We start from the raw sequence: 56081 nt of genomic DNA on the forward strand, positions 1-56081 counted from the left end.
ATGACCCACGTCATCAATGCCGCACTGGACGGACTGGGCTTGGCCTACGCCCCGGAACCGATGGTAGCCGAGCACATCGCGCAGGGCAGGTTGGTGGCTGTGCTGGACAAGTGGTGCGTCCCCTTCCCCGGCTACCATCTTTACTACCCTAACCGCCGGCAGCCCTCACCTGCTTTTTCTGCGCTGGTCGCTTGGTTGAAGAGGGATGAGTATGCGTAGAAAGGCAGCGGCTGTGTATGTGGGTCGCGCCTGCACTGCGTAGCAATGTTCAGCGCACCCCGGGTTGCTTACGACTCCTCTTCTGGTGCGGTGAGGCCAGTGAACAGGAGCGCTTGGCACGAGAGTATGCCACTGATTCTGGGACGTTCGTTCCAGCAATCACCAGCTGACGCCAGAATTTCGGCTCACTTGCGTCACACCATTGATCAAGTAAATCGAACATGCCGGTATGCTGGGTAAGCATCAACTTCTCTTTATTTGAGCAGCTGTGCATCGTCTGGATTCGGGGCTTGATATCCCCTTGTTAGACCCATGAAAGCATGAAGTTCTGCGTCGGGAGGGTGGCGAATACAACACCCCCTTGGGAAATAAGTCACGCCGATGGTCTAACGGATATCAACCTCCCGACTCCCTTGTCGCCGACAAGGGAGTACTTCCGATGGAGTAGACGCATGCGCAGTTCAAAGATGGATTCATGCAACGATCCCAGCCAGCAGGTTGGCATCGGCTGGTATCAGCCCAAGAGCCTACGCATTTCCGCCCTGCGGCACCCTGCCGGCAACATCCTGCCGCCGGACCTGTCCATTCCCTACCTGTCGCTGTGCGGAGTGTGGTTGGAGCGGTTGGGGTTCAAGACCGGTCATCGTGTGTTTGTAGAAGTGACACCCGGGCGCGTTACGTTGACGCTGGATGAGACGCCGGTGCCGTTGCCGTACCGGTATCAGAAGCACAAGCCGAAGAAGAGCCGTCCGGACGCGTTGAGCGAGTAGCTGGGGGCTCGCACGTCTGGAGTCCGGCTGTAGTTGAGGCATTGGAGACACGCCGGTGTGTCTCCGCCCTACCCTCGGCCGAGTTCGTGTTACGCCGTGAACACCAGTCGCAGCGCAAACCCGATCAGCAGCACGCCCATCACCCGTTCGAACCAGTGGCTGGCGCGCATGAAGCGTTGGCGTACGGCTGCTGTGGAGAGGGCTACGCTGACCAGGACGAACCACGCTGCGTTGACCATGCACATCCACAGGCCGTAGAGCATCTGCACGGGGAGCGGTGTCTTTGCGCTGACCAGTGTGGTGAACACAGCCAGGAAGAACAGGGTCGCCTTGGGGTTGGTGGCGTTGGTCATGAAGCCGATGACGAAGGCTTGTCTGGGGGTCTGCTGCACGGCGTCGCTCGGCGCATCGGTGGTCGGCTCGCCGCCCGTGCTGGGCTTGCTGCGGAGGAACTTGATACCGAGGTAGAAGATGTAGGCCGCGCCCAGCCACTTGGCTGCGGTCATCAGCCAGGGGGTTGTGTGCAGTAGTGCCCCTACGCCGATGAGGGTATAGAGGACATGGACCGAGATGCCTGCCCCTATTCCTAGCGAGGTGTAGATGCCTGCTTTTCGGCCAAAGCGGACGCTTTGGCGGACGGCTACTGCGAAGTCTGGGCCTGGGGCTATTACTGCAAGCAGGTGGACTATGGCCAAGCTTAGGAATTCTGCCCAGTAGGGTGCGAACACTTTTGACTCCGTGGTGGTGCGGTGGCGCTCCATTCTCCGTGCGGTGCCGCCTGGGGGCCGGCACTACCGCACGGTTTTCTGCCGGTATCGTGAAGGCCGGCCAACGGCCGGCGCTACCGAGTCTCTTGCGACTGCGGGGGTCGCTATCAGAAGACTGCGGCGCGGTGTCCGTCAAGCATGCCTGCGTACGGCGCGGCCCAGTACCTGGGACCTGTAGTCTGGCTCAGAACCGACCGGCTAGTTCGCAGGGAGGTACTCGGAGATCTCTATCAGGTTGAGTTCGGGGTCCCGGACATACACAGATCGGATCTTGCCCAATGCACCGGTGCGCTCGACGGGGCCCTGTTCGATCTTCACGGAGTTGCTGCCTAGCTTCTGGATGACCTGATCCAACGGTACTGCGGCAATGAAGCAGAGGTCCAGGGAGCCCGGCACAGGTAGGTGCGCCTTGGGTTCAACCTCATGCCCCTTTATGTGCAGATTGATCTTCTGGTTGCCAAACCGGAAGGCCTTTCTGCCCGCTCCGAACGTTTCCAGGGTCATCCCCAAGACGTTGACGTAGAAGTGGGTAGTGGCCTCTTCTGCGGATGTGGTCAGCACGAGGTGATCCAGGTGGTCGATCATGGGGGCGGTCGCAGTTGGGCGGTGGCTTTATCGTAGCCGTATGCACATTGCGCGTTGTGGCGCCTTGCAGCCGAAAGGCGCCCAGCAGGAGGAGCCGCCCCATCGGTTACCTGAATACAACGGTGCGGTGCCCGTTGAGGATGATGCGGTGCTCTACGTGCCTGCGTACGGCACGCGCCAGTACCTGCGATTCGGTGTCGCTGCCGAGGCGGACGAGATCGCGGGGCGTCATGGCGTGGTCCACCCGTGCCACGTCCTGTTCGATGATCGGGCCTTCGTCGAGATCGGAGGTGACGTAGTGGGCCGTTGCGCCGATGATCTTTACGCCGCGCGCGTGGGCCTGGTGGTACGGCTGCGCGCCCTTGAAGCTTGGCAGGAAGCTGTGGTGGATGTTGATCGCGCGGCCGGCCAGTGCCTGGCACAGGCGCGGTGAGAGGATCTGCATGTAGCGCGCCAGCACTACCAGGTCGATCTGTTCGCGTTCGACCAGATCGATGATCTGTTGTTCCTGCACTTCCCGGTTGTCTGCATTCACCGGCAGGTGGTGGAACGGAATGCCGTAGGAACCGGCCAGGGGGCCGAAGTCTTCGTGGTTGGAGGCCACTGCGGCGATGTCCACCTGCAGCTGGCGGCTGTGCGCGCGGAACAGCAGGTCGTTGAGGCAGTGCCCCTGCTTGCTCACCAGCACCAGCAGGCGCGCACGGCGGCGGGCGTCGTGCAGCTGCCAGTCCATCTTGAAGTCGGTGGCCAGCCCGGTCATACGGGTCTGGATGGTGTCGATGGGCTGGCGCGGGTCGCGGTCGAAATGCACGCGCAGGAAGAACCGGCCGCTTTCGTCATCGCCGAACTGCTGCGCATCCAAAATGTTGCAGCCCTGCTCGAACAGCAGGCCGGAAACGCGGTAAACGATGCCGGTACGGTCCGGGCATGAGAGGGTGAGGATGGAATCAGGGCGCATGGATGAAGTCTATGCCAGCGGCTTCCGAGGCGAAATGGTGTTATCAGATGTAACTATGGAGATCGTCGTCGCTCCATCGGCTCTTCAACCACTCGGCTCCGCCAAGCCTCCAGGACTTCACCATCCTCCGGCATTCCGCGAAGGGTATCAATGACCCGGCCATTCTGTAGTAGATGAAACACCGGCGTCTCGTTGGTTGCCACACCCTTCGGCGTACGTCCAGGCACCTCTGCTGCCATCGGGTGGGTTGGGTAGTGCGCGTTCCATTTGCGCATCTCGCCCTCCTCCCATGCAGAGCCTGCGGGGACCAGCAATGTCAGCATGGGTAGCATCCACGACCACGTGCTGCCGTCCATCACTTTCGACATCGCCCGCTGGGAAGGCGCGCAGTGCGGATGTACTACCGCCACGATCTGCCACCCTTCCTGGTTGGGCCAAGGTACGTCCGTGACGCCATCTTCGCTGAGAAGCAGGCGGCGCGGTCCGGTACCACCTGCCAGCTCCAGGGCTGGAAGCTCGGAAACCGAGATACCAAATTTGCTGCGGAGCTGATTGGCCGCGCTGAAACGCCTGGACGCCACCAACACCCCATGCACCCTGTGGTGATGGTATGGACGCGCGTTGTTCGTCGCCACGATTGCGTCATGGAGGCAGATGAGGCGATCGACAAGTAAAGCATCCGGCCTGTGGACTACGACCAGATGCGTCGCAAGGAACAGATCCTCCCGCCTATCGATGGGTATGGAGTCGCATTCCAAGCTTCTCAGTGCGGGAGGTATGCCTTCGTCATAGGCATGACGCATGATCCGTAGGCGGTCATCATCTGTTTCCGGCCTACTCTCGATGTCCCGCACCGTATCGTAAAGCGTAGAAGTGCTGCTATCGGACTTTGGCAAGGCCGACAACAGCACTGTCATCAGCAGAAGAGCCTGCACGCGGTCAGCACTTTGGGGTGCAGATGGAACTGGCCGACGTTTTGCAGGTGCCAGTACCTACGCACTGATAGCTGTAATGATGGTCCTCACAGCGAGGACTCAGCATCTTCATGATTTCCGAGTCCCGCTCTCCCTGAATCGGGATAGGGAGGCGGCGGGCTGAGCGTTGCGCGCCCAGCAGGGATAGCACGTCGTAGGCTTGGCCCAACGTCAGTTCGCGCTCCATTTCGATGGTTGAGAAGCTGGTCAGGCCCTTCTCGTTGAATCGGAGAGATGCGACGAAGCTTGCCATCGCATCATTACTGAACGCCCGGAGGGGGGAGTTCTGCGGCATGGCGTTGAGGTAGTCCAGTAGACCAGCCTCGCTTTGGATGGGAGCCGCTGACTCTTCCGCAAGGCTCAGCTGCCTGTCTATCGGGGACGTACCCGGGCAGTTTGCGTATGCGTTTGCACTAAAGAGAGTAAGACACAGGAAGGCTACGTTCTTGTAGTTCATATCAACATCCCTCAGGTCTGCGGCGTTGTTGCCGCAGACCGAATGTGCGGCCAACGCAAACGCAAATCTGTGTTGGGCGTACTGGTGTGTGAAGAATCAATCGAAACCTGGATTTCGAATGTTTTCATCAACCGTCAGCGCGCCGGATGCACCGTCAACGCCACCAGCCGCATCACCACCGGCCGCACCAGCAGCACGCAGCAGAACGCGGTGGGCATGGCGAGCTGGTAGGCGCCGAGTACGCGCATGGGAAAATCGGCGTTGATGCCGGCGTTGGCGGCGGTGATTACCAGGCACATCAGCATGGCCATGATGGAGGCCATGAAGAAGGCAAAGACGTACGGGGTGGCCCGGGCGCCGAGCTTCCAGCGGGCAGTGGCCAGGGTTTGAGCTTGTTGCGACATCAGGGGTCCAGTGGGCGGCAACCAGCGGTTGCGGGACCGGCACGATAGTCAGCGGGGCCAGGCGCGGGTAGACCGCCGGGCGTTGGCTCTTTATAAAGTAATTCTTTGCAATGACCGGCCAGAATTGGCGCCAGCATGAACATTCTGCAGTCAATCCGCAGTTTCATCCGCACCGCCGATGCCGGCAGCCTCGCGGCGGCGGCGCGCACGCTGGGGATCAGCCCGGCGGCGGTGGGCCAGAACATCGCGCGGCTGGAGACGCATCTGGGCGTGCGCCTGTTCAACCGCACCACGCGCACGTTGGCGCTGACCGAGCGCGGCGCGCTGTACCTGGCCGAGGTGCGGCATATCGAGCGCGACCTGCAACGCGCGCAGGCGGCGGTGACCGATCCCGAAGCCACACCGCATGGGCGCCTGCGCATTGCCAGCACCTCCGCGTTTGGCCGGCATGTGCTGGCGCCGATGCTGCCGGCGCTGCAGGCGCGCTATCCACGGTTGTCGATCGAGCTGCTGCTGGCCGATCGCAACGTGGACCACGCGCATGAAGATGTGGATGTGAGTTTCCGGATCGAGCCGCAGCTGGTGGAAGGCTTGGTGGCGCGGGCGATTGCGCAGGTGCCGTTCCAGGTGTGTGCGGCGCCTTCTTACCTGGCACAGGCGGGAGTGCCGGCCACACCGGAGGAGCTGCGCGAGCACCGTTGTTTGGTGTTCCGCTACCCGGTGGATGGTCGGTTGCTGCCGTGGGGATTCGTGCGCGATGGGATCCGCTTCGAGGCGGAGATGCGGCCGGCGCTGGTGTCGGATGACATTGATGCGTTGGCGGCGATGGCGGCCGCAGGCGGGGGCATCGCGCGGTTGGCGGCGTTCGTGGCGGCGCCTTGGTTGGCGCGGGGGGAGTTGCAGGTGTTGTTTGCGTCGGGCGATGGGGCGCGGACGTCGCCGGAGCCGATGCGGTTGTTTTTGTGTGTGAGTGATCGAAGGGATTTGACGCCCAAGGTGCGGGCGTTGATGCAGCACGTGGTGGAGGGGTTGCCGGCCGCGTGGCGGGTGGATGTTGCGTGAGATCAGGCGGCGCACGACCAACGGTCGTGCGCTACCGGTTCCATCGCCAGTACGTTACGCGGTGGGTGCGGTGAAGACGCCGCGGGCTTCGCGCGGTTCGCAGCGCAGGTACTGTGGGGCGGGGGTGATGGAGTCGCCGAGGGCGGCGGCGGCGTGCCACGGCCAGCGCGGTTCGTAGAGGATGCCGCGGGCCAGTGCGACGGCGTCGGCGTGGTTGTGGCGCAGGATCGATTCGGCCTGGGCCGGATCGGTGATCAGGCCGACGGCGATGACCGGCATGCGCACCTTGGCTGCCTTGATCGCGGCGGCGAACGGTACCTGGTAGCCGGGCTCGAGGGCGATCTTCTGGCGTGCGTCGAGACCGCCGCTGGAGACGTGCAGGAACTGGCAGCCGCACAGATCGAGGATCTGCGCGAGGGTGGTGCTCTGTTCGATGTCCCAGCCGCCGTCGACCCAGTCGCTGGCGGAAATGCGCACGCCCACGCTGATGCGGTCGGAGACCGCCGCGCGCACGGCGTCGAACACGCGGATCAGCAGGCGCATGCGGTTTTCCAGCGAGCCGCCGTACTCGTCCTGGCGCTTGTTGCTGAGCGGGGAGAGGAACTGGTGCAGCAGGTAGCCGTGCGCAGCGTGCAGTTCGATCAGGTCCAGGCCGGCGCGCTCGGCGCGCTTGGCGGCCACGGCGAAGGCTTCCACCACGGCGTCGATGCCGGCTTCATCCAGCGCTTCGGGCGTGGGGCCGTTGGCGGTGAACGGCAGCGCCGAGGGAGCTTTCACGGTCCAGCCGTTCGGGTCGGTCGGCGGCAGCGGGCCACCGCCGTCCCACGGGCGTGCGGAGGAGGCCTTGCGACCGGCATGCGCGAGCTGCACGCCCACCGGCATCGGCGACCAGCGCTTCACCGAGGCGATCACGTCGGTGAGGGCGGCTTCGGTGGCGTCGTCCCACAGGCCCAGGTCGGCGTAGCTGATGCGCCCTTCCGGCAGCACGGCGGTGGCTTCGAGGATCAGCAGGCCGGCGCCGGACTGGGCCAGCATGCCCAGGTGCTGGCGGTGCCAGTCGTTGGCCAGGCCGTCGGTGGAGGAGTACTGGCACATCGGGGCGATGACGATGCGGTTGGACAGCGTCAGCGGTCCGAAGGTTACGGGGGAGAAAAGCTGGCTCACGGGCGGGCGACTCGGGGGGAGATGAAACAGGGGTGGTATTGCACCGCGAAGCGGGTTTGCGGGCAACCGTATGTGTGGAACGGTGAGGCTAGCGAGGCATGGCCTCGCTCTACGAGTGGCGCATATAGGGGAATCTTTGGGTGGAACGGTGGGGCCGGCGCGGCAGGCCACGCCAAGCGTTCAGGCAGTTTGCGCGTGCGGGTTTCGGTCGCGGGTCAGGCCGATGCGGTGGCTGGCAGGAGGAATGACAGGGCTTCTGCGCAGGACTGCTCTACCTTGAGGGTGAGGAGATCGTCTGCTCGGGTGCGGCCGATGTTCAGGGCGGCTACGGGTAGGCCGGCCTTTGCGGCGGCCTGGACGAAGCGGTAGCCGGAATAGACCATCAGCGAGGAGCCGACCACGAGGACGGCGTCTGCCTGTTGCAGGTGGGCGTGTACGGCATCGACGCGGGCGCGCGGTACGTTCTCGCCGAAGAACACGACGTCGGGCTTGAGGATGCCGCCGCAGGTGGGGCACGCGGGCACGTTGAAGGTGCTGAAATCCACGCCTTCGAGGTCGGCATCGCCATCCGGGGCCTGGGCGGCGTCGAGGCGGTCCCAGCCGGGGTTGGCGGCGAGCAGCGCCTGCTGGAAAGCTTCGCGGTTGCTGCGGGTTTCGCAGCCCATGCAGCGCACCTGGTCGAGGCGGCCGTGCAGGTCGATCACGGCGGCACTGCCGGCACGCTGGTGCAGGCAGTCCACGTTCTGGGTGAGCAGCACTTCAACCTTTCCGCGCGCTTCCAGCGCGGCCAGTGCGGCGTGGGTGGCGTTGGGTTGGGCCTGCCCGAAGCGCGGCCAGCCGAGCAGGCTGCGCGCCCAATAGCGCTGGCGGGTGGCCGCTTCGCCCATGAAATCCTGGTAGTTCACCGGCGGGGTGCGCTTCCACTGGCCGTCGGCATCGCGGTAATCGGGAATGCCCGAGTCGGTGCTGCAGCCGGCGCCGGTGAGGACGAACAGGCGGCGGGCGCGGTCGATGAAGTCAGCCAGTGGGGTAGACATGCCAGCTAGATGGGGGCGATTGGAGGGTTCGCAATCGCCCCTGCCCGTTCAGGGTCCGGCAATATCGGCCGGCAGCGCAGGCACGGCGGTGGGCTTGTGGTTCTCGTCCAGCGCGATCATCACGAAGTGGCCGCGGGTGCACAGCTTGCGCTCGCCGGTGTGCAGGTCTTCGGCGATGAGCTCTACTTCCACCTTCATCGAGCTGCGGCCCACTTCGACGATGCGGCCCACGGTTTCCACCATCTGGCCGATGCTGATCGGCAGCTTGAAGTCCACCTGGTCGGAGCGGGCCGTGACCACGGTGCGGCGCGAGTAGCGCGCGGCGGCCAGGAACGCGGCCTTGTCCATCCACGCCAATGCCTGGCCACCGAACAGGGTGCCCATGTGGTTGGTGTGGTTGGGGAAGACGATTTCGGCCATGCGCACTTCAGTGGGCGGGACGACGTCGGGGGTGGCGGTCATGGCGGTGGGCCGTGCGATGGGGTCGACGAGGATGATACGGCAGCGCCCGCAAACAAAAAGCCCCGGCAGTGCCGGGGCTTTCTGGTACGCATGGTGCGCTTGGATCAGAACGACATGTCGAAGGACACTTCGCCCTGCACGCCCACCTGGTAGGCCGAGGGGCGGCGTTCGAAGAAGTTGGTCAGCTCCTGCACGTCCTGCAGTTCCATGAACGGCAGCGGGTTGCGCACGTTGTACTTCTTTTCCATGCCGAGGCGGTGGAAGTGGTTGTCGGCGCAGTGCTGCAGGTACTGGCGCATGTCGCGGGTGGAAATGCCGGCCACGCCGCCGGACAGCACGTCTTCGGCGAACTGCACTTCGCATTCGATGGCTTCGGCCAGCATGTCGTAGACCTGCCGCTTCATTTCATCGTCGAACAGGTCCGGCTCTTCCTCGCGGATGACGTCCACGCATTCGAAGGCGAAGTCCATGTGCGCGCTTTCGTCGCGGAACACCCAGTTGGTGCCCGAGGCCAGGCCGTTGAGCAGGCCACGCGAACGGAAGTAGTACACGTAGGCGAACGCAGCGAAGAAGAACAGGCCTTCGATGCAGGCGGCGAAGCAGATCTGGTTGAGCAGGAACTGGCGACGCTGGTCGCGGGTTTCGATGCGGGTAAGGCCCTGGATGGAGTCGATCCACTTGAAGCAGAAGTCGGCCTTCTTCTTGATCGAGTCGATGTTCTCCACTGCCGAGAACGCCTTCGAGCGTTCTTCCGGGTCCGGCAGGTAGTTGTCCAGCAGGGTCAGGTAGAACTGCACGTGCAGCGCTTCTTCGTACAGCTGGCGCGACAGGTACATGCGTGCTTCGGGCGCGTTCAAGTGCTGGTACAGGTTCAGCACCAGGTTGTTGGACACGATCGAGTCGCCGGTGGCGAAGAAGGCAACCAGGCGGTGGATCAGGTGGCGCTCGCCCGGCGACATCTTGGTATGCAGGTCGCTGATGTCGATCTGGAAGTTGATTTCTTCCACGGTCCAGGTGTTCTTGATCGCGTTGCGATACATGTCATAGAACTGCGGGTAGCGCATCGGGCGCAGGGTCAGTTCAAAACCGGGATCGAGCAGCATCTGCTTGCGGGTGTCGGCCATGGTGGGTCTTTCCTTCTGAGGTGTACCGACCAACGGTCGGTACCTACCGGGTGTGTGTGCCGACCAACGGTCGGCACCTGCCGGGTGTATGTTCCGGCGATTGGGCCGGTGGAGCGGCCGGGCAGAGCCCGGCGCTGCGGTTGGTCGAGGCCGGCCAACGGCCGGCGCTACCGGGGCGGTGGGCGCCCGCGGATTACTGGCAGGCTTCGCAGGCTTCCGGGTTTTCCAGCGAGCAGGCGATGGCTTCTTCCGGGCTGAACACCTTTTCCGGGGCAGCCGCTGCGGTGTGGCTGATGGTGGTCTTGGCGATCTTGGTGGCCGGACGCGAACGCAGGTAGTAGGTGGTCTTGATGCCCTGCTTCCAGGCATACATGTACATGGAGGACATCGCGCCGATGTTCGGGCTTTCCATGAACAGGTTGAGCGAGGCGGACTGGTCGATGAACGCGCCACGGTCGGCGGCCATGTCGATCAGCGAACGCATCGGCAGTTCCCACGCGGTGCGATAGATCTGGCGCAGGCTTTCCGGGATCTGGGCGATACCCTGGATGGAGCCTTCGGCCATCTTGATGGTGTCGCGCATTTCCGGGGTCCAGTGGCCGAGCTTCTTCAGCTCGTTCACCAGGTAGCGGTTCACCTGCAGGAAGTCGCCCGACAGCGTTTCGCGCTTGAACAGGTTGGACACCTGCGGTTCCACGCACTCGTAGCAGCCGGCGATGGAGGCGATGGTCGCGGTCGGGGCAATGGCGATGATCAGCGAGTTGCGCAGGCCGTGTTCCTTGATGCGGGCACGCAGGGCGTCCCAGCGCGCGCCGTCTTCCGGCACCACGTTCCAGGCGTCGAACTGCAGTTCGCCGCTTGCCGCACGGGTGTCGTTGAACGACGGGTGCTTGCCACGTTCCTGGGCCAGTTCGACCGAGGTTTCCAGGGCGTGGAAGTAGATGGTCTCGGCAATCTTCTTCGACAGCGCGCGGGCTTCGGCGCTGTCGAACGGCAGGCGCTTGCGGAAGAACACGTCCTGCAGGCCCATGCAGCCCAGGCCGACCGGGCGCCAGCGCATGTTGGCGCGGCGGGCGGTTTCGATCGGGTAGAAGTTCAGGTCGATCACGCGGTCGAGCTGGCGCACGGCCAGGCGCACGGTTTCGGCCAGCTTTTCGTAGTTGAACTCGTTGTGCTCGTCGAAGTGGTTGCCCAGGTTGATCGAACCCAGGTTGCACACGGCGGTTTCATCGTTGGAGGTGACCTCCAGGATTTCGGTGCACAGGTTGGACAGGTGGATCACGTTGCCCGGACGCAGGGTCTGGTTGCTGGCGCGGTTGCACTTGTCCTTGAAGGTCATCCAGCCGTTGCCGGTTTCGGCCAGGGTACGCATCATGCGCGAGTAGAGCTTGCGCGCGGAGATGGTGCGGTTGGCCTTGCCCTGTGCTTCGGCCTGCAGGTAGGCGGCCTCGAAGGCTTCTCCGAACAGGTCGGTGAACTCGGGCACCACGCGCGGATCGAACAGCGACCATTCCTGGTCGGCTTCGACGCGCTTCATGAACAGGTCCGGCACCCAGTTGGCCAGGTTGAGGTTGTGCGCACGGCGCGATTCGTCGCCGGTGTTGTCACGCAGCTCGAGGAAGTCTTCGATGTCGGCGTGCCAGGTTTCCAGGTACACGCAGGCCGCGCCCTTGCGCTTGCCTCCCTGGTTCACCGCAGCCACGGACGAGTCCATGGTCTTCAGCCACGGCACGATGCCGTTGGAGTGGCCGTTGGTGGACTTGATGAGCGAGCCGCGCGAACGCACGCGGGTGTAGCTGACGCCGATGCCGCCGCTGAACTTGGAGAGCTGGGCGATGTCGCCGTACTTGGAGTAGATCGATTCCAGCGAATCCTGCGGCGAATCGAGCAGGAAGCACGAGGACAGCTGCTCGTGGGTGGTGCCGGAGTTGAACAGGGTCGGGCTGGACGGCAGGTAGTCCAGGTTGCCCATGCGCTTGTACAGGGCCAGGGTTTCCGGCACGTCTTCGCTCAGCGCGCTGGCGATGCGCAGGAAGAACTGCTGCGGGGTCTCGATCACCTTGCGGGTGTGCGGATGGCGCAGCAGGTAGCGGTCGTACAGGGTACGCAGGCCGAAGTAGTCGAAGTTCAGGTCGAGGCTGAGGTCGATGGCATCGTTGAGCTTGCGCGCGTTGGTCTGCACGAAGTTCAGCAGGCGGTCGTTGATCAGGCCCACTTCGTGGCCACGGCCCACCGACTGCGAGAAGGCGTGGATTTCCTGGCCCGACACTTCCTTGGCGATGTAGTTGGCCAGCAGGCGCGCGGCCAGGCGGCCGTACTCGGGCTCTTCACCGATCAGCAGGGCAGCGGTGCGGATGGACAGCTCGTCCAGTTCCTGGGTGGTGGCGCCGTTGTACAGGCCGGAAATGGTGCGGGTGGCCACGCGCATCGGGTCGACCGAATGCAGGCCTTCAGCCGAACGCTGCACCGCGCGCACGATCTTGTTCAGATCCACCAGTTCGGTCGTGCCGTTGCGCTTGGTCACGCTCATGGCGGTCGCGGTCGGCGGCGAAGTCAACAGGAATTCGCTTTCCTGGTCGGTGGCTGCGCTGGTTTCGGTGCTCACGGCGTTTTCCTCTTGGCGTGATTTGGGGTGGTGCAGGGTCGCCTGCGGGGCAGGCGTGGGGCCGATGCGCTCAGCGCTCAGGGTGGACTATCGGTGTCGCATGGGACGCGACCGGCGCACTGGCGCTGCGGACGATTCCCCTTGCGTCACCGGTCATCTCCCCCCGGAGACTGGTGCTACCAGCACCGCACCCTGTACGGCATGCGGTTGTCGGTGGGCGTTGGGCCCGTTGGACCCTTCGACTTGTGGTCGAAGAGACCGACGGCCACAAGATAGTGGGGGTGTAGGGGGCCGTCAACGCCAAATGTAGGGAATCAGGCCAATCCCTTGCGGCGCAAGGATCCGGTGTTGCAGGCGTCCGACGAACGGTCGCGACCCGTCGAAAGCGAGTGCGCAGTCAAGGGTTGGGGGCGACTTTTCGTGCGATTCAAGCGTTCGAAAAACGGAACGATGGGCGTCACGTGGACGTAACAATTACGCGCGGATCGGGCACCGCGCGGACACGCATGGCGTGTCCCTACGCCTTGTTCCGGCCCGTTGTTCCAGCTCGGGTGACGGCCGGTTGGCTCGGTTACGCCCTGTGGGGCGTGCCGAGGTATTCCGCGCTTTGCATCTCTATCAGGCGCGAGGCGGTGCGCTCGAAGGCGCCCTGCAGGCGGGTGCCGGTGTAGAGGGCTACCGGGGCGTCGGTGGCGGTGCAGACCAGGTTGACGTGGCGGTCGTACAGCTCGTCGATCAGGTTCACGAAGCGGCGCGCGGCATCTTCATTCATGCGGTCGAAATGCGGGATGTCACCCAGCAGCACGGTGTTGAACTCGCGGGCGATCTCGATGTAGTCCGAGGGGCCGCGCGGGCCCTCGCACAGGGCCTTGAAGTCGAACCAGACGATGCTCTTGCCGCGGGCGCGCACCGGGATCTTGCGTGCTTCGATCTCGATGTTGCCCGGCTTGGGCGGCTGTCCGCCGCTCAGCGCGGCCCAGCGGCTGGCCAGCCAGGCATCGCTGTGCTCGTCGCGCGGGGCCTGGTAGACCGGCGAATGGGTCAGCGCCCGCATCCGGTAGTCTTCGGTGCCCTCGGCGTACAGCTCCACGCAGTAGGTCTTCAGCAGGCCGATGGCAGGCAGGAAGCTGTCGCGCTGCAGGCCATTCAGGTACAGGTTCTCCACCGCCGTGTTGGAGGTGGTGACCAGGGTGACCCCTTCGGCGAACAGGCGTTCGAGCAGGCGCGCCAGCAGCATGGCATCGCCGATGTCGGTGACGAAGAACTCGTCCAGCACCAGTACGCGCAGCTTGGCGCGCCATTCCTGGGCGATCCGGGCCAGCGGGTCGCTCTGCCCCTGGTGTTCGCGCAGGCGCTCGTGGATGCCGCGCATGAAGCGGTGGAAGTGGGTGCGGTACTTCTGTTCGATCGGCAGCCCGTCGTAGAACAGGTCCACCAGGAAGGTCTTGCCGCGCCCTACCCCGCCCCAGAAATACAGGCCCTTGACCGGCTCGGGCTTCTTCCAGAAGGCGGACAGGCGATCCAGCCAGCCGTCCTGGGCGCTGTCGACCAGGGCCAGGTGGATGCGGTCCAGCTCGGCCAGTGCGGCGTGCTGGGCCGGGTCGTTCTGCCATTCGCCCCGGGCCACGCCTTCGGCGTAGCGCTGCGACGGGGTCAGTGCGGTATCGCTCATGCGGTGGCGCTTTCCGGGTTCGGCAGCCAGCCCTTGACGCCGTGGAGCACCGCGCCGCGCAGGTCGATCAGCTTGCGGTGGAAGAAGTGGCTGGTTTCGGGCATGCGCACCAGCTCGTGCGGGGCGCCCAGCTCGTCCAGCCAGTCATAGACCGCCTGCGGGTCGACGATTTCGTCGGCCTCGCCCTGGATGACCAGCCAGTTGGCCGGCGGCTGCACGCCGTCGAAGTCCCAGCGCCCGGCGGGCGGGGCGATCGAGATCAGCACCTGGGGCTGCAGCTCGGCGGCCGCGCGCAGGGAGACGAAGGCGCCGAAGCTGAAGCCGGCCAGCCACAGGGTGGCGTCGGGGCGCTGCTGGCGCACCCAGGCCACCACGGCCTTGAGGTCGTCCTGCTCGCCCACGCCATGGTCGAATTCGCCGGCCGAGGTGCCGACGCTGCGGAAGTTGAAGCGCACGGTGGCAATGCCCAGCTCGCGCAGGGTGGTGCCGACCATGGTCACCACCTTGTTGTGCATGCTGCCGCCTTCGGTGGACAGCGGGTGGCAGATGACCGCCACCACCGGCTGCGCGGGCACGTCGGCCTTGGGCGGGTCGACCATCACGTCCAGCGCGCCAACCGGCCCGGCCAGCTGCAGGGTGGTGCTTTCATTGGGGAAAGGGGGATTGTGCATGGCGTCATAATACCGCTCCCCCGCGGGCTGCACTGCCGCGCCTGCCTGGAACCCCATGTTCTATCTGCTTTTCAGCGTGGTCTGCAGCGTGTTGGTGTCGGTGCTGCTGAAGCTGGCCGCACGCCGCCATCTGGATGTCGCCCAGATGGTGACCTGGAACTACCTGGTGGCCGCCGGGCTTACGGCAGGGGTGCTGCGGCCGCCGCTGGAGGCGCTGCAATCAAGCCATGCGCCGTGGCCGGCCCTGCTGGTGCTGGCGGTGGTGCTGCCTTCGCTGTTCCTGGTGCTGGGCCGCACGGTGGCGGTGGCCGGGATCGTTCGCACGGACGTGGCGCAGCGGCTGTCGCTGTTGCTGTCGTTGTTGGCTGCGTTTGTGTTCTTCGGGCAGACGGCGACCCCGCTCAAGCTGCTTGGACTGGGGCTGGGGCTGGTGGCGATGCTGGGCATCAGCCTGCGCCCGCGTGGGCCGGCGGCGGCCGGCGAGGCGGGCAGCTGGCGCTGGCTGCTGGCGGTGTGGGTGGGCTTTGCGCTGGTGGATGTGCTGCTGAAGCAGGTGGCGCTGTCGGGGACGCCGTCGATGGCGGCGCTGCTGGCGTGTTTCAGCATTGCGTTTGTGTTGATGCTGGGGCTGCAGCTGTGGCGGCACTTCAGTGGGCGCAGCCGGTTGCGCGCGCGCAACGTGGGTGCGGGGGCGCTGTTGGGGCTGCTCAATGGCGGCAACATCCTGTTTTACGTGCACGCCCACCAGGCGATGCCGGACAGCCCTGCCACGGTGTTCGCCGGGATGAATATCGGCGTGGTGGTGCTGGGGGCGCTGGTGGGGGTGTTGGCGTTCGGCGAGCCGACCACGCGGTGGAACCGCGCGGGGTTGGTGTTGGCGGTGGTGGCGATTGGGTTTATCGCGTGGGGGTGATGCGCGCGCAGCCTGGTTAGCGGTCGAAACCCAGGATCAACGGGTCGTGGTCGGAACTGCGCCACGGGCCGGCTTCGTTGCGGTCGCGGTAACCGACGTCGTCGGCTTCGTCGGCATTGATGTGCCATTCGGCCGCGCCGCGCAGGCGCTTGGCCATGCCCGGGCTGAGCAGGGCGTGGTCGAGGCGGCCGGTCATGCCGTTGTAGACGTAGCTGTAGGGGCGCTCGACCTTGGCCACGGCGAAGGCGTCGCGCCAGCCGGCATCGTGCAGGGCGCGGACCGGGGCTTCCATCGCGTAGGCGTTGAAGTCGCCCAGCAGGATCGCGTCGGTGGTGCCGGCGCCGGTCGGGTCGGTACCCAGCCACTGGTTGAGCAGGCGCGCCGATTCCACGCGGGTGGCGTTCCAGCAGCCCTGGCCGTCGTTCTGGTCGGCGTCGGCGCCGGCCGCTTCCGAGCAGCCCTTGGACTTGAAGTGATTGGCCACCACCACGAACGGCGCGCCCTTGCCGGCGCGGAACGCCTGGGCCAGTGGTACGCGGCTGTGCGGACCGAACGGGGCGGTGTCCAGCACGGCGGGGGCGCCCACCGGGGTCACCCGCGAGCTGCGGTAGATGATGCCCACGCGGATGGGGTTCTCGCCCGGGCCCTTGCCGGCGTCGATGAAGGCCCAGTCCGCACCTTTGCCGCGGTTGGCATTGAGCGCGGCGACCAGTTCGGCAATCGCCGACTGCGGGCCGTAGCCGTCGTTTTCCAGTTCCATCAGCGCGGCCACGTCGGCGCCGAGTGCGTTGACGGTGGCCACCAGCTTGGCGGTCTGGGCCTGGTGTTCGGCCAGGGTGCGGGCGCCGCGCAGGGTCGGGTAACCGCCGCCCTGGCCGTCGCCGTTGAAGAAGTTCTCCAGGTTGAAGGCGGCCACCTTGAGCGCGCCGGGCACCACCGGGGCGGCCGGGCGGTTGAGCGCCGGCAGCGTCAGCGGGGTGGTGACCTGCAGGCGCGGGGTGCCCTTGGCGTCCACGTGGACGATGCCTTCGACGTTGCGCAGCACGGTGCCGGTGCGCAGGGTGGCAGCGGCGGGCAGGTAGGCCACAGGACCCGGGTCGCGCGCGGTGCTGCCGTCATCGAGCAGCAGGCGGCGGCGCTGGTTATCGGCGATCACCTTGGCGTGGGCATCGGTGCCGGGGGCGGCCACTTCGCTGGGCTGCCAGAGGCGGCCGTCGAAGGCGACGGTGAGTTCGCCGAAACGGGCCAGGCCGTCGGTGCCTGCCAGGGTCAGCGGGGCGGCGATGCGCACGTGCTGGCCGTCGAGGGTGCGCCAGTCGGCGGGCGCGGCGGTGAGGGTGATGGTGACGGGGGCGGAGGTCGCCGGGGTCGATGCGGTCGGGCGTGGCTGCGGCTGGGCCTGGGCGAACGCGGTGGCGGGCAGCAGCAGCGACAGGGCAAGAGCGAGGGTGCGACGGCGCATCGACGGCGATTCCGGGAACGGGTGCACAGGGTAACCGTGAAACATGAAAGTCGGCTTTGCCGGAGAGGCTGGATGCGCGGACCGGGCGGGACGGTTGGACCCGGCTGGTAGAGCCGACTGTTAGTCGGCTTGGCTCCGGAGCACGGGAGATTGCAGGGTCCGCGCGAACGGCAGCCGACTGACAGTCGGCTCTACCTGCAGCCGACTAACAGTCGGCTCTACCCGCAGCCGACTAACAGTCGGCTCTGCCGTTCGTGATGTGCGCCGGTTATTTCAGGTTTGCGAGCATCCAATCGACGGTGGCGTGGATCTGCTCTTCGCTCAGGCCGGGGTTGCCGCCCTTGGGCGGCATGATCCCGCCATCGGGGCCGGTGTAGCCCTCGATGGCGTGCTTGTAGAGGGTGTCCTTGCCCTGGGCAAGGCGCGCATCCCAATGGGCGTGGTCCAGGGTCGGTGCCTGGCCGACGCCGGTGGTGTGGCAGGCGGTGCACAGGTTGTCGAAGATCACCTTGCCGTCGGTGGTGCCGCCGTAAGCCACCTGCGAGGCGGCCTTGGCCATCGCCGCCGCCTTGGCGGCGGCCTGGTCGGCAGCACCGGTGGCGCCGGCATAGACCGCACCGGCCGGGGCAATGCGCAGTTCGGTGCGCTTGGCGGCCTGGGGCGAGACTTCAGGGGGAATGCGGGTGTGCAGGTACGCGGCGAACAGGATCAATCCGAGCGTGATGGCCATCAATAAGGCAATGACCATGGAAAAGCGTTTCAGGAACTCGAGGTCGTAATTCCGCACTCTCTGTTACCCCTGGCTGGTAGTCGTTGGACCACGGCTTGTCGGCCGAGTATGACCAGCGTCGGCGGCGCTCTGCAAGCCGCCTCCCACTACCGCAATGCAGCATCACACCTGGGGAGCGCCTGCAGCACGCAGGCAGAAAACGCAGATGGATTCGACCAGCGCGGTCTGGTCGCCGTGCGCATCGCGGCTGGGCGCGGTGGGGCCGACCAGCGCTTCGGTGAACGCACCGACGATGCAGGCGGCCGCCACGTCGGTGTCCTGCGCAGGGAAACTGCCGGCTTCAACGCCATCGGCCACGATGCGGCGGAACACGTCACCGAACAGGCGGCGGCAGCGGATGCGCTCGGCTTCCACTTCCGGATCAACCGGTTCGGCGATGAAGGCGTAGGCCAGCCCGGGGCCGGCCAGGGCGCGGCGCACGAAGGCGGTGATCGCCCGGCGCAGGCGCTCGGGCGCGGGCAGCGGTTCGGCGGCGATGGCTTCGAAGATGCGCAGTTCATGCTCGACCGCGTCGGTCAGCACCTCCACGAACAGCTCGGCCTTGGACGGGAAGTGCCGGTAGATCAGCCCGGTGGACACCCCCGCTTCGGCCGCCACGGCGGTGACCGGGGCATTCCGGTAGCCGCCGGCCGCCACCAGGCGCCGAGTGGCCAGCAGGATCCGCTCGCGGGCCCCGGCCAGGCGTTCTTCCATCAAAGCTGAGCGTTTATAGGCCATTTGCTGATTCTATGTTCAATTTTTGAATTTGTGTTCACTTTTACCCCCGGGAGGACTAGGCTGGGAGCATTCGACCCCTTCCAGCCGTTGCGGAGCCGCCTCATGCACGTCCCCACCATGAACTTCGACCTCGGCGAAGAGATCGACATGCTCCGCCAGAGCGTGGCCCATTTTGCCTCGGCCGAGATCGCGCCGCTGGCGGCCAAGGCCGATGAGGAAAACCTGTTCCCGCACCCGCTGTGGCGCAAGCTCGGCGAGCAGGGCCTGCTCGGCCTGACCGTGGAAGAAGAATACGGCGGCAGCGGCATGGGCTACCTGGCCCATGTGGTGGCGATGGAAGAAATTTCGCGCGCCTCCGGCGGCATCGGCCTGTCCTACGGCGCGCATTCGAACCTGTGCGTGAACCAGCTGCGCAAGAACGGCACCGAAGAGCAGAAGCAGCGCTTCCTGCCCGGCCTGTGCAGCGGTGAAAAGGTCGGCGCGCTGGCCATGAGCGAACCGGGCGCCGGTTCGGACGTGGTGTCGATGAAGCTGCGCGCGGACAAGCGCGGCGACCACTACGTGCTCAACGGCAACAAGATGTGGATCACCAACGGCCCGGATGCCGACGTGCTGGTGGTGTACGCCAAGACCGACGTGGAAGCCGGCGCCAAGGGCATCACCGCCTTCCTGGTCGAAAAGGGCATGAAGGGCTTCTCCACCGCGCAGAAGCTGGACAAGCTGGGCATGCGCGGCTCCAACACCTGCGAGCTGGTGTTCGAGGATTGCGAAGTGCCCGAAGCGAACGTGCTGGGCGCGGTCGGTGGCGGCGTGAACGTGCTGATGTCCGGGCTGGATTTTGAGCGCGTGGTGCTGTCCGGCGGCCCGCTGGGCCTGATGTCGGCCGCGATGGACGTGGTGATGCCGTACGTGCATGAGCGCAAGCAGTTCGGTCAGGCGATCGGCACGTTCCAGCTGATGCAGGCCAAGCTGGCCGACATGTACGTGGGCCTCAACGCCTGCCGCGCCTATGTGTATGCGGTGGCGCGCGCCTGCGACCTGGGCCGCACCACCCGTCAGGATGCGGCCGGTGCCATTCTGTATTCGGCCGAGAAGGCCACTTGGCTGACCGGCCAGGCGATCCAGATCCTGGGCGGCAACGGCTACATCAACGAATACCCCACCGGGCGCTTGTGGCGCGATGCCAAGCTGTATGAGATCGGCGCCGGCACCTCGGAAATCCGCCGCATGCTGATCGGCCGCGAACTGTTCCAGCGCACCAAGTAAGGACGAAGCCATGACGGTACTGAGCACCCAGCTGCAACCGGGCAGCGAGAGCTTCGAGGCCAACCGCACTGCGCTGCAGGCGGTGGTCGACGACCTGCGCGCCACCCTGGCGCAGACCGCGCTGGGCGGCACGGAAGCGGCGCGGCAGAAACACACCGCGCGCGGCAAGCTGCTGGTGCGCGACCGCATCGATGCCCTGCTCGACCCGGGCAGCGCGTTCCTGGAAATCGCGCCGCTGGCCGCGCACGGCATGTATGGCGACAGCATCGCCAGCGCAGGCGTGGTGGCCGGCATTGGTCGTGTGTCCGGGGTGGAATGCGTGATCGTGGCCAACGATGCCACGGTCAAGGGCGGCACCTATTACCCGATGACGGTGAAGAAGCACCTGCGCGCGCAGGAGGTGGCCGAACAGAACCGGCTGCCGTGCATCTACCTGGTGGACTCCGGTGGCGCGTTCCTGCCGCTGCAGGACGAGGTGTTCCCGGACCGCGACCATTTCGGCCGGATCTTCTACAACCAGGCCAACCTGTCGGCGCAGGGCATTCCGCAGATCGCCTGCGTGATGGGCTCGTGCACCGCCGGCGGCGCCTACGTGCCGGCGATGAGCGATGAAACGGTGATCGTGCGCGAGCAGGGCACCATCTTCCTGGGCGGCCCGCCGCTGGTGAAGGCCGCCACCGGTGAAGTGGTCACCGCCGAGGAACTGGGCGGTGCCGATGTGCACACGCGCATTTCCGGGGTGGCCGACCACATGGCCGACAACGACCTGCAGGCGCTGGCCCGGGTGCGCGCGATCATCGCCCAGCTCAACTGGCGCAAGCCCGAACCGGCACTGGCGGTGCAGGCCCCGGTGGAACCGCGCTACCCGGCGCAGGAACTGTACGGGGTGATCCCGGCCGACACGCGCAAGCCCTACGACGTGCGCGAGGTGATCATGCGCCTGGTGGACGATTCGCGCTTCGACGAATTCAAGCCGCGCTACGGCAACACGCTGGTGACCGGCTTTGCACACCTGCACGGTTACCCGGTGGGGATCATCGCCAACAACGGCATCCTGTTCTCCGAATCGGCACTCAAGGGCGCGCACTTCATCGAACTGTGCACCCAGCGCGGCATTCCGCTGGTGTTCCTGCAGAACATCACCGGCTTCATGGTGGGCCGCAAGTACGAACACGGCGGCATCGCCAAGGACGGGGCCAAGCTGGTGATGGCGGTGGCCTGCGCCAAGGTGCCCAAGTTCACGGTGGTGATCGGCGGTTCGTTCGGCGCCGGCAACTACGGCATGTGCGGCCGTGCCTATTCGCCCAACTTCCTGTGGATGTGGCCGAACGCGCGCATCGGCGTGATGGGCGGCGAGCAGGCGGCGAGCGTGCTGGCCACGGTGAAGCGCGATGGCATTGAAGCCAAGGGCGGGCAGTGGTCGGCGCAGGACGAAGACACCTTCAAGAGCCCGATCCGCGACCAGTTCGAGCAGCAGGGCCACCCCTACTACGCCAGCGCGCGGTTGTGGGATGACGGCGTGATCGACCCGGCCGACACCCGCCGCGTGCTGGGCCTGGCCTTGTCGGCCAGCCTCAACGCCCCGGCCCGCAAGACCGATTTCGGCGTGTTCCGGATGTGATCCGGCCCCCTGGCATGCGCAACGAGACTTCCATGTTCACCAAGATCCTGATCGCCAACCGTGGCGAAATCGCCTGCCGCGTCATCGCCACCTGCCAGCGCCTGGGCATTGCCACGGTGGCGGTGTACTCCGACGCAGACCGCGATGCACGCCATGTGCGCCTGGCCGACGAGGCCGTGGGCATCGGCCCGGCACCGGCGCGCGAAAGCTACCTGCGCGCCGACGCCATCCTGGATGCGGCACGCCGCACCGGCGCGCAGGCGATCCACCCCGGTTACGGCTTCCTGTCGGAAAACGCGGACTTCGCGCAGGCCTGCGCCGAGGCGGGCATCGTGTTCATCGGCCCGTCTGCTGCGGCGATCCGTGCGATGGGCGACAAGAGCGCGGCCAAGGCGCTGATGGCGCAGGCCGGCGTGCCGCTGACCCCGGGCTACCACGGCGACGCGCAGGAACCGGCGTTCCTGCGCGAACAGGCCGACGGCATCGGCTACCCGGTGCTGATCAAGGCCAGCGCCGGCGGCGGCGGCAAGGGCATGCGCAAGGTGGACGACAGCGCGGCCTTTACCGAGGCGCTGGCCAGCTGCCAGCGCGAGGCGCAGTCCGCGTTCGGCAACGCGCACGTGCTGGTGGAAAAGTACGTGGAGCGCCCGCGCCATATCGAGATCCAGGTGTTTGGCGACAGCCACGGCAACGTGGTGTACCTGTTCGAGCGCGACTGCTCGGTGCAGCGCCGCCACCAGAAGGTGCTGGAAGAAGCACCTGCGCCGGGCATGACGCCCGAGCGCCGCGCCGCCATGGGCAAGGCCGCGGTGGATGCCGCGCGCGCAGTGAATTACGTGGGCGCCGGCACGGTGGAATTCATCGCCGGGCCCGACGGCGATTTCTATTTCATGGAAATGAACACCCGGCTGCAGGTGGAACACCCGGTGACCGAGTGCATCACCGGTACCGACCTGGTGGAGTGGCAGCTGCGCGTGGCCAGCGGCGCCCCGCTGCCGCTGCAGCAGGAACAACTGCAGATCAACGGCCATGCGCTGGAAGCGCGGCTGTATGCCGAAGATGCCGACAAGGGCTTTCTGCCTTCCACCGGCACCCTGCGCCACCTGCGCCTGCCGTCCGGCAGCGCGCACGTGCGCGTGGATGCGGGTGTGGAACAGGGCGATGCGATCACCCCGTTCTACGACCCGATGATCGCCAAGCTGATCGTGTGGGATGTGGACCGCGATGCCGCGCTGCGCCGCATGCAGCAGGCGCTGGCCGAGTGCGAAGTGGTGGGCGTGACCACCAACGCCGCGTTCCTGCGCCGGCTGGTGATGACCGATTCATTCGCCAACGCGAAGCTGGATACCGCGTTGATCGAACGCGAGCAGGCCGCGCTGGCACCGCATCAGGGCGATACCGACCCTGCCCTGTGGGCGCTGGCGGCCGTAGCTGCGATGGCGACGGACGCAGCGGCCCCGATGGATGCGCGCGACCCGCACTCGCCGTGGCAGGCGCGCGATGGCTGGCGGTTGGGACAGCGTGCGGCGCGGCGGCTGACGCTGGAGCATCGTGGCAGCCAGCAGGTGGTGGCCGTTGAAGGCCATGGCGAGGCGTGGTCCATCGAGGTGGGCGGCACCACGGTATCGGCGCAGGGCCGGATGGTGGGCGAGCGGCTGGCGTTGCAGGTGGGAGAGCGCCTGCACCGCGCCCGCGTGGTGCGCGATGGCAGCGAGCTGTACCTGTTCGGCAACGACGGCGTGCAGCGCTTCACCCTGCATGATCCGGTGAGCGAAGCGGACCACGCTGTAGCGGACGCCGGCAGCCTGGTCGCACCGATGCCGGGCCGCATCGTGGCCACGCTGCTGGCAGCGGGCACGCAGGTGGTGCGCGGTACACCGTTGTTGGTGCTGGAAGCGATGAAGATGGAGCACACCCTGCAGGCCCCGGCCGATGGCACGGTGCAGGGGTATCGGGTCAAGGCGGGTGACCAGGTGGCCGATGGCGCGGTGCTGGTGGATTTCGAAGCCACGTAACCGCGTTGCCGGAACGAAGAGCGGATACGCATCGACGTAGTGACACCCCATGGGTGTCATCGCGGTGCCCGACAACGACGCACATTCACCGCCGCAACGTAGCGTCCGACACCGTGTCATGCACGTTCAATGCCTGCATCAACTGGGTGTTGGCAACCTCCGCGATCGCCCTTCCCCGGTTCTCGAACAGCCATTCGTTCTGCTTCTGGAACTGCTCACCATCGCCCAGCAGGCGGTACGCCTCGCGCAGCGCCACATGCGCCTGCACCGGTTCACTGCCATCCATCATCGGCTGCAGCAGCGCCACGGCCTGCTGGGGTGCACCCCGGCCGATTTCCTGCATGGCAAGCACCATGGTGCGCCACTTTCCGATCACCGGGTTCTTCTGCTGCACCACCTGCGCGTCGTACTCGGCCAGCAGCCGGTTGGCCAGTGCGTGCTCGCCCTGGCGCTGGGCCAGATAGGTCAGCGACAGCAGGCGCAGGATGCGGTCGGGCATGCTCGGATCGGTGGTCGCGGCCAGCAGCGGGCGCAGCTCGGTGGCGATATCGGCCAGCGCCTTGGCTTCGCCCTGTTCGCACGCGGTATCCACCACGGCCCGCATGAGCGCGGCATGCACGTGGAAATCGGCCGACTCCGGTGCCGCTTCCGATGACAGCGCCGTGCGCATGCCCGTGCAGTCATCCTGGTCAGCCGCCAGCAGCAGCCGCACCCGCACGTTCATCAGCGCCTGCAGTTCGTCGCGCGGCTTGCCCAGCTGGGTCAGCAGCGCCTGTGCGTCCCTGTACCGGCGCATGGCAATCAGCACGTCGGCGCGTGGATCGCTGGCCGCCCGCCCGGTCAACGTTTCGGATAGTTTGAAACTACGCAGCGCGTCGTCATACCGGTTGGTGCCCAGTTGGATCCAGCCCAGGTGCGCGATCGGGTAGGCGCGCATCGGGTTCTGCGGCAACGCAGCGGCAATCGCATAGCGCTCGGCATCCTCGTAGCGGTTGTCGGTCAGCAGGTACCAGGAGGTGTTGGACAGGCCGGCAAAGGAGTCGGGATAGATGTCGGCCAGCGCGCGCCAGTCGTCCAACGGCCACGAGTCAGCACTCAGCTCGTTGCTCCAGGCCTTGAGGTAGAGCCGCTCGCGGTGCGGCAAGCGCTGGCTCACGGCCAGCGCGCGCGCGAGGTGCGGCTGCGCTTGGGCGCGTTGCTCCAGGCGTACAAGCAGCTTGGCCAGTCCGATGTGGGCCATGGCGAAATCCGGGTCGGCATCGATCGCCGCCTCATACAGCTTGGCCGATTCGGAGAAGCGCCGACGGCCCAAGGCGCTCTCTGCCAGCGCGAAGGATTTCAGCGCCTGCAGGTTGGCAGTAGAGGCCTGCGGCAGCGGTACCGACTGCTGCACTGACGCCACCGATTCACCGAGCCCTGCACGCAGCTGGCCCACCACGTCGTCCACCGCCGCCATCACCTCCGTTGAGGTACCGGCCTTCGCACGGTAACTGCGCACCACGGCGCGACTGGTGGGATCCAGCAGGTCAACGCTGACCAGGTAGTGTCCACTGGACTGGCGGATGGCGGGCGCCACCACCATGCGAGCGCCTTCGCGCGCGGCCACGTCACTGGCCAGTTCACGATCCAGCCCTTGCCCGGACGGTACCCGCAGCAGGTCGCGCGATTCGGTCACCTTGCTGGTGGACAGGACATTGACATAACGCGACTGCTCCAGGCTCACCAATACCGCGCGCTGCAGCGAATGATCGAACAGCGCCTCGCCGCTGGCGTTCTCCACGTCGGCCAGCACCACCCAGTCGCGTTCTGCAAAGGCGATGGCGGGTACAGGACGTAGCAGCAGCCACGCCCCCACGCCCACCGTCGCCAACACGACCAATTGAGCAGCAATGGCTGCAGGGCGACGCCACAGCGGCAGCACACGGCGCGAGTTGACGTTGCCACGCGGCATGCGCAGCGGGGTGACCCCGACTTCGCCTACCTCAAAGATGTCCTGGGCGCCTGGCACTGCCTTGAACCGCCAGCGTCCGTGTGATTTCCACAGCAGCCGCAGGCCACGATCGCCCAGCGCGGCGCTGGCGCGGCGGGTCAGCGATTCGGCCACAGACGACAGCAGGATCTGGCCTGGCCAAGCGAGCATCATCAGGCGGGCAGCCATGGGCATGGCCAGGCCTTCGACCGCGACCGGCTTGGCCCCGGCCCGGATCGCCTCCGCGCTGTTATCCCAGGTCAGCACCTCCCCGACGTGCAGACCTGCACGCGCGCTCAGTTCGATTCCGCGCTGCTTGCCGATTACCAGCAGCTCCCGCTGGTAGTCCAAGGCGAAACCGAGCGCGTCGATCGGCCGTTCGAACAGCAGGAACACCCCATCGGAGCGATCAACCTGCTGACCATGCCAGTTCCGCTGCAATGCCAACACCAGCCTGTCGTGCTGCTGGAACAGCTCGGCGGCCATGCTGTCGCCCAACTGTGCCACCAGCCCGAGGGAATCGCACAGGTCAATGAACAGCAGTGCTTTGAGCAGCGGTGGCGGGGGGGAGTGGGCAGTGTCGCCGTTCATGCGCGGATTCCAGCCAAGCCCGGCGGTCGCGTCGTGCGACCCATGCGGCCGGTGGCAGGGGCGAGCGTATCACCATCCCCTACCCGAGCGTCCACACCACATGGTTGGGATCGAACTCGGCCGTTTCCAGCGCGGGGCCGCGCCAACCGACGCCGACGATGGCAACCGGACTCTGGGTCACCCCGTCCAGGGCGAAGGCATCTTCGGTATCCACCTCATTGATGGCAGCGGTCACGAAGGCACCCATGCCGCGCTCGGTAGCGGCCATGTACAGTGCCTGCGAGATGTGACCCACATCCAGGAGCAGCGCGCGGTACGCCTTCGCGTGATTGCGGTACTTCCAGTAGGTCCGCGCAAAGCGCGGCACGAGGACGATGTGCGCGGCCGCGTCGGCAAACCAGTCCTGGCCGGAAAGCATGGCGCGAGCTACCTCCTGCAGCGGTCGCCCGCACCGGCGTGGCAGGCCGATCAGCGCATGCTGGACTGGGTGGTAGTGGTAAAACCCCGGCTCCATGCCGTCCACCCGTTGCACCAGCAGGTAGGTTTCGGTGGCATGCAGCCCTCCACCGGAGGGCACGTTCTTCTTCAGGAATTCGGTGTCCGCCTCTACCTGGACCACGGCCTGGGCCTTTACCGTACGCTGCAGCAACTGCGCCAGCAGCTCGCGACTGATGCTGCGCCCGGCGTCGAAATTCCGGCATGTGGTGCGCCTTTCCAGCAGCTGGTCGTAGTCACCCCTGATGGCCGGCGGCAGCGGTTCGTACTGCCCGGGGTATTCGTGGACCGCCGGCGGCGGCGCGCCCAACTGGCGACGCAGGCCCTTGGCGGTGACCAGATCGTTGGCACGCATGTCTGCCGCACTATCCACGCCCTGCCAGCGGGCGTGGCGGTGGGCCAGCGCAGACAGCGGCCACCAATGCATGTCGCGCAGCGCCTCGTCGCACGCGCGTGGGCCAGCGTGGGCCTCGTCATCCGCGATCAGCAGCCCGGCGTCCAGCAGCGGCTGCCAGACTGTACCATCGGCTGGAAGCTCGCCCGCTGCCACCCAGTGCCGGGGGCTGAGCGTGCCAATCAGTTCGCGCTGCGCCGCGCTGATCTCCACAGGTTGGCTCAGGTGCCCGGCCAGCGCGAACCAGGTGGTGTTCGTGGCGAGCTCGGTTCGGCCCTGCAGGATCGCTTGAAGGTCGAACTGGACCTGTTCACGGGGTTCGAGCATCACGACGGTGCAGCGGCGCAGTTTCATGGAGAGGTCCGGGGGCGGTGTCCCGACATTCTAGGACGAGCGCTGGCATTCGCTACAGGTTGTCCTGTTGCCCTCAGGATTTGCGTTCTGCTGCTCGCATGCGGCCGCGCGCGCGGCGCTTCATTCCGGGTCATGCCGGCCGATAACCGTTGCTCAACCTCAACCGTTTTACCCACCCTTGGAAGGTCCGCAATGAACGACGTAACTTCCGCAAAAAGCAAGATTGCTCCCGAAGCTGCTGCACGTCTGGTCGGCCGGCTGATCGACGACCCCGCTTTCCGTGAGCTTTTCCAGAACGATACCCGCAAGGCGCTTGCTGAGATCGGCTACGACACCGACGCCCAGCCTGACTGCTGCGACGTCAAGCAGCTGGCGAGCGTGGAAGAGCTTCGCGCAGTGCAGGCTCAGCTGGAGAAGCACCTGAGCACGTCCTACGGTGCGATGACGGTCATCTTCTGTTTCGAAGCCGGCAAGGTCACCGACGCCATCAAGTAACCGAGGCAATTCCTGCGCCCGCGCTACTGCGGGCGCAGGGTGGCGTCAGCCAGGCTGTCGTGTACATTCAGCGGCTGCAACAGTTGGATGATCGATGTCTCGGCGAACGCACGACCACGATGGTCGAACAGCCACTTGTTCTGCTCCTGGAATTCCTGGGCATTGCCCAGCTGGCGCTGCACGTCGCGGAACACCACCCGGGCCTGTACCGGTTCGGTGCCATCCAGCAACGGGCGAAGCAGTGCCTCGGCCTTCGCCGGTTGGTTCCGGCCAAGCTGCTGCATGGCGAGCACTATCGTTCGCCACTTGGTGACGATCGGTACCGACTGTGCGGCCAGCAGCGCGTTGTTTTCGCTCAGCAGGCGATCTGCCAGTGCATGATCACCCTGCCGCTGAGCAAGATATACCAAGCTCAGCAAGCGCATGACACGGTCGCGGATGTTTACGTCATTGCTGCCGGTGAGCAAGGGCGTCAGCTGGGCCGCGATGTCGTTCAGCGAGCGGCTGTCGCGCCGATCACATGCCGTTTCCACGGTGGCCCGCATCAACAAGGCCTGCGTACGAAAGTCGATGGATTCGGTGGGGGCGTCTTCGCTCGAGAGCGCCGCATTCATTCCCGTGCAATCATCCTGATCGGCAGCCAGAAGTACTCTTGCTCGCACGTTCATGAGGTTCTGTAATTCGTCGCGACCTTTCGGCAGCTCGGCCATCAACGCCTGCGCGTCCTTGTAACGGCGCAACGCGATCAGCACGTCCACCCGGCCATCGCTGACCTTGCGGCCGGTCAACTGTTCAGCTGTCTGGAAACTGCGGATGGCCTCGTCGAAACGGTTTGTACCCAGCTGGATCAGTCCCAGGTGCGCAAGTGGATAGGCTCGCATTACGTCCTGCGGGACGGAAGCAGCGCGCGCATAGCGCTCGGCCTCGTCAAAGCGATTGTCCATCAGCAGATACCACGAGGCATTGGACAGCCCGGCAAATGAGTCGGGATAGATGTCGGCCAGCACCCGCCAGTCATCCAACGGCCACCCGCCCGGACTGAGCTCTGTCGACCATGCCTTCAGGTAGAGGCGTTCGCGGTGAGGCAGGCGATCGTTGAGGGCCAGCGCGCGCTGCAGATGCACCCGCGCTTCGGCACGCCGCTCCAGCCGATCCTGCAGCTTGGCTAGTCCCATGTGCGCCATGGCGAAGTCCGGGTCGGCATCCAACGCAGCCTCATACAGTTTGGCCGCTTCGGAGAACCGACGGCGCCCCATGGCGCTTTCAGCAAGGGCGAACGATTTGAGCGCCTGCAGGTCGCTTGTTGATGCCTGCGGCAAGGGGACGGACTGTTGCACCGACGCAACCGTTTCGCCCAGACCAGCGCGCAACCTCCCCACGACATCGTCGACTGCGTCAACGACACCGCTCGGGTCCTTTGCGTCTGCCCGGTAGGTCCGCACTACCGCCCGACTGGTCGGATCCAGCAGGTCGACAGCCACTACATACCGTCCATTCAAGCGTCCGATGCTGGGCGCCAGCACCATGCGCGCACCTTCACGCAGAGCAACGTCACCAGCCAGATTCCGGTCCAGGCCCCGCTCGGTCGGCACCTGCTGCAGGTTGCGTGACTCCTGCACTTTGCCTTCAGACAGCACATTGACGTATCTGGATTGCTCAAGGCTGATCAGCAATGCGCGTTGCAGGCTGTTGTCGAACAGCGGCTCGCCGCTGCGATTGTCTACATCGGCCAGTACGACCCAATCCCGCTCTGCAAAGGCGATCGCTGGCTCTGGTCGCAGCAGTGCCCATCCTCCTACGGCCAGCAATGCCAGTGCCGCTACTTCGGCTGCCAGTGCCGCGGGACGGCGCCATAAGGGCAGGTCACGACGCGCCTTGGCAGTGCCGCGCGGCATGCGCAGTGGAGCGAAGCCCATTTCCCCTGCTTCGAACACTTCCTGCGTAGTCGGGATACCTTTAAAGAGCCAGCGCCCGTGCGATTTCCAGTGCAGGCGTCCGCCGCGCTCGCCAAGTTCGGCGGTGGTGCGGCGGGTCAACGACTCGGCCACAGCCGACATAAGAATCTGCCCGGGGCGGGCCAAGGTCATCAGACGCGCGGCCATCGGCTTTGCCAGGCCCTCTACTTCCAACGACTTGGCCCCTACCTTGATCGCCTCTGCGCTGTTTTCCCATGTCAGCACTTCGCCCACATGCAGGCCAGCGCGGGCGCGCAATTCAATTCCACGCTCCTTGCCAATATCCTGCAGGCCACGCTGGTAGTCGAGGGCAAAACCCAGCCCATCGATTGCGCGCTCAAAGAGTAGGAAGAGCCCGTCAGAGCGGTCGATCTGCTGCCCGCGCCACTGTTGCTGCAGGCCAAGCACGAGACGGTCGTGTTGCTGGAACAGTTCTGCAGCGGCGCTGTCGCCCATCTTCTCGACCAGCGACACCGAATCGCACAGATCGGTAAACAGCAGCGCGCGCAGCTGTGGGGACTGGGTCGACGTTCCGTTGTCGCCGTTCATTCGAATACCCCGTCAGGGCGTGGCGGTCGCGGCACGCGACCAGTGCAACCGGTTGCCGCCCAGGCGCTTGGCCTGGTACAGCGCATTGTCGGCGCGGGCGTACCAATCGCTCCAGTCGCTGTCCGGTTCCAGCAGGCTCACGCCGATGCTGACCGGGCAGACATGCGGCTGGCCGCCCGGCCGGCCCATCAGGCCGTGCACGGCACTGAGGATGAACTGGGCCGCGTGCTGGAGGGTATCGGGATCCGCTTGGCGCAACAGCAGGCAGAACTCATCCCCGCCCAACCGGCAGGCACGATCCTGTTCGGTGGCTACCGAGCGAAGGATGTTGGCCACGCTCTGCAGCACGCGGTCGCCGGCCTGGTGGCCGTACTCATCGTTGACCTGCTTGAAGTGGTCGCAGTCGATCAGCAGCAGGCCCTGCGGCGCGCCGTTGTCATGGTTGCGGCATTCCTGCAGGTACAACGCCAGGCCGCGGCGGTTGTGCAGGCCGGTCAACTCGTCGGTACGCACCAGCTCGCGGGTGTGGGTGAGCTGGTGGGTGGTGACGTAGAGGTTGTCCAGCGCGGTTTCGAGGTCGTGGTTGCGCCGGCGCAGCTGCCGGATCAGCACCTGTTCGTTGCTCACCACGCGCATGATCGTGCGGCGCAGGAAGTAGGCCACCAGGCCGGGGTCGCGGTCGACCAGGCGCTGGAAATCGGTGTGGTCCAGCTCCAGCACCAGCGAATCGGTGGTGGCGCGCGCGTCGGCACTGCGCGGGTGGTCGCCGATCAGCAGCCCCAGTTCGCCGAAGAACTCATGCTGGCCCAGCGTCTTGACCACCAGGTCTTCGCCGAAATCCAGCTCGATGGCACCGGTGACGATGACATACATGGTGCTGCCGGCCTGGTTGCGCAGGAACAGGTGCTCGCCGGCGCGCAGCGCGCGATGCTGGCCGAATTCGGCAAACAGGGCGAATTCGCCGGCGCTCAGGACAGCGTGCACGATCTCAGCCATCGCGGTCTGCGCGATGTCTGACGCTCGTTCGCACACATTCGTCGCAAGCTTGCCGGTCATTCCCGTACACCCGCTTCCCAGCGTTCCCCGGTGAGCGAATGAGGATAGCACCCCTTAAAAGTGTGCGCCTCATCCCATTTCCATGCCCCGGCGCCCGGATTTCTCCGGCGCTCCGGCCCAGTCTTCCCCAACGCAGCGACCGGTTTGAACCGGCCATCCCCTACCGCATGGAGCCTTTGGCGGACCGTAGCATCTGGCGGGGGCATATAAAAGAAGGGCCACCCCTACAGGGGCGGCCTTCTTCGGGGTGGGTTCCCGGGGATCCGGCCAACGGCCGGGGTTACCCGGGTGGCGCGGCCACCCGGCGGCGGCCGCAGCCGCCGATTCCGGGCGTCACGCCGCCCGGAATTGTTCCTCTTCGGTGGAGCCGGCCAGGGCGGTGGTGGAGGACTGGCCCTGCTGGATGGCCTGGGTCACGGCGTCGAAGTAGCCGGTGCCAACCTCGCGCTGGTGCTTGACCGCGGTGAAGCCCCGGTCGGCGGCGGCGAATTCGGCTTCCTGCAGTTCCACGAAGGCGCTCATCTGGCGGCGGGCGTAGCCGTGGGCCAGGTTGAACATGGAGTAGTTCAGGGCGTGGAAGCCGGCCAGGGTGATGAACTGGAACTTGTACCCGTAGCGGGCGATTTCCTTCTGGAACGTCGCAATGGTGGCGTCGTCCAGGTTCTTCTTCCAGTTGAAGCTGGGCGAGCAGTTGTAGGCCAGCAGCTTGCCCGGGTACTTCGCGTGGATGGCTTCGGCGAACTTACGCGCGAACTCCAGGTCCGGCTTGCCGGTCTCGCACCAGATCAGGTCGGCGTAGGGAGCGTAGGCCAGGCCGCGGCTGATGGCCTGGTCCAGGCCGTTGCGGGTCTTGTAGAAGCCTTCCACGGTGCGCTCGCCGGTGGCGAAGGGCTGGTCGTTGGCGTCGATGTCGCTGGTCAGCAGGTCGGCGGCTTCGGCGTCGGTGCGGGCCACCAGCAGGGTGGGCACGCCCAGGACGTCGGCGGCCAGGCGCGCGGCGTTCAACTTCTCGATGGCCTCGCGGGTGGGCACCAGCACCTTGCCGCCCATGTGCCCGCACTTCTTCACCGAGGCCAGCTGGTCTTCGAAGTGCACGCCGGCCGCGCCGGCTTCGATCATCGCCTTCATCAGCTCGAAGGCGTTGAGCACGCCGCCGAAGCCGGCTTCGGCATCGGCCACGATGGGCTGCAGGAAGTCGATGTCGTCCTTGCCTTCGGCGTGGTGCAGCTGGTCGGCGCGCAGCAGGGTGTTGTTGATGCGCTTGACCACGGCCGGCACCGAATCGGCCGGGTACAGCGACTGGTCGGGGTACATCTGGCCGGCCAGGTTGGCGTCAGCGGCGACCTGCCAGCCGGACAGGTAGATGGCGTTGAGGCCGGCCTTGACCTGCTGCATGGCCTGGTTGCCGGTCAGCGCGCCGAGCGCGTTGACGAAGTCCTTTTCATGCAGGTACTTCCACAACTTCTCCGCGCCCAGCCGGGCCAGCGAATGCTCCACGTGCACGGTGCCGCGCAGGCGCACCACGTCGGCGGCGCTGTAGTTGCGCTGGATGCCGGCCCAGCGCGGGTCGGTGTTCCATTCGTGCTGGATCTGTTCGGCGCTCGGCAGCTTGGTCATGGCAATTCTCCAGGGGATGAACATCGAAAGCGGTAGCGCCGGGCCCTGCCCGGCTGGGCGGGTCAATCGATCCGGTCGTAGGCCGGCAAGGTCAGGAAATCGGTCAGTTCATTGCGGCGGCTCAGCTCACCGAGCAGGGCGATGGCCTCGTCGATCCGCGCCCCGCCCGGCAGCGCGCTGCGCTCGCCCAACCGCGCCGGCAGTGCGGCCAGGGTGGCGTCGAGCAGGGCCAGGTCGATGGCGGTGCCGTCGTCCAGGTGCTGGCCGGGCACGTGCAGCCACTGCCACAGCTGGCTGCGGCTGATCTCGGCGGTGGCCGCGTCTTCCATCAGGTGGTGGATGGGCACGCAGCCGTTGCCGTCCAGCCAGGCGGCCAGGTAGCGCACGCACACTTCCACGTTGCCCTCGAACCCGGTGCGGGTGATGGTGCCGGTGGGCGCGGCGATCAGCTCGTCACGGCCCACCCGCACATCGCGGCGCAGCACCGCGTGCTGGTTGGGGCCGGGCATGTGCGCGTCGAAGATGGCCTGCGCCACCGGAATCAGCGCCGGGTGCGCCACCCAGGTGCCGTCGTGGCCGGCGGTGACTTCGCGCAGCTTGTCGGCACGCACCCGCGCCATGGCCTGTTCGTTGGCGGCGGCATCATGGTTGATCGGGATCTGCGCGGCCATGCCGCCCATCGCGTGGGCGCCACGGCGGTGGCAGGTCTGGATCAGCAGTTCCGAATAGGCCTTCAGGAACGGCTGGGTCATGGTCACCTGGCCGCGTTCGGGCAGCACCTTGTCGGCGTGCTTACGGAAGGTCTTGATGTAGGAAAAGATGTAATCCCAGCGGCCGCAGTTCAGGCCAACGATGCGGTCGCGCAGCGCGTGCAGGATCTCGTCCATTTCGAACACCGCGGGCAGCGTTTCGATCAGCACGGTGACCTTGATCTGGCCATGCGGCAGGCCGAGCATGCCTTCGATGTGCGACAGCGCGGTTTCCCACAGCGCGGCCTCTTCCATCGACTGCAGCTTGGGCAGGTAGAAGTACGGGCCGCGCTGGCGGCACATCAGGGTGCGGGCGTTGTGGAAGGCGAACACCGCCGCGTCGAACAGGCCGCCGGCCAGCGGCTGGCCATCGATGCGCACGTGCTTTTCATCCAGGTGCCAGCCGCGCGGGCGCACGATCAGCACGGCCTGTTCGTCGAGCGGGCGCAGCGCGTAGTGCTTGCCCGGCTTGCCGTCCGCGCCGGGCGCGGTGTGGGTGAGGTCGCCGCGCACTGCGCCGATCAGCGCCTGCTGGCCGGCCAGCAGGTTGCGCCAGGCCGGGGCGGTGGAATCCTCGAAATCGGCCATGAACACCTTGGCGCCGGAGTTCAGCGCGTTGATGACCATCTTCGGGTCGGTCGGGCCGGTGATCTCGACGCGGCGGTCCTGCAGGGCGTCGGGGATGGGCGCCACGCGCCAGTCCTCGCTGCGGATGGCGGCGGTGTCGGTGCGGAAATCCGGCAGGCCGCCGCCGTCGAAGAAGGCCTGGCGCTCACGGCGGGCCTGCAGGCGGCGCTGACGTTCGGGCTCCACCGCGCGGTGCAGCGACACCAGCAGCGCCAGTACCCCCGCCGGCAGCAGGGCCGACTGGCCGGCAAGCTGGGTGGTCAGGGCGATGCCCGGGGTGGCCGGGGCATCGGCCGGGGTGGGCTGGGCGGTGGCGAAGGCGGCGACAGCGGACATGTCCAACTCCTGCGTTGCGGGTGATGCCACCGTGCGCCGGAGTGTGGTATTTGACAAAACAGTTATCGCAATGCTTTACATAAGCTGCGCTTATATTCGTTACGCCATGCCCACACCCAAGCCGCCAAGTCCCCGTTTTTCCTACAAGTCTGACCGGCTCAAGCCGCTGCGGGCGTTCTGCCAGACGGTGCGATTGGGCTCAGTCTCACGTGCGGCTGAGGCGCTGTTCGTCAGCCAGCCGGCGATCAGCCAGCAGTTGCAGGCGCTGGAACGCGAGTTGGGGGTGGGCCTGTTCGAGCGCAGCGGGCGGCGCCTGGTGCCCAGCCGCGAGGGCCAGCTGCTGTTTGAAATGGCCCAGCCGCTGGTGGAAAGCCTGGACGGGCTGGAGGCCAGCTTCCGCGACAAGGTCAAAGGGCTGGATGCGGGCGAGCTCAACATTGCCGCCAACAGCTCCACCATCCTGTACCTGCTGCCGCGCATCGTGGAGCGCTTCCGCCAGCGCCACCCGGACGTGCGCCTGACCCTGCACAACGCGATCAGCGCCGATGGCACCGACCTGCTGCGCAGCGATGCGGCCGACCTGGCGGTGGGCTCGATGACCGATGTGCCGGCCGACCTGAGCTATGCGCCGGCCTACCGCTTCGAGCAGGTGCTGATCGCCCCGCCCGACCACCCGCTGGCCACCGCGCCGGAGCTGACCCTGCAGGCGATCTCGGCCTACCCGCTGGTGCTGCCACCCAAGCGGCAGATCACCTACCGGCTGGTGGACCAGGTGTTCCAGCGCCAGCGCGTGCCGTACACGGTGGCGCTGGAGGTGGGCGGCTGGGAGGTGATCAAGCAGTACGTGGCGATGGGCATGGGCATTTCTATCGTCCCGGCGCTGTGCCTCAACGATGCCGACCGCGGCCGGCTGGTAACGCGCTCGATGAGCGCGTGGTTCCCCGAGCGCAGCTATGGGGTGATCGTGCGCCGGGGCCGCTTCCTGTCGCCGCAGGCACGCGCCTTCATCGAGCTGATCCAGCCGGACCTGTTCAGTCCGCGCAGCTATGATGAAAGCGGTCATTCCGAACGCTGATGCGCTGCCATGTCGATTGAACTGCGCCACCTGCGCTACTTCCTGGCGGTGGCCGATACCCTGCATTTCGGGCGTGCAGCCGAGCGGCTGGGCATGTCGCAGCCGCCGCTCAGCCAGCAGATCCGCCAGCTGGAAACGCTGCTGGGCGCGCGCCTGTTCCTGCGCAGCAACCGCCGGGTGGAACTGACCGAGGCCGGGCGCGTGCTGCAGGCGCAGGCCACCGACGCATTGGCGCGGGTGGACCAGGCCATCGAACTCACCCAGCGCGCGCAACGCGGTGAAACCGGCGAGCTGCGCATCGGGTTGACCCGCGCCACGCCGTTGTCCACGCAGATTCCGCGGGCGATCTTCGCCTACCGCCAGCAGTTCCCGCAGGTGCAGTTGAAGCTGCGCGAAATGAACACGTTGCAGCAGATCGATGCGCTGGTAGCCAACGAGTTGGATGTGGGGTTGATCCGCAAGCGCGCGTTGCCCACGCCGCTGATGTCACGCAAGTTGTTCAGCGATCCGCTGGCGCTGGTGGTGCATGACCAGCATCCACTGATCCGCGACCTGCCGGCCGGTGCGCCGGTGGCGCTGCGCCAGTTCGCGCATGAGCCGTTCGTGGGCTTCCTGCGCGAGGTGGGCGCCGGCATCCACGATCACTTCATTGCGCTGTGCCGCAGTGCCGGCTTCACGCCGCGCATCATCCAGGAAGCCGGCGAGGCGTCCACCCTGATCAGCCTGGCCGCGTCCGGGTTGGGGGTGACGGTGCTGCCGGCCTCGTGCAGTCACATCCATGTGGAGGGCGCGCGCTTCGTGCCGCTGAGTGATCGCGCCGCGAGTTCGGAGGTGCATGTGGCCTACCGGCGCGGTGCCCCATCGCCGTTGATCACCCACTTCACCCGGTTGCTGCAGGGCGGTTTCAGCGGCTGAGTGCGAGCCCGGCCGGCAGCGGCTGCGCGCGGCGACCCAGCCGCCAGGCGATGGTGGCGCCGATCGCGGTGAGCACGGCGGTGAAGGCGCACACGCCCCACCAGTCCCAGCGGGTGTAGAACACGCCGCCGGCAGCTCCGGCCAGGCTGGAACCGAGGTAATAGGCGAACAGGTACAGCGCCGAGGCTTCGGCGCGCATCACCCCCGCGCGGCTGCCGACCCAGCTGCTGGCCACCGAATGGCCGCCGAAGAAGCCGAACGTGACCAGCGCGATGCCCAGCGCCATGCAGCCCAGCCACGGCAGGGACAGCAGCACAATGCCGAGCGCGATCAGGCCGTAGCAGATGCCGAGCACGCGGCCCCGGCCATGCCGGTTGGCCTGCTGGCCCATCCACGCCGAACTGAAGGTGCCGACCAGGTACACGCTGAAGATCAGGCCAACCACGGTCTGGCTGAGCCGGTACGGCGGCGCCAGCAGGTGGTAGCCGAGGTAGTTGTAGAGGGTGACGAACACGCCCATCAGCACGAACGCGGTGGCGAACAGCGAGGGCAGGCCGGGATCGGCGAACAGCTGGCGCCAGCGCGCGGGCAGTTCGCGCAGGCCGCCGCGACGGCTCTGGAAGTGGCGCGACGGCGGCAGCTGCACCCACAGCAGCACGGTGCTGAGCACGGCGATCAGCGAGACCACGCCGATGCCCCAACGCCAGCCCCAGTGGTCGGCCACGATGCCGGCGATCAGGCGCCCGCTCATGCCGCCCACTGCATTGCCGCCGATGTACAGGCCCATGGCCAGGCCGAGCGCGCGGCTGTCCATTTCTTCGACCAGGTAGGTCATCGCCACCGCCGGCACGCCACTGAGTGCGATGCCGAGCAGGGTGCGCAGGATCAGCAGCGTGGTCCAGTCGTCGACCATGGCGCTGGCCGCCGAGAGCACGGTGGAGGCCAGCAGCGCGGTGATCATCACGCCACGGCGGCCGACCCGGTCGGAGATCAACCCGGCCACCAGCATCGAAACGGCCAGCAGGCCGGTGCTGAGCGACAGGGCCAGGGCGCTGTTGGCGGCGGAGACGCCGAAGTGGCGGCTGAACTCCGGCAGCAGCGGCTGCACGGTGTAGAGCAGGCCGAAGGTGGAGAAGCCGGCCAGGAACAGCGCCGCCGCCGTGCGCCGGAACGCGGGGGTGCCCTGCTCGATGTGCTGAGTGGGCGCGGGCGGATGGGCGGTGGAACTGCGCTCGGGCAGCGCTGCGGTGTCGCCGTTCATTGCGTCTGGGCCCGTGGGGGCGGGCCGGTGCGTAAGGATCAGTGCTCAGGATAGGCAGCCGGTACAGGTCGATCCATAACCTGACGGGTCTGGATTGAGACGTTGTACGTATCGATCAAGGTTTTGCGAGGGCCGGCCAACGGCCGGCGCTACCCGTAGATCGCGGTTTTGGGCGCCGACCCCGATCGGGGTTGTGGGCGCCCGACCCCGGTAGCGCCGGCCGTTGGCCGGCCCCGTGATCTCACAGCGCCTGCCAGGTAAAACCCTCTCCGCGGCGGTAATACACGCGCGCGGCCTTGCCATACAGGGCCTTGGCGTCGACCAGGCCGAAGTAGCGGCCGTCGGCGCTGTTGCCACGGTGGTCGCCCAGCATCAGCACCTTGCCGGCCGGTACGGCCAGCCCGGTGATGTCCGGGCCGCCGCCCTGGCCCAGGTCGAGCTGGGCCAGGGTGCGGCCGAAGTCTTCCACGTCATCTGTTCCCACCTGGCCGAGCGGGTGGCCGTTGATGCTGAGGTGGCCTTCATGCAGGTCCACGCGGTCGCCGCCCACGGCGGCGATGCGCTTGATCAGGCGGGTGCCGTCCTGCGGGGAATCGAACACCGCCACCTCGCCGCGCTGTGGCACGCCGGTGTGCAGCAGTTCCACCGAGGTGAACGGCAGGCGCAGGCCGTAGGCGCGCATGTCCACCACCACCCGGTCGCCGGGCATCAGGGTGTGCTGCATGGAGCCGCTGGGCACCTGGTAGTGGTTGGCCAGGCTGTCGCGCGCGGCGGCGAGCAGGCCGAGCATGACCAGCAGCGGCAGGGCCTCCTTCTTCAGCCAGTGGAGCAGGCCGTTGGAGCGGGGTTCGGCGGCAGCGGTCATGGTGGCGATACTTGCGGGCGTGAGTGGGGTCTGACCATCAGGACGTTCCGGAGTTCCCGCCGTGACGACCAACCGTCGTCACTACCGCCGAGATCGGTAGGGCACGCAAGGAGCGGCGCAGCCGCGAGTAACGTCGCCCGCGACGGCCCGGAGGGTGCCCGGCCACGGCCGGGCATACCGTTGGTCGTGCCCCGATAAAAAAACTACACGTTGTTTACGCGCCCCGGGCGTGCGGGTCATCGCGCCTTTATGGCTCGCGCGCGCATCGTGTCGACACCGCGCCTCCGGGCGCTTTGTCGAGGTGTTCCATGACCATCCTGTTGCTCCGGCAGCCGTCGCCGGACCCGCTGCCGGTGCCGGCCCAGCTGGCCGGCCACGCCGTGCACTGCCAGGACTGCGCCACGCTGCCGGCGCTGCTGCAGTGCCTGCGCCAGGCCCGGGAAAGCCAGCCGGCGTGGGTGCTGATCGAGACCGGCGCCGCCGAGCCGGCGCAATGGGCTGCGCATGGCCGCGAGCTGTGCGCGGCGCTGGAGGCGTTGCCGGCGCCGTATATCGAGATGGCGGCCAACGATGACGATGGGTTGGATGCGCACCTGCACCCGCTGCATGCGCCGGTGGCGCGGGTGGTGTGCAGCAGTGGCCGCGAGGATGCGTGCCGGTTGTCGCTGGCGATTGCCGCGCGCCGGTTGCAGACCGTTGCAGGGAGTGCCTGAGCCATGTCGATCTTCATCATTCGTGGCCCGGAAGCGAGCGGGCAATTGATCCGCACCGCGCAGCCGCTGCCGGCGCCCGTTCTGAAGGCGCTGGTGCACCGCGCGATCGATGCGGGCACCACGGTGGCGATCCGTGCATGTGGGTCGGAGCAGGAACTGCTGGATGCGTTGCGCGTAGCTGATCACAGCCGCGGCGAGGTCACGCTGCTGGATCCGGGGGCGTGCGTGGGCAGTACGCGCTTGCAGCGGTTGTTGCCGCATCTGCACAACGTGTACGTGGAAGTGCATGACGATGATGCGGGCGCGCCGGAGGATTGCCTGCCGGCGGACGTGGGCCAGCGCATCGGCGTGGCGCACGGGTACTGCGCGCAGAGCTACATGCATGCCCTGGAGATCGCACTCGATCACCTGGGATGCAGCGAGGTCGGTTGTCGCGTGGGAACGTAGGCGATCGAACGTCCTTGGACCGCGCTTTGCCGACTAACAGTCGGCACTACCGGTTGGGCGACCGGCTCCGGCCGGCACCGGCACCGGATATGCGAACGGCGGGGTTTCCCCCGCCGTTCGTTGTTACATCGGCCGCATTATTTCAGGCCGCGGTTGACCAGCAGCGGTTCGACCGACGGGTCCTTGCCGCGGAATTCGCGGTACAGGTCCGCCAGTTCCACGCTGTTGCCGCGCGAGAGGATCTTGTCGCGGAACACCTGGCCGTTTTCAGCGGTCAGGCCACCGTGTTCCTTGAACCACTCGAACGAGTCGTGGTCCAGCACTTCGGCCCAGAAGTAGGCGTAGTAACCGGCCGAGTAGCCGCCGCCCCAGATGTGGTCGAAGTAGGTGGTGCGGTAACGCGGCGGCACCTGGGCCAGGTCGACCTTGTACTTCTTCAGCGCGGCCGCTTCAAACGGGGCCACGTCCTGCAGCTTGGCGTCAGCCGGCTGGGTGTGCCAGGCCAGGTCGAGCAGTGCGGCCGACAGGTACTCGGTGGTGGCGTAGCCCTGGTTGAAGGTACGCGCCTTGAGGATCTTGTCGACCAGCGCCTGCGGCATCGGCTCGCCGGTCTTGTAGTTTTTGGCGTAGTTGGCGAACACCTTCGGGTCGAGCGCCCAGTGCTCGTTGAACTGCGAGGGGAACTCGACGAAATCGCGCGAGGTGCTGGTGCCGGCGATGGACGGGTACTTCACGTTCGAGAACATGCCGTGCAGCGCATGGCCGAACTCATGGAACATGGTGGTGACGTCGTCGAAGCTCAGCAGGGCCGGCTGGCCGGCAGCGGGCTTGGTGAAGTTGCAGACGTTGTAGACCACCGGCTTGGCGCCGGTCAGGCCGTTCTGCTCCACGAACACGTCCATCCAGGCGCCACCGGACTTGCTGTCGCGCTTGAAGTAGTCGGTGTAGAACAGCGCCAGCGAGGTGCCGTCCTTGTCGAACACTTCATACACCTTCATGTCCGGGTGGTAGGTCGGAATGTCGGTACGCGGCTTGAAGGTGATGCCGTACAGCTGGGTGGCGGCGTAGAAGACGCCGTTCTGCAGCACGTTGTCCAGTTCGAAGTACGGCTTGATCTGCGATTCGTCCAGGTCGTACTGCGCCTTGCGCACCTGTTCGGCGTAGAAGTCCCAGTCCGATGCGGCCAGCTGGAAGCCACCCTTCTGCGCGTCGATCACCTTCTGCATCTCGGTGATTTCGCCGCGTGCCTTGTTGGTGGCGGCCGGCACGGTGTCGGTGAGCAGCTTGAGCGCTGCAGCCGGGGTCTTGGCCATCTGGTCGGCCAGGCTGTAGGCGGCGTAGTTCTCGAAGCCGAGCAGCTTGGCCTTCTGCGCACGCAGCTGGGCCAGGCGCTGCACCGTTTCGCGGGTGTCGTTGCCATCGCCGCGCTCGGCGCGGGTTTCCGAGGCCTTGAGCACGGCAGCGCGCTGCTCGCGGTTGCTCAGCGAGGCCAGCACCGGCTGCTGGGTGGTGTTCTGCAGCGGCAGCAGGAACTTGCCTTCCAGGTTGCGGGCCTTGGCGTCGGCAGCGGCGGTGTTGATCTCATCCTCGCCCAGGCCGGCCAGGTTGGCCTTGTCGTCCACCACCACGGCGGCGGCGGCGGTCGCGGCGACCAGGCGGGTGTGGAACTGGGTGGCCAGCGTGGTTTCTTCCACGTTGAGCTTGCGCAGGGCGGCCTTGTCGGCGTCGTTCAGCTGCGCACCGGCGCGGACGAACTCCTGGTAATCGCGTTCGACCAGGCGGGTCTGCACCGGGTCCAGGCCCAGCGAGGCGCGCTGGTCGTAGATGGTCTTGATGCGCGCGAACAGCTTCGGGTCCAGGCTGATTTCATCCTGGTGTTCGGCCAGCTTCGGGGCGACTTCTTCCTGGATCTTCTGGCGCGCTTCGTTGGTATCGGCCTGCACCAGGCCGAAGAACACGCGCGACACGCGGTCCAGCGTTTCGCCGCTGCGCTCAAGTGCTTCGATGGTGTTGTCGAAGGTGGCCGGTTCGGCGTTGTCGGCGATCTTGCGCACTTCGGCCAGGTGCTGCTTCATGCCTTCGTTGAAGGCCGGCAGGTAGTCACTGTCCTTGATGCGGTCGAACGGCGGGGCCTGGAACGGCAGCGTGCTGGCGCTCAACAGAGGGTTGGTGGAGGCGTCGGCCGGCTGCTGCGCGGCGGGGGTCTGGGCGTCGGACACGGGGGTGGACTCCTTGCCGGAACAGGCCGCCAGCGCCAGGCTGATGGCGGCGGCCAAGATAACGGTACGCGACATGAAACGGGCTCCTGGAATGAGGTGAAGCGGCACACAACCGCAGCCGGTCACCCTACTCCCATTGCCCGCGCCCGGCATGTGCCGGACGTGGCGCCTGGGCTTGCTTCAAACGGTGCCGCGGTTCTTGCCCTGCCAGGGGCGGTAATACTCACGGATGGCGGCCATGTCGGCCACGTCGTCGCCGGTGGAGTAGAACAGCGGGCCAATGCCGATGGTCTTTTCCGGGTAGTGGAAATAGCAGGCCAGCACCGGCACGTCGGCCATGCGGGCGATCTTCAGGAACCCGGCCTTCCAGTGGGTCACCGCTTTGCGGGTGCCCTCGGGGGTGATCGCGTACCAGAGGCGGTCGGAGTTGCGCAGCAGGCTCACCGCCTGTTCCACGGTGCCCTGCGGCGAGCTGCGGTCCAGCGGGATCACCCCGAGGGTGCGCAGCAGCGGCGACAGCGGCCACCAGAACAGCGAGGCCTTGCCCAGCACCTTGACCTGCATGCCCAGCGCGATCTTGGCCGCCATGCCCCAGAAGCCGTCCCAGTTGGAGGAGTGCGGGGCGACGATGAAGACCAGCTTGGGCACGTCCGGGAAGGTGCCGGTGACCTTCCAGCCGCCCAGGCGCAGGGTGCAGCGTGCCAGCCAGCGCAGGAAGCGGTTCGGTTTGACCTGCGGCATGTTGGGCGGCACGGCCGGCAGCAGCGGACTTCGGTTGTTCAAGCAATCACTCCCAATTGCGTGTGGTGCGGCCGCGCTTGATCTGCGCGCGGCCCTTCTTTTCATCCAGCCGGCGCAGCTTGGAGCCGTGCGAGGGCTTGGTGGCCACGCGCGGCTTGGGCACGCTGAGGCTGGCCTGGATGAAGGCGGCCAGGCGCTCGCGCGCATCGTCGCGGTTGCGGTCCTGGGTGCGGAAACGCTGGGCATCGATGACCAGCACGCCGTCGCCGGTCATGCGCCGGTCGCGCCGGGCCAGCAGGCGGGTGCGCAGCGGCTCGGGCAGCGAGGGCGAACCGGCCACGTCGAACCGCAGTTCAACGGCGCTGGATACCTTGTTCACGTTCTGCCCGCCGGCCCCGCTGGCGCGCACGAAACGTTCGACGATCTCCGTGTCCGGAATCGCCAGGTGCGCGTTGATGGTGACAGGCCCGTTTCCCATGGGCGGCATTGTAAGGGCAGGATCGCCGCCTGAGGTGACCGTAATGTTCACCAATACCGCCGATAAGGGGCATAAAAGCCGGGTACGGGCCGGAACCGTCGGCACCGGACGCGGCAATGCGACGCGCGCACGGCTGCTTGACCGGATCGCAGGTATGCTCGGGCTTCCACGCAACGCAGGATGCACTTACATGATGTCGACCCGTTCGCCGGCCCGCCGTGGCCTGACCCGCCTGGCCCTGACCCTTGCGCTGGGCCTGGCCGCCATTGCCCCGGCGCTGGCCGCGCCGCCGTCGGATGCGGACATCAACCGCCTGCTGGCGGCGTCGCGCGCCCAGAGCATGCTGGACACCATGCTGCCGCAGATCGAGGCGATGCAGCGCCAGCAGTTCCAGCAGGTGGCCGAACAGCGCCAGCTGGATGAGGCCAAGAAGGCGCAGCTGCAGCGCATCGAACAGCGCACCAACCAGACCATCCGCCAGGCGCTGTCGTGGCAGCAGCTGCGGCCGATGTACGTGGACCTCTACAAGAAGACCTTCAGCAAGGAAGACGTGCTGGCCATGGCCGAGTTCTACGAGAGCTCGGCCGGGCAGAGCCTGCTGGACAAGACCCCGGCGCTGATGCAGAACGTCATGGTGGCCATCCAGGACAAGATGCAGCCGCTGTTCGTGGACCTGCAGAAGGACCTGGAGGCGATCGTGAACGAAGGAAACGCACCGGCGGCAGCCCCGGCTCCAGCCAAGAAATAACGCCCCTTCGGTAGCGCACGACCGTTGGTCGTGCGCCTCACCGCTACCACCCAAACAGATCCATTGCCTTGCGGAACTCGCTATCCACCGGCGCGCTGACATCCATCAGCGTGCCGTCCGGGTGCGGGAAACGCAGGCGTTCGGCGTGCAGCAGCATGCGGTGGATGCCCTGCATGCGGAAGCTGCGGTTGTGGCGGCCATCGCCGTGGCTGGTGTCGCCGATCAGGTGATGTGACAGGTGCTTGAGGTGCCGTCGGATCTGGCGGAAGCGCCCGGTCTGCGGCTGGCAGCGCAGCAGCGCGTAGCGCGAGGTGGCGAACTCGCCCACCGGCACGCTGATCTCGCCCACGGCCACACGCTGGAAATGGGTGATGGCCGGCTTCTTCACCGGCTTGCCGGGGCCGCCGTCCAGGTCGTGGTCGACCGTGAACGCTTCTTCGGCCGGCCAGCCACGGCAGATGGCCAGGTAATCCTTGGTGACATCGCCGCCCATCAGCGATTTGCCCAGTACGCTGGCGCTTTCGCGGTCGAAGGCCAGCAGCAGGCAGCCGCTGGTGGCGCGGTCGAGGCGGTGGACCAGGAAGATCGGCTTGCCCAACTGCTCGCGCAGGCGGTCGGCGAGGAAATCATCTTCGCCCCGGGCCAGCTTGCTGTCATGGACCATCAGCCCGGCCGGCTTGTTGACCACGGCCAAGCGCTCGTCCACGTGCAGCAGCTGCAGCGGCGGCAGCGCCACCGGCGCCTCGACCGTGGCGTCGGTGGACAGCTCGATATCGGTCACCGGCGCCACCACGCGCTGGCCAGCGAGAACAATCCCGCTGCCCCGCTCACCCAGCTCCACACCGGCGCATCGCCGAAGTACCAGCCGCCCGGCTGCATGCCGTACAGCACCGCCGCCACGATCAGCAGGCCGACGCCGGCAATGGCGGCCACGGCGCGCTTCTGCAGCTTCTGCAGGTTGCTGTTGAGTGCCACCAGGTCCTGCGAGCGCATGGACAGCTCATGCCCGCCTTCCACCTGCTGGCGCAGCCAGGCGTGCACCAGGCGCGGCATGTCGGGGGTGTGGGTCATGATTTCCGGCAGGCGCTTGCGCAGTTCCTTGAACACGCGGCGCGGGCTGTAGCGTTCGCGCAGGATGCGTTCCAGCACCGGCCGTGCCACCGCCCAGATATCCAGTTCCGGATCCAGCTGGCGGCCCACGCCTTCGATGTTGAGTAGCGTCTTCTGCAGCAGGATCAGCTGCGGCTGCAGGGTAAGTTCGTAACGCTGGGCCACGCGGAACAGCTTGATCAGCACTTCGGCCAGCGAGATCTGCGACAGCGGGCGGGTGAAGTACGGTTCGCATACCGAACGCGCGGCGGCTTCGAGTTCATCGATGCGCACGTTGTTGGGCATCCAGCCGGCTTCGACATGGAGCTCGGCCATGCGCCGGTAGTCCTTGTTGAAGATGGCCATGAAGTTTTCGGCCAGGTAGTACTGATCTTCTTCGGACAGCTGGCCCATGATGCCGAAATCCAGCGCGATGAAGCGCGGGTTGTCGCGGCGCGCCGGATCGACATCGACCCAGATGTTGCCGGCGTGCGCGTCGGCGTGGAAGAAGTTGTCGCGGAACACCTGCGTGTAGAACACGCGCACGCCCTTGGCCGCGAGCGCCTTGCGGTCGATCCCGGCCTTGTCCAGCGCGGCGATGTCATCCGACGGGATGCCCCATACCCGTTCCAGGGTGAGCGCGCGTTCGGCGGTGTGGCTCCAGACCACCTCGGGCACGTACAGGTCGTCCGAGTCCACCCAGTTGCGGCGCAGGACGCTGGCATTGGCGCCTTCGCGCTGCAGGTCCAGCTCGGCGGCAAGGGTGTTTTCGACTTCGGCCACCACTTCGCGCGGGCGGATCTTGTCAGCGCGCGGGTGGGTGCGTTCGACCAGCGCGGCGGCCGATTTGAGCAGCGCAATGTCGGCGTCGATCTGCTTTTCGATATCCGGGCGCAGCACCTTGACCACCACCTGGCGGCCATCGGCCAGCGTGGCGGCGTGCACCTGGGCGATCGAGGCCGAGGCCAGCGGTTCCAGCTCGAAACTGGCGAACGCCTCACTGACCGGGCGGCCAAGCGCGGCTTCCACGATGCGCTGCGCGGTGGCGCCATCGAACGGTTTGACCCGGTCCTGCAGCAGGGTAAGTTCGTTGGCGATGTCGGCCGGGATCAGGTCGCGGCGGGTGGACAGGATCTGCCCGAACTTGACGAAGATCGGGCCCAGGTCCTGCAGCGCCAGGCGCAGGCGCGCGCCCCGCGACTGAACGGCGATGTCGGCCGAGGCGCGCGGCACGAACGGCTTGGCCAGGCGCAGCCAGCCTTCCAGCGGGGTGCCTTCGAGCAGGTCGTCGAGGCGGTAGCGCAGGATCACCCGACCAATGCGGCTTGCCCGGAACACCGCCTTCATGCGCGCACCTGGGCAAGGCGCTGCACGCGGGCGGCGATGCGTTCGACGTCGTCGCGCATCACATCCACATCGTCATGGAAGGCATCCAGTTCGGCTCGGGCTACCACGTCGCGCGACTCCTCGGTGACAAAATCGGCGGCGCTGTGCGCCAGGTCGGACGCGCCACGGCGCGCATGCTGCAGGGCCGAACGCAGGGCATTGGCGATATGCACGCCCAGTACTTCACCGAACACCCGCACGAACGGCTGCTGCCAGTCCGGATCGAAGCGACTGGCCAGCTGCTGCAGGCGGCGCGCCAGTTCGGCATCGCCAGACACTTTGACCCGCCCGGCCGGGGCGTCGCCACCACGCCGTGCGTTGGCCAGGAACGGCAGCTGTGCCAGCACTCCGCCCAACGTGCTGCGCACGGCCAGGTCCGGTTCCTGCTGCGGGTCCACCGGGCCCACCGTGAGGCGCTCGCCCTCGACACCGATCCGCATCGCCAGCGCGGGCGATTCCAGGGTCAGGGCGATGTGGCGGCCATCCAGCGCGACCAGCGCGCGGCGGGTATCGGGGTCCAGCGCCAGGGTGCGGTTGAGCGCGAGCTGCAGCGCATTGCCGGCCAGGGGCTTGAGGGAGGAGAGCAGGGAGCGGGGCATCGATGCATTCTACCCCGGCACGGTTGCGGGCCGGTCACGGTTCAGCCACGCAGGGCGTGGCTCTACCGGGCCCCTATGCAACGACGGCCCGGCGCTCTTGCGAGCGCCAGGCCGTCGGAGACTGCGCTGGATCCTGGTTGCCCGGAGAGAGGGGGCGCGCAGGACCCTGCGCTACTACCCTCGCTTACGGAACATCGAAATGATGGCCAGGATCAGGAACACCACAAACAGGATCCAGGCAATGTTGCTGGCAGCGCCGGCGATGCCGGAGAAGCCGAGCACCGCCGCAATGATGGCGATGACAAAAAAGATTACGGCGTAGTGCAGCATGTCGATCCTCGCGTCGTGCGTGCCGGATTGGCGTGCTGCCATCTTCACCAACCCCCGGTGTTCAGGAAGTGATGGATTCCTCGCCGCGCGATGAAGCCTTCAGCCTCGTGAGCCCTTCGTCAATGCTGACCTGCGGCACGTAGCCGAAGTCGTGCCGTGCCGGTTCCATGCTGTACCAGTGGGGCGTGCACAGCTGCTCGGCGAGGAAGCGGGTCATCGGCGGTTCGCCGCGCAGGCGCAGCAGCGGCCACAGCCGTTCGGCCACCGCGCCGATGCGGTAAGCGGTCTTGAAGCTGATCGATTTCTCCACCGGCGGCGCGCCCACGGCGGCCATCAACTTGTTGAGCAGCTCGCGCATCGGCAGCGGTTCGCCGTTGGAGATGAAGTACGCCTTGCCGGCGCACGCCGCGCCCGGGGCCAGGTGTTCGAAGGCCAGGAAGTGGGCCAGCGCGGCATTGTCGATGTAGGTGGTGTCGACCAGATTGTTGCCATCGCCAACGAAGCGCAGGCGGCCAGCGCGCGCGCGTTCGGCCAGGCGCGGCACCAGCTGCTGGTCGCCCGGGCCCCAGATCAGGCGCGGGCGCAGTGCGACGGTGGCCAGGGTGGCGTCGTTGGCGGCCAGCACGTGCTGCTCGGCGATGGTCTTGGTGGCCGCGTACGGGGCCTGGAAGTTCTCGCCGTAGGGCACTTCATCGGCGCCCAGGCCTTCCACCGGGTGGGTGGCGCGGTGGGTGACGCTGGGCGTGGAGGTGTACACCAGCGTGCGCACGCCGTGGCTGCGGCAGGCGGCGATGACGTTGTCGGTGCCGACCACGTTGGCCAAGTGGTAGCTCTCATAGCTGCCCCATGCGCCGGCCTTGGCGCCGTTGTGGAACACCGCATCCACCCCGGCCACCGCGTGGCGCACGGCGTCGGCGTCGGCCAGGTCGCCGCGGATCTGGCCCACGCCCATCGCGGCCAGCGGCGGGTAATCGCCGCGGTTGAAACTGAGGACCTCGTGGCCGCGCGCGACCAGGCCACGGCACAGCGCCTGGCCGAGGAAACCACCACCACCGGTGACAAGGATCTTCATGCGGGTTGTTCCATTCGGGTTGCCGCCCAGACCGCGAGCTTCTCGCGGCCGATCTTGGCGTTGTGGCGGATATCGACCGGGAAGCCGGGGTGCAGCAGGAAGCGTTCGATGCGCAGCGTGCCGGCATGCGCGGACGCTTCATCGCGCAACCGCTGCTGCAGGGCCGGCGAATCGGCGCTGCCCGGCTGCAGTTCATAGCAGAGCACCGGCAGCTGCCGGCCAGCGGGGCCCACGCCGACCAGCGCGGTGCGCGCGATGCCGTCGAGTGCGTTGAACACCGGCTCCACCTGTTCGGTGTACAGCGGGCCGTGCGCGGTTTCCAGGCGCTGGGTCTTGCGCCCGCAGAACCACAAGCGGCCGTCGGCGTCGAAGTAACCGACATCGCCCATGCGGTGCACCACGCGGGTGCTGCCGTCGGCGCGCGTTTCGGTGATCTTGGCCGCGGCGGTGGCCTGCGGGCGGTTGAAGTAGCTGTCGGTGGCGGTCGGGCCCGCCACGGTGATTTCACCGACCACGCCCTGGGCGACTTCGCGCACCTGCGACCAGTGCGGCAGCGGCGCGTCGTCGATGGCGATGACGCGCACCTCGTTGGGCGCCACCACGCGGCCCACGCAGGTGCCGGCGCCGGCCTCGGTGGCCTGGCGGGTGCTTTCCAGCTCGCGGCCTTCGATCACCGCCACCGGCAGGCACTCGGTGGCGCCATACGGGGTCCAGAACTGGGCGTCGTCGGGCAGCAGGCGGCGGATGCGGGCCACCACGTCCGGCGGCACCGGCGCGCCGGCCGAGGTCACCCGGCGCACGCCGGGCAGCGGCTGGCCGTGGTCGGCCAGCACCCGGATCAGTGCGGGCGAGCCGAACAGCTGGGTCACGCCGAAACGGGCGATGGCGTCGTGCAGCCTGCGCGGGTCGGCCTTGGCCGGGCGGGTCGGGTCCATGTCCGGAATGACCGAGGTCAGCCCCAGCGCCGGGTCGAACAACGCGAACGGCGGGAAGGTGGGCAGGTCGACCCCGCCGGCCTCCATGCCGAATGCCGAGCGCAGCAGGTCCACCTGGCCGACGAAATGGCGGTGGCGGTAGACCACGCCCTTGGGCACGCCGGTGGAGCCGCTGGTGAACAGGATGGCGGCGACATCCTCGCCATCGGTGGCGGCCATCGGCTGCGGCTGGCGTGCGCCCTGCGCTTCCAGCTGGTTCAGGGTGGTGCCGCCCCAGCCCCAGCGGCGGCCGACCGTGACCAGGCGCGTGGCGGACGGGCACCAGCGCAGCACCAGCCGCGCCACGTGGGCCAGGCCGATGCCGATGAAGGCTTCCGGCTGGGCCTCGTCCAGGCACTGCTTCAGCGCGCGCTTGTCGATGCCCGGGTCGACCAGCACCGGCACCGCGCCGTTCTTGAACAGCGCGAACATCAGCAGGAAGAACTCGGGCGAGGGCCGCACCATCACCACCGCACGCACGCCGCGACCGATGCCGTAGGCCGCCAGGCCGGCGGCCATGGCGTCGCTGCGGGCGTCCAGGGTGCGGTAATCGAGGGTCACGTCATAGCGCGCCATGCCCCCGGGGCCGGGCCGGCCGGGGCAGCGGATGGCGATCTGGTCGGGGCGTTCGCGGGCCAGTTCGGGCAGGCGCGCGGCGATGTTGATCGGGCTGTTCATCCGTTCATTGTCGCCGCTGCAGAAAATTCTTGCGCGGCGGCCGCAGGCGTGGAAAATTCGCCCCCTTCGCCCTTCCATCCCCCTGCCGCCCGAGGCGGCACGCCCATGTCCCATCCCTGCATGACGTGCGGCGCCTGCTGCACCCAGTACCGCGTGGCCTTCCACTGGATGGAATCGGACGAGGTCACCCCCGGCGGCGTGCCGCACCAGCTGACCGAGCCGCTCGACCCGCACCGCCTGTGCATGCGCGGCACCCATTCCAAGCCGGTGCGCTGCGTGGCGCTGGATGCGGAGATCGGGGTGTATTCACGCTGCAGCATCCACCCCAACCGCCCCAGCGTGTGCCGCGAGGTGGATGCGTCGTGGGAGTTCGGCAAGGCCAGCCCGCAGTGCGACAAGGCGCGGGCGATCCATGGGCTGCCGGCGCTGAGCCTGGAAAGCTGGGCCTGGCGCGATGGCGCGGACCACCCCGACGCGGCGTGAACGGTAGGTACCGACCGTTGGTCGTACTCCGTCAAATCGGGTTCTGATCCAGGAACGCGCGGATCTCCGGCACCAGCACTTCGTGCTTGTCTTCCAGCACGTAGTGCCCGGCATCTTCGAACGCGTGCACCTGCGCCTGCGGCAGCACCGCCTGGAAGCCTGCCAGGAAGTGATGGTCGAACACGAAATCGCGCAGGCCCCAGCCGATGAAGGCCGGTCGGTCGGCGAACGACGGCAGCGCCTTGCCGGCGCGTTCCAGCAGCGACCAGGCCTTGTCGGCCGGGCTCAGCGGAATGTCCTGCATGAAGCGGATGGTGCTGATCCGGTTGGCGTAGCTGTTGTACGGCGACACATAGGCACGGCGCACGTCGGCCGGCATCTTCCGCTCCACGCCCAGCCACGAGGCACCGGACGAGAACGCGTTGAAGGTGCGGATGATCCACTCGCCGATCTTCCAGTGCCGGCCCAGCGCGATCTGCCACGGCATCTGCTTGGCCGCCGGCATCGGGAAGGCGGCGGTGTTGAGCACCACCAGGCGCTTGACCTGCGCATGGTGCGACAGCGCCCAGCCAAAGCCGATCATGCCGCCCCAGTCGTGCACGGCCAGGGTGACCGGGCCGGTGATGCCCAGGTGCGCCAGCAGCGCGTCCAGGTCGTCCACGCGCGACTGCAGGGTGTACTCGTAGTGCGCGTCATCGGGCTTGTCCGACAGGCCCATGCCGATGTGGTCGGGCACGATGCAGCGGTAGCGGTCCGACAGCCCGGCCACCAGCGTGCGCCAGTAGTAGCTCCACGACGGGTTGCCGTGGACCATCACCACCACTTCGCCATCGCGCGGGCCTTCGTCGAGGTAGCCCATGGTCAGGCCGGGGCGGACTTCGAAGCGCTGCGGATGGGCGGGATAACCGGGAAGCTTGGGCATGGAAGCGCACCTGTGGAAAGGGCCGGTAGAACCGGCCCTCGAGTATGGGAAGAACCGCGCGGCGGCGCTTAAGTGGCGGTTTACCAGACCACTTCGGCCATCGAGCAGTTCAGGCCCGAACCGATGCCGAGCAGCGCGATGCGGTCGCCCTTCTTCAGGCGGCCCAGCTCCTTGAGCTTGCTCAGCACGATCGGCACCGAGGCCGGACCGATGTTGCCGTGCTCACCGAAGATCGTCATCACCTTCTTCGGGTCGATGCCGAAGTTCTTGATGAAGGCAGCGGTGTGCGGCTGGCTGACCTGGTGGATGACGAACTGGTCCAGCTCCTCCACTGCCCAGCCCAGTGCTTCGCGGGCGGCCACGAAGGTCTTCTGGGCCAGCTTGATGCCTTCGATCAGCAGCATGCGGGTGTCGGTGACCATGCGGTCCAGGTTGCCGCGGCACAGCTGGTTCCATTCGGTGGCCGAACGGGTCACGCCACCGCGGTAGCGCGGCGCGTCGGGCACCAGTTCGGTGCGTGCCATGACCATGGCGGCAGCGCCACAGCCCAGGGTCAGGGCGGCCATCTCGTTGCGGAAGTCGTCGGCGGTCACGCCCGGCAGGGCCATGCGCTCGAGGGTCTTCTCGTAGACGAGGTTGGCGGTTTCGCCATCGACGATCAGCGCATAGTCGATCTCGCCGCGTTCAAGCATGCGGGCGGCGATGTCCATGCCGTTGATGAAGGCCAGGCAGGCGTTGGCGACGTCGAAGGTCATGCACTGGTCGCTGACGCCCAGGTTGCCCGAGACGATGCTGGCCGTGGACGGCTCCAGGTAGTCGCGGCTGACCGAGGTGTTGACCAGCAGGCCGATCTTGTCAGCGCCGATGCCGGCGTCGTCCAGCGCCTTGCGGGCAGCCAGGGTCGCGGCGTCGGAGGCGAGCATGTCCGCGTCCCACAGGCGGCGGGCGTGGATGCCGGCGATATCGCCCAGCACGTCGGTACGGATGCCCAGGCGATCCAGCGTCGGCTGCAGACGTTCGTTGATTTCCTTGGACGTCAGCGTGTGCGGCGCGTCGATGTGCGCCAGGCCGGCGATCGATACATTCTTGAAGAGCATCAGTTAGCGCCAAGGCTCAGGCAAAGGGGGCGCTATTGTAAGCCCCCTGCGCCTTCACCGCACCTTTACCAATTCACGTTCGGGCGTATGGTTCCGGCCCGGACCTGACGGGTTCAGCGTGGCGGGCACTGGAAGGCAGCAAAGCGCTGGCTGCCATCTGCCGGCAGGCCCGACGCCTGGACCGCATTTGCGCCGGCGCTGGGCGCCTCGTTGCGGGCCAGGGTTTCCAGTTCTTCCTGCACCCGCAGCGGGTTGCGGTTGTAGAAGCCGACCTTGTCCTTCACGGTGACCACCACCTCGCCCTTGGTGACGCAGCCGGTGGGAACCGGCCCGTTCGGCAGCACCCGCACGGCCTTGCCCACCGGTTCGATCGGCACCCAGGTGCAGGCGGTGGCGCTGAGGGTAAGAAGGGAGAGCAGCAGAATGCGCATGGCGGAGGGCTCGTGAAGATGAGAAAGGCAGTGTGCCTGAACGGGCTGAATCGCGGGTAGATGGACCCCGAGGGCCGGCCAACGGCCGGCGCTACCGGGAACTGCCGTTGGTTGATTGATCCAGATCCCAACCGCCACGTAGCAATTCGTAGGTCCGGCCGTTGGCCGGACACCGCGCGCAGCGCGGCCAAAGCGTCCGACGCGGGAAAAACGCCGGTCGAATCAACCCGACCGGCGTTTACACCCACCGAAGCCACCCGGTCGCCCGTTACGGAACCGGCTTGCCATCGGCATCGATGATGGTCACCTCGCCCAGGTTCAGCGCGCGCACCGGGGCTTCGGTCTGCTTCAGGTCGCCCACCACCACCCAGGTCAGGGTCTTGGGATCCAGCGTGGCGGCGGCCTGCTGCACCTGGGCCGGGGTCATCGCTTCGATCTCGGCCTTGCGCTTGAACACGTAGTCGTCCGGGCGCTGGTAGCGGACGATGCCGCTGATGGTGCCCAGCACCGCGCTGGCGGTCTCGTAGGCGCCCGGCAGGCTCAGGTTCTGGATGTTGCGGATGCGGGTGACCTCGGCCGGCGTGATGGTTTCGGCACCGGAGGCGAAGTCGGCGATTTCCTTCTGCATCTCCTTCATTGCCTCGGCGGTCTTGTCGATCTGGACCGGGGCCACGGCCATCCACGGGCGCTGGCCCAGGGTGCTGCTGGCCATGGTGCGGGCACCGTAGGACCAGTGCTTCTCCTCGCGCAGGTTCATGTTCAGGCGCGAGGTGAAGTCGCCGCCGAGCACGCCGTTGGCGATGTCGAAGCGGGTGGCACCGGCGTCCATGGTGGAAGGCACCACCTGGCCGGCGAACAGGTTGGCCTGCACCGCGCCGGGCTGGTCGATCAGGTACACGCGGGCCTTGGCCGGGCGCGCGACATCCACCGGCGCCTTGGCCTGCGGTGCCGGGGTGCTGCTCTTCCAGTCGCCGAGCTGGCGCTCCAGCAGCGGCACGATTTCCTTCAGGGTGGTGTCACCGACCACGATCAGGGTGCCCTGCTCCGGGCGCAGCCAATCGCGGTGGAAGTCGACCAGGTCGGCGCGGGTCAGCGACTGGATGTCGGCTTCGTTGCCGCTGCCGGTGAACGGAATGGCGTACGGATGGCCAGCCCCATACAACAGGGTGGGCAGCACCCGCATGGCCGAGGCGTTCGGGTTGACCTTCTCCTGCTGGATGCCGGCGATCCAGGTGGCCTTGACCCGGTCGATCTCGGCCTGGTCGAAGCGCGGCTGGCGGAGCATGTCCGCGTACAGGGCCAGCGACGGGGCCAGGTTTTCCTTCAGCGCCGACAGGTACACGGCGGCGCTGTCCAGGGTGGCCGATGCACCCAGGCTGGCGCCCAGTGCGTCGGCCGCATCGGCGAACGGCAGTGCGCCCAGCTTGCCGGCGCCCTCGCCCATCAGGTCCATGGTGAAGTTGGCGGTGCCGGACTTGCGGCCCTGGTCGGCGGTGAAACCACCGGGGAATTCATAGCTGAACTGCACCACCGGAATGTCATGGCGCTCGGCCAGGATCACCTGGGTGCCGTTCTTCAACGTGGCGCGGTGCAGCTGCGGGAACTTCAGTTCCGGGAAGGTCTTGGTCTGCGGCACGCCGGTGCTGCGGTCCACCACGGTCGGGCTGGTGCTGAACCTGGGGTCCACGCCCGGCACGGTGAACGGCTTGGGGGTGGCCGACGGCAGTTCCGGCAGCGCCACGCGTGCGCCCGGTTCCACCACCAGGGTGTGGTCGCCCACGCCCAGCCACTTGGCACCGGCCGCGCGCACGTCGGCGGCGCTGGCGGCGTCGATGTTGGCCAGCGAACGGCGGAAGCAGCCCGGGTCGCCTTCGAACACGGCGCACTCGGCCAGCGCGTCGGCCTTGCCGCCGAACCCGCCGATGCGTTCGATGCCACGAATGAAGCCGGCGCGGAACGCGGTCTTGCCGCGGCTCAGCTCATCGGCGGTGGGGCCGTCCTTGACCAGGCGGCGCACTTCCTCATCGATGATCGCTTCGACCTTGGCCGGGTCCACGCCCTGCTTGACGGTGGCCATGATCACGAAGTTGGACCCCAGCTGCGAGGTATAGGCACCGGCGCTGATGTTGTCCACCAGCTTGTCCTGGTGCAGCAGGCGCTGGTCCAGGCGCGAGGACTTGGCCCCGCCCAGCACCTGCGCGAACAGCTGCAGCTGGTCGATGTCGGTGGTGCCGGTCTGGGCGACGTTCCAGACGCGGTAGATGCGCGCCTGCGGCACCTTGTCGGTCATGGTTTCGCGCGTGGACGTCTCGCGCTTGGCCACGTTGACCGCCGGCTGGGCCATGCTCGGGCCGGCCGGGATGTCGCCGAAGTACCGGGCGACCTTTTCCTTGGCGGTGGCCACGTCGATATCACCGGCCAGCACCAGCACCGCGTTGTTGGGGCCGTACCAGGTGCGGAACCAGTTCTTGACGTCGTCCAGCGAGGCCGCGTTGAGGTCGTTCATCGACCCGATCACGCCGTGGTGGTACGGGTGGCCTTCGGGGTACATGGAGCGGGTGAGCTTGTCCCACACCTGCCCGTAAGGCTGGTTCTCGCCCTGGCGCTTTTCGTTCTGCACCACGCCGCGCTGTTCGTCGAGCGCGGCCTGGTCGAT

The 56081-nt window shown here is 66.9% G+C and carries 51 protein-coding genes (1 of these 51 running past the window's edge); 14 read left to right on the forward strand and 37 right to left on the reverse strand.

The window, feature by feature from the left end:
* The coding region (locus V9K91_RS14780; RefSeq protein ID WP_336443651.1) for a LysR substrate-binding domain-containing protein at positions 1 to 219 on the forward strand (219 nt) is incomplete at its 5' end.
* Positions 220 to 671: 452 nt separating this feature from the next.
* Positions 672 to 989 carry a SymE family type I addiction module toxin gene (locus V9K91_RS14785; RefSeq protein WP_176472569.1) on the forward strand — a complete coding sequence of 106 codons (318 nt, stop codon included), beginning with the start codon at positions 672 to 674 and terminating at the stop codon, positions 987 to 989.
* Positions 990 to 1078: 89 nt separating this feature from the next.
* Here V9K91_RS14785 and V9K91_RS14790 read toward each other — a convergent pair whose 3' ends face one another.
* From V9K91_RS14790 to V9K91_RS14815, 6 genes are all read right to left on the reverse strand, one after another.
* Positions 1079 to 1750, reverse strand: a complete 672-nt coding sequence (locus V9K91_RS14790) for a LysE family translocator (protein ID WP_095362532.1) — start codon at positions 1748 to 1750, stop codon at positions 1079 to 1081.
* A 204-nt stretch (positions 1751 to 1954) separates the two neighbouring features.
* Positions 1955 to 2341 (reverse strand): VOC family protein, encoded by a 387-nt coding sequence (locus V9K91_RS14795; protein ID WP_093535145.1) that lies wholly within the window; start codon positions 2339 to 2341, stop codon positions 1955 to 1957.
* A 106-nt stretch (positions 2342 to 2447) separates the two neighbouring features.
* Positions 2448 to 3299, reverse strand: a complete 852-nt coding sequence (gene purU / locus V9K91_RS14800) for a formyltetrahydrofolate deformylase (protein WP_095362531.1) — start codon at positions 3297 to 3299, stop codon at positions 2448 to 2450.
* Between the two features lie 53 nt (positions 3300 to 3352).
* A complete protein-coding gene (locus V9K91_RS14805) occupies positions 3353 to 4234 on the reverse strand; it encodes a hypothetical protein (protein ID WP_176472568.1) in 882 nt (293 codons plus the stop codon).
* A gap of 4 nt (positions 4235 to 4238) precedes the next feature.
* Positions 4239 to 4730, reverse strand: coding sequence for a hypothetical protein (locus V9K91_RS14810; protein WP_336443650.1), 492 nt, complete (start codon positions 4728 to 4730; stop codon positions 4239 to 4241).
* Positions 4731 to 4864: 134 nt separating this feature from the next.
* Positions 4865 to 5134 carry a DUF2798 domain-containing protein gene (locus V9K91_RS14815; protein WP_095362528.1) on the reverse strand — a complete coding sequence of 90 codons (270 nt, stop codon included), beginning with the start codon at positions 5132 to 5134 and terminating at the stop codon, positions 4865 to 4867.
* A gap of 135 nt (positions 5135 to 5269) precedes the next feature.
* Between V9K91_RS14815 and V9K91_RS14820 the strand changes: the two genes are divergently transcribed.
* Positions 5270 to 6196 carry a LysR family transcriptional regulator gene (locus V9K91_RS14820; protein WP_095362527.1) on the forward strand — a complete coding sequence of 309 codons (927 nt, stop codon included), beginning with the start codon at positions 5270 to 5272 and terminating at the stop codon, positions 6194 to 6196.
* A gap of 54 nt (positions 6197 to 6250) precedes the next feature.
* On the opposite strand, the gene V9K91_RS14825 is transcribed toward V9K91_RS14820, so the two are convergent.
* The 7 genes from V9K91_RS14825 to V9K91_RS14855 form a co-directional block, all read right to left on the reverse strand.
* A complete protein-coding gene (locus tag V9K91_RS14825) occupies positions 6251 to 7360 on the reverse strand; it encodes an NADH:flavin oxidoreductase/NADH oxidase (RefSeq protein WP_210133021.1) in 1110 nt (369 codons plus the stop codon).
* 215 nt (positions 7361 to 7575) lie between these two features.
* Positions 7576 to 8397: an NAD-dependent protein deacetylase gene (locus tag V9K91_RS14830; protein ID WP_068848410.1), complete on the reverse strand. Its 822-nt coding sequence runs from the start codon at positions 8395 to 8397 to the stop codon at positions 7576 to 7578.
* A gap of 48 nt (positions 8398 to 8445) precedes the next feature.
* Complete coding sequence (locus V9K91_RS14835) at positions 8446 to 8859, reverse strand: acyl-CoA thioesterase (protein WP_068848408.1); 414 nt, start codon at positions 8857 to 8859, stop codon at positions 8446 to 8448.
* A gap of 104 nt (positions 8860 to 8963) precedes the next feature.
* A complete protein-coding gene (locus tag V9K91_RS14840; protein ID WP_093535153.1) occupies positions 8964 to 9983 on the reverse strand; it encodes a ribonucleotide-diphosphate reductase subunit beta in 1020 nt (339 codons plus the stop codon).
* Positions 9984 to 10176: 193 nt separating this feature from the next.
* The gene (locus V9K91_RS14845; RefSeq protein WP_068848405.1) at positions 10177 to 12588 is read right to left on the reverse strand and encodes a ribonucleoside-diphosphate reductase subunit alpha; all 2412 of its coding nucleotides are present in this window, start codon (positions 12586 to 12588) and stop codon (positions 10177 to 10179) included.
* A 571-nt stretch (positions 12589 to 13159) separates the two neighbouring features.
* On the reverse strand, positions 13160 to 14260 hold the full coding sequence (gene zapE, locus V9K91_RS14850; RefSeq protein WP_306990082.1) for a cell division protein ZapE: 1101 nt from the start codon (positions 14258 to 14260) through the stop codon (positions 13160 to 13162).
* Positions 14257 to 14931 (reverse strand): alpha/beta fold hydrolase, encoded by a 675-nt coding sequence (locus tag V9K91_RS14855; RefSeq protein WP_306990084.1) that lies wholly within the window; start codon positions 14929 to 14931, stop codon positions 14257 to 14259. Before V9K91_RS14855 ends, zapE begins: the two co-directional genes overlap by 4 nt.
* Positions 14932 to 14986: 55 nt before the next feature.
* On the opposite strand from V9K91_RS14855, the gene V9K91_RS14860 reads away from it, so the two are divergent.
* Entirely contained in the window at positions 14987 to 15844 is an 858-nt protein-coding gene (locus V9K91_RS14860; RefSeq protein WP_306990085.1) for an EamA/RhaT family transporter, read from the forward strand.
* Between the two features lie 16 nt (positions 15845 to 15860).
* On the opposite strand, the gene V9K91_RS14865 is transcribed toward V9K91_RS14860, so the two are convergent.
* The 3 genes from V9K91_RS14865 to V9K91_RS14875 form a co-directional block, all read right to left on the reverse strand.
* A complete protein-coding gene (locus V9K91_RS14865; RefSeq protein WP_336443649.1) occupies positions 15861 to 17306 on the reverse strand; it encodes an ExeM/NucH family extracellular endonuclease in 1446 nt (481 codons plus the stop codon).
* 268 nt (positions 17307 to 17574) lie between these two features.
* A complete protein-coding gene (locus tag V9K91_RS14870) occupies positions 17575 to 18093 on the reverse strand; it encodes a c-type cytochrome (protein ID WP_068848396.1) in 519 nt (172 codons plus the stop codon).
* Positions 18094 to 18198: 105 nt separating this feature from the next.
* Positions 18199 to 18813, reverse strand: a complete 615-nt coding sequence (locus tag V9K91_RS14875) for a TetR/AcrR family transcriptional regulator (protein ID WP_095362521.1) — start codon at positions 18811 to 18813, stop codon at positions 18199 to 18201.
* Positions 18814 to 18915: 102 nt separating this feature from the next.
* Here V9K91_RS14875 and V9K91_RS14880 point away from each other — a divergent pair, with 102 nt between their 5' ends.
* Genes V9K91_RS14880 through V9K91_RS14890 form a run of 3 tightly spaced genes read left to right on the forward strand, consistent with a single transcriptional unit; the run spans position 18916 to position 23715 of the window.
* Positions 18916 to 20079 carry an isovaleryl-CoA dehydrogenase gene (locus V9K91_RS14880; RefSeq protein ID WP_068848392.1) on the forward strand — a complete coding sequence of 388 codons (1164 nt, stop codon included), beginning with the start codon at positions 18916 to 18918 and terminating at the stop codon, positions 20077 to 20079.
* Between the two features lie 10 nt (positions 20080 to 20089).
* Positions 20090 to 21700, forward strand: a complete 1611-nt coding sequence (locus tag V9K91_RS14885; RefSeq protein WP_093535161.1) for a carboxyl transferase domain-containing protein — start codon at positions 20090 to 20092, stop codon at positions 21698 to 21700.
* A 32-nt stretch (positions 21701 to 21732) separates the two neighbouring features.
* Positions 21733 to 23715, forward strand: coding sequence for an acetyl/propionyl/methylcrotonyl-CoA carboxylase subunit alpha (locus V9K91_RS14890; RefSeq protein ID WP_306990090.1), 1983 nt, complete (start codon positions 21733 to 21735; stop codon positions 23713 to 23715).
* An 85-nt stretch (positions 23716 to 23800) separates the two neighbouring features.
* Here V9K91_RS14890 and V9K91_RS14895 read toward each other — a convergent pair whose 3' ends face one another.
* Positions 23801 to 26275 (reverse strand): putative peptide modification system cyclase, encoded by a 2475-nt coding sequence (locus tag V9K91_RS14895; protein ID WP_307107947.1) that lies wholly within the window; start codon positions 26273 to 26275, stop codon positions 23801 to 23803.
* Between the two features lie 79 nt (positions 26276 to 26354).
* Positions 26355 to 27518: a putative peptide maturation dehydrogenase gene (locus V9K91_RS14900; RefSeq protein ID WP_336443648.1), complete on the reverse strand. Its 1164-nt coding sequence runs from the start codon at positions 27516 to 27518 to the stop codon at positions 26355 to 26357.
* A gap of 192 nt (positions 27519 to 27710) precedes the next feature.
* Between V9K91_RS14900 and V9K91_RS14905 the strand changes: the two genes are divergently transcribed.
* On the forward strand, positions 27711 to 28013 hold the full coding sequence (locus V9K91_RS14905; protein ID WP_249833491.1) for an NHLP-related RiPP peptide: 303 nt from the start codon (positions 27711 to 27713) through the stop codon (positions 28011 to 28013).
* A gap of 23 nt (positions 28014 to 28036) precedes the next feature.
* Here the strand turns inward: V9K91_RS14905 and V9K91_RS14910 are convergent, their stop codons facing one another.
* The 4 genes from V9K91_RS14910 to aceB form a co-directional block, all read right to left on the reverse strand.
* Positions 28037 to 30517 carry a putative peptide modification system cyclase gene (locus V9K91_RS14910; protein ID WP_306990098.1) on the reverse strand — a complete coding sequence of 827 codons (2481 nt, stop codon included), beginning with the start codon at positions 30515 to 30517 and terminating at the stop codon, positions 28037 to 28039.
* Positions 30518 to 30529: 12 nt separating this feature from the next.
* A complete protein-coding gene (locus tag V9K91_RS14915; protein ID WP_093535171.1) occupies positions 30530 to 31573 on the reverse strand; it encodes a GGDEF domain-containing protein in 1044 nt (347 codons plus the stop codon).
* A gap of 333 nt (positions 31574 to 31906) precedes the next feature.
* Positions 31907 to 33190, reverse strand: a complete 1284-nt coding sequence (gene aceA, locus V9K91_RS14920) for an isocitrate lyase (RefSeq protein WP_306990101.1) — start codon at positions 33188 to 33190, stop codon at positions 31907 to 31909.
* 62 nt (positions 33191 to 33252) lie between these two features.
* Positions 33253 to 34902 (reverse strand): malate synthase A, encoded by a 1650-nt coding sequence (gene aceB / locus V9K91_RS14925; protein WP_306990103.1) that lies wholly within the window; start codon positions 34900 to 34902, stop codon positions 33253 to 33255.
* Positions 34903 to 35008: 106 nt separating this feature from the next.
* Here aceB and V9K91_RS14930 point away from each other — a divergent pair, with 106 nt between their 5' ends.
* Both V9K91_RS14930 and V9K91_RS14935 read left to right on the forward strand, forming a co-directional pair.
* Positions 35009 to 35977 carry a LysR substrate-binding domain-containing protein gene (locus V9K91_RS14930; protein WP_068848374.1) on the forward strand — a complete coding sequence of 323 codons (969 nt, stop codon included), beginning with the start codon at positions 35009 to 35011 and terminating at the stop codon, positions 35975 to 35977.
* A gap of 9 nt (positions 35978 to 35986) precedes the next feature.
* On the forward strand, positions 35987 to 36892 hold the full coding sequence (locus V9K91_RS14935; protein WP_249833487.1) for a LysR substrate-binding domain-containing protein: 906 nt from the start codon (positions 35987 to 35989) through the stop codon (positions 36890 to 36892).
* Here the strand turns inward: V9K91_RS14935 and V9K91_RS14940 are convergent.
* Both V9K91_RS14940 and lepB read right to left on the reverse strand, forming a co-directional pair.
* Positions 36882 to 38153, reverse strand: coding sequence for an MFS transporter (locus V9K91_RS14940; protein WP_336443647.1), 1272 nt, complete (start codon positions 38151 to 38153; stop codon positions 36882 to 36884). The two genes, V9K91_RS14935 and V9K91_RS14940, sit on opposite strands and share 11 nt — an antisense overlap.
* 241 nt (positions 38154 to 38394) lie before the next feature.
* Positions 38395 to 39018 carry a signal peptidase I gene (lepB, locus tag V9K91_RS14945; protein WP_336443646.1) on the reverse strand — a complete coding sequence of 208 codons (624 nt, stop codon included), beginning with the start codon at positions 39016 to 39018 and terminating at the stop codon, positions 38395 to 38397.
* Positions 39019 to 39326: 308 nt separating this feature from the next.
* Here lepB and V9K91_RS14950 point away from each other — a divergent pair, with 308 nt between their 5' ends.
* Both V9K91_RS14950 and V9K91_RS14955 read left to right on the forward strand, forming a co-directional pair.
* On the forward strand, positions 39327 to 39731 hold the full coding sequence (locus V9K91_RS14950) for a hypothetical protein (protein WP_093535181.1): 405 nt from the start codon (positions 39327 to 39329) through the stop codon (positions 39729 to 39731).
* 3 nt (positions 39732 to 39734) lie between these two features.
* Positions 39735 to 40178, forward strand: a complete 444-nt coding sequence (locus V9K91_RS14955) for a 3-dehydroquinate dehydratase (RefSeq protein ID WP_068848362.1) — start codon at positions 39735 to 39737, stop codon at positions 40176 to 40178.
* A gap of 137 nt (positions 40179 to 40315) precedes the next feature.
* Here the strand turns inward: V9K91_RS14955 and dcp are convergent, their stop codons facing one another.
* The 3 genes from dcp to arfB all read right to left on the reverse strand — a co-directional run bounded on the left by dcp (position 40316) and on the right by arfB (position 43616).
* Positions 40316 to 42472: a peptidyl-dipeptidase Dcp gene (gene dcp, locus V9K91_RS14960; protein ID WP_093535183.1), complete on the reverse strand. Its 2157-nt coding sequence runs from the start codon at positions 42470 to 42472 to the stop codon at positions 40316 to 40318.
* A gap of 105 nt (positions 42473 to 42577) precedes the next feature.
* Positions 42578 to 43138: a lysophospholipid acyltransferase family protein gene (locus V9K91_RS14965; RefSeq protein WP_254622084.1), complete on the reverse strand. Its 561-nt coding sequence runs from the start codon at positions 43136 to 43138 to the stop codon at positions 42578 to 42580.
* Between the two features lie 46 nt (positions 43139 to 43184).
* Positions 43185 to 43616, reverse strand: a complete 432-nt coding sequence (gene arfB, locus V9K91_RS14970; RefSeq protein ID WP_068848350.1) for an alternative ribosome rescue aminoacyl-tRNA hydrolase ArfB — start codon at positions 43614 to 43616, stop codon at positions 43185 to 43187.
* A 190-nt stretch (positions 43617 to 43806) separates the two neighbouring features.
* Between arfB and V9K91_RS14975 the strand changes: the two genes are divergently transcribed.
* Positions 43807 to 44364 (forward strand): DUF2059 domain-containing protein, encoded by a 558-nt coding sequence (locus V9K91_RS14975; protein WP_068848348.1) that lies wholly within the window; start codon positions 43807 to 43809, stop codon positions 44362 to 44364.
* A 43-nt stretch (positions 44365 to 44407) separates the two neighbouring features.
* On the opposite strand, the gene V9K91_RS14980 is transcribed toward V9K91_RS14975, so the two are convergent.
* The 6 genes from V9K91_RS14980 to oleC form a co-directional block, all read right to left on the reverse strand.
* The gene (locus V9K91_RS14980; RefSeq protein ID WP_336443658.1) at positions 44408 to 45136 is read right to left on the reverse strand and encodes a pseudouridine synthase; all 729 of its coding nucleotides are present in this window, start codon (positions 45134 to 45136) and stop codon (positions 44408 to 44410) included.
* Positions 45137 to 45141: 5 nt separating this feature from the next.
* Positions 45142 to 46800 (reverse strand): ubiquinone biosynthesis regulatory protein kinase UbiB, encoded by a 1659-nt coding sequence (ubiB, locus tag V9K91_RS14985; protein WP_068848346.1) that lies wholly within the window; start codon positions 46798 to 46800, stop codon positions 45142 to 45144.
* Positions 46797 to 47438, reverse strand: a complete 642-nt coding sequence (locus V9K91_RS14990; RefSeq protein ID WP_306990116.1) for an SCP2 sterol-binding domain-containing protein — start codon at positions 47436 to 47438, stop codon at positions 46797 to 46799. The genes ubiB and V9K91_RS14990 overlap by 4 nt, the downstream gene beginning before the upstream one ends.
* A 174-nt stretch (positions 47439 to 47612) precedes the next feature.
* On the reverse strand, positions 47613 to 47768 hold the full coding sequence (locus V9K91_RS14995) for a DUF1328 domain-containing protein (RefSeq protein WP_068854496.1): 156 nt from the start codon (positions 47766 to 47768) through the stop codon (positions 47613 to 47615).
* A gap of 61 nt (positions 47769 to 47829) precedes the next feature.
* Positions 47830 to 48840: a 2-alkyl-3-oxoalkanoate reductase gene (gene oleD / locus V9K91_RS15000; RefSeq protein ID WP_249833481.1), complete on the reverse strand. Its 1011-nt coding sequence runs from the start codon at positions 48838 to 48840 to the stop codon at positions 47830 to 47832.
* On the reverse strand, positions 48837 to 50492 hold the full coding sequence (gene oleC, locus V9K91_RS15005) for an olefin beta-lactone synthetase (RefSeq protein ID WP_336443645.1): 1656 nt from the start codon (positions 50490 to 50492) through the stop codon (positions 48837 to 48839). Before oleC ends, oleD begins: the two co-directional genes overlap by 4 nt.
* A 105-nt stretch (positions 50493 to 50597) precedes the next feature.
* Between oleC and V9K91_RS15010 the strand changes: the two genes are divergently transcribed.
* A complete protein-coding gene (locus tag V9K91_RS15010) occupies positions 50598 to 50975 on the forward strand; it encodes a YkgJ family cysteine cluster protein (RefSeq protein WP_068848335.1) in 378 nt (125 codons plus the stop codon).
* A 31-nt stretch (positions 50976 to 51006) separates the two neighbouring features.
* Here the strand turns inward: V9K91_RS15010 and V9K91_RS15015 are convergent, their stop codons facing one another.
* From V9K91_RS15015 to V9K91_RS15030, 4 genes are all read right to left on the reverse strand, one after another.
* The gene (locus V9K91_RS15015; RefSeq protein ID WP_336443644.1) at positions 51007 to 51897 is read right to left on the reverse strand and encodes an alpha/beta fold hydrolase; all 891 of its coding nucleotides are present in this window, start codon (positions 51895 to 51897) and stop codon (positions 51007 to 51009) included.
* 80 nt (positions 51898 to 51977) lie between these two features.
* Entirely contained in the window at positions 51978 to 52994 is a 1017-nt protein-coding gene (locus tag V9K91_RS15020) for a 3-oxoacyl-ACP synthase III (protein ID WP_068848332.1), read from the reverse strand.
* 113 nt (positions 52995 to 53107) lie between these two features.
* Positions 53108 to 53425: a DUF4156 domain-containing protein gene (locus V9K91_RS15025; RefSeq protein ID WP_068848330.1), complete on the reverse strand. Its 318-nt coding sequence runs from the start codon at positions 53423 to 53425 to the stop codon at positions 53108 to 53110.
* Positions 53426 to 53693: 268 nt separating this feature from the next.
* A protein-coding gene (locus tag V9K91_RS15030) for a pitrilysin family protein (RefSeq protein ID WP_336443643.1) crosses the window boundary here: on the reverse strand, positions 53694 to 56081 show its 3' portion. It continues 456 nt past the right edge of the window; the window shows 2388 of its 2844 coding nt (coding positions 457-2844); its start codon lies off the right edge, out of view; the stop codon is at positions 53694 to 53696.

It is taken from the genome of Stenotrophomonas sp. CCNWLW57 (genome assembly GCF_037203925.1).
GTDB classification, from domain to species: Bacteria; Pseudomonadota; Gammaproteobacteria; order Xanthomonadales; family Xanthomonadaceae; genus Stenotrophomonas; species Stenotrophomonas rhizophila_A.

What these genes read in the sequence shown, in the direction of transcription:
- V9K91_RS14785 (WP_176472569.1), top strand. Translation starts at nt 672, where the DNA reads ATGCGCAGTTCAAAGATGGATTCATGCAACGATCCCAGCCAGCAGGTT.
- V9K91_RS14790 (WP_095362532.1), bottom strand. Translation starts at nt 1,750, where the DNA reads ATGGAGCGCCACCGCACCACCACGGAGTCAAAAGTGTTCGCACCCTAC.
- V9K91_RS14795 (WP_093535145.1), bottom strand. Translation starts at nt 2,341, where the DNA reads ATGATCGACCACCTGGATCACCTCGTGCTGACCACATCCGCAGAAGAG.
- purU (WP_095362531.1), bottom strand. Translation starts at nt 3,299, where the DNA reads ATGCGCCCTGATTCCATCCTCACCCTCTCATGCCCGGACCGTACCGGC.
- V9K91_RS14810 (WP_336443650.1), bottom strand. Translation starts at nt 4,730, where the DNA reads ATGAACTACAAGAACGTAGCCTTCCTGTGTCTTACTCTCTTTAGTGCA.
- V9K91_RS14815 (WP_095362528.1), bottom strand. Translation starts at nt 5,134, where the DNA reads ATGTCGCAACAAGCTCAAACCCTGGCCACTGCCCGCTGGAAGCTCGGC.
- V9K91_RS14820 (WP_095362527.1), top strand. Translation starts at nt 5,270, where the DNA reads ATGAACATTCTGCAGTCAATCCGCAGTTTCATCCGCACCGCCGATGCC.
- V9K91_RS14830 (WP_068848410.1), bottom strand. Translation starts at nt 8,397, where the DNA reads ATGTCTACCCCACTGGCTGACTTCATCGACCGCGCCCGCCGCCTGTTC.
- V9K91_RS14835 (WP_068848408.1), bottom strand. Translation starts at nt 8,859, where the DNA reads ATGACCGCCACCCCCGACGTCGTCCCGCCCACTGAAGTGCGCATGGCC.
- V9K91_RS14840 (WP_093535153.1), bottom strand. Translation starts at nt 9,983, where the DNA reads ATGGCCGACACCCGCAAGCAGATGCTGCTCGATCCCGGTTTTGAACTG.
- zapE (WP_306990082.1), bottom strand. Translation starts at nt 14,260, where the DNA reads ATGAGCGATACCGCACTGACCCCGTCGCAGCGCTACGCCGAAGGCGTG.
- V9K91_RS14855 (WP_306990084.1), bottom strand. Translation starts at nt 14,931, where the DNA reads ATGCACAATCCCCCTTTCCCCAATGAAAGCACCACCCTGCAGCTGGCC.
- V9K91_RS14860 (WP_306990085.1), top strand. Translation starts at nt 14,987, where the DNA reads ATGTTCTATCTGCTTTTCAGCGTGGTCTGCAGCGTGTTGGTGTCGGTG.
- V9K91_RS14865 (WP_336443649.1), bottom strand. Translation starts at nt 17,306, where the DNA reads ATGCGCCGTCGCACCCTCGCTCTTGCCCTGTCGCTGCTGCTGCCCGCC.
- V9K91_RS14875 (WP_095362521.1), bottom strand. Translation starts at nt 18,813, where the DNA reads ATGGCCTATAAACGCTCAGCTTTGATGGAAGAACGCCTGGCCGGGGCC.
- V9K91_RS14880 (WP_068848392.1), top strand. Translation starts at nt 18,916, where the DNA reads ATGCACGTCCCCACCATGAACTTCGACCTCGGCGAAGAGATCGACATG.
- V9K91_RS14885 (WP_093535161.1), top strand. Translation starts at nt 20,090, where the DNA reads ATGACGGTACTGAGCACCCAGCTGCAACCGGGCAGCGAGAGCTTCGAG.
- V9K91_RS14890 (WP_306990090.1), top strand. Translation starts at nt 21,733, where the DNA reads ATGTTCACCAAGATCCTGATCGCCAACCGTGGCGAAATCGCCTGCCGC.
- V9K91_RS14895 (WP_307107947.1), bottom strand. Translation starts at nt 26,275, where the DNA reads ATGAACGGCGACACTGCCCACTCCCCCCCGCCACCGCTGCTCAAAGCA.
- V9K91_RS14900 (WP_336443648.1), bottom strand. Translation starts at nt 27,518, where the DNA reads ATGAAACTGCGCCGCTGCACCGTCGTGATGCTCGAACCCCGTGAACAG.
- V9K91_RS14905 (WP_249833491.1), top strand. Translation starts at nt 27,711, where the DNA reads ATGAACGACGTAACTTCCGCAAAAAGCAAGATTGCTCCCGAAGCTGCT.
- V9K91_RS14910 (WP_306990098.1), bottom strand. Translation starts at nt 30,517, where the DNA reads ATGAACGGCGACAACGGAACGTCGACCCAGTCCCCACAGCTGCGCGCG.
- V9K91_RS14915 (WP_093535171.1), bottom strand. Translation starts at nt 31,573, where the DNA reads ATGACCGGCAAGCTTGCGACGAATGTGTGCGAACGAGCGTCAGACATC.
- aceA (WP_306990101.1), bottom strand. Translation starts at nt 33,190, where the DNA reads ATGACCAAGCTGCCGAGCGCCGAACAGATCCAGCACGAATGGAACACC.
- aceB (WP_306990103.1), bottom strand. Translation starts at nt 34,902, where the DNA reads ATGTCCGCTGTCGCCGCCTTCGCCACCGCCCAGCCCACCCCGGCCGAT.
- V9K91_RS14930 (WP_068848374.1), top strand. Translation starts at nt 35,009, where the DNA reads ATGCCCACACCCAAGCCGCCAAGTCCCCGTTTTTCCTACAAGTCTGAC.
- V9K91_RS14935 (WP_249833487.1), top strand. Translation starts at nt 35,987, where the DNA reads ATGTCGATTGAACTGCGCCACCTGCGCTACTTCCTGGCGGTGGCCGAT.
- V9K91_RS14940 (WP_336443647.1), bottom strand. Translation starts at nt 38,153, where the DNA reads ATGAACGGCGACACCGCAGCGCTGCCCGAGCGCAGTTCCACCGCCCAT.
- lepB (WP_336443646.1), bottom strand. Translation starts at nt 39,018, where the DNA reads ATGACCGCTGCCGCCGAACCCCGCTCCAACGGCCTGCTCCACTGGCTG.
- V9K91_RS14950 (WP_093535181.1), top strand. Translation starts at nt 39,327, where the DNA reads ATGACCATCCTGTTGCTCCGGCAGCCGTCGCCGGACCCGCTGCCGGTG.
- V9K91_RS14955 (WP_068848362.1), top strand. Translation starts at nt 39,735, where the DNA reads ATGTCGATCTTCATCATTCGTGGCCCGGAAGCGAGCGGGCAATTGATC.
- dcp (WP_093535183.1), bottom strand. Translation starts at nt 42,472, where the DNA reads ATGTCGCGTACCGTTATCTTGGCCGCCGCCATCAGCCTGGCGCTGGCG.
- V9K91_RS14965 (WP_254622084.1), bottom strand. Translation starts at nt 43,138, where the DNA reads ATGCCGCAGGTCAAACCGAACCGCTTCCTGCGCTGGCTGGCACGCTGC.
- arfB (WP_068848350.1), bottom strand. Translation starts at nt 43,616, where the DNA reads ATGGGAAACGGGCCTGTCACCATCAACGCGCACCTGGCGATTCCGGAC.
- V9K91_RS14975 (WP_068848348.1), top strand. Translation starts at nt 43,807, where the DNA reads ATGATGTCGACCCGTTCGCCGGCCCGCCGTGGCCTGACCCGCCTGGCC.
- ubiB (WP_068848346.1), bottom strand. Translation starts at nt 46,800, where the DNA reads ATGAAGGCGGTGTTCCGGGCAAGCCGCATTGGTCGGGTGATCCTGCGC.
- V9K91_RS14990 (WP_306990116.1), bottom strand. Translation starts at nt 47,438, where the DNA reads ATGCCCCGCTCCCTGCTCTCCTCCCTCAAGCCCCTGGCCGGCAATGCG.
- V9K91_RS14995 (WP_068854496.1), bottom strand. Translation starts at nt 47,768, where the DNA reads ATGCTGCACTACGCCGTAATCTTTTTTGTCATCGCCATCATTGCGGCG.
- oleD (WP_249833481.1), bottom strand. Translation starts at nt 48,840, where the DNA reads ATGAAGATCCTTGTCACCGGTGGTGGTGGTTTCCTCGGCCAGGCGCTG.
- oleC (WP_336443645.1), bottom strand. Translation starts at nt 50,492, where the DNA reads ATGAACAGCCCGATCAACATCGCCGCGCGCCTGCCCGAACTGGCCCGC.
- V9K91_RS15010 (WP_068848335.1), top strand. Translation starts at nt 50,598, where the DNA reads ATGTCCCATCCCTGCATGACGTGCGGCGCCTGCTGCACCCAGTACCGC.
- V9K91_RS15015 (WP_336443644.1), bottom strand. Translation starts at nt 51,897, where the DNA reads ATGCCCAAGCTTCCCGGTTATCCCGCCCATCCGCAGCGCTTCGAAGTC.
- V9K91_RS15020 (WP_068848332.1), bottom strand. Translation starts at nt 52,994, where the DNA reads ATGCTCTTCAAGAATGTATCGATCGCCGGCCTGGCGCACATCGACGCG.
- V9K91_RS15025 (WP_068848330.1), bottom strand. Translation starts at nt 53,425, where the DNA reads ATGCGCATTCTGCTGCTCTCCCTTCTTACCCTCAGCGCCACCGCCTGC.